Origin of the sequence: Marichromatium sp. PS1 (assembly GCF_041155115.1) — a bacterium.
Classification (GTDB): domain Bacteria; phylum Pseudomonadota; class Gammaproteobacteria; order Chromatiales; family Chromatiaceae; genus Marichromatium; species Marichromatium gracile.
The window spans coordinates 640,461-698,131 of record NZ_BAAFHB010000002.1 but is presented as its reverse complement, the minus strand read 5'-3'; the positions used below and the strand labels follow the sequence as shown (position 1 = coordinate 698,131).

At 66.6% G+C, this 57,671-nt stretch carries 50 protein-coding genes (1 of these 50 only partly in view); 31 read left to right on the top strand and 19 right to left on the bottom strand.

Going from position 1 to position 57,671, the window contains the following annotated elements:
• From ACAM26_RS04370 to ACAM26_RS04305, 14 genes are all read left to right on the top strand, one after another.
• A protein-coding gene (locus ACAM26_RS04370; RefSeq protein WP_369613186.1) for a protein-glutamate O-methyltransferase CheR crosses the window boundary here: on the top strand, positions 1–462 show its 3' portion. The gene continues 369 nt to the left of window position 1, outside the view; the window shows 462 of its 831 coding nt (coding positions 370–831); its start codon lies beyond the left edge, outside the window; the stop codon is at positions 460–462.
• On the top strand, positions 459–848 hold the full coding sequence (locus ACAM26_RS04365) for a response regulator (protein ID WP_369613185.1): 390 nt from the start codon (positions 459–461) through the stop codon (positions 846–848). Before ACAM26_RS04370 ends, ACAM26_RS04365 begins: the two co-directional genes overlap by 4 nt.
• Positions 845–3,220: a chemotaxis protein CheA gene (locus ACAM26_RS04360; protein WP_369613184.1), complete on the top strand. Its 2,376-nt coding sequence runs from the start codon at positions 845–847 to the stop codon at positions 3,218–3,220. The genes ACAM26_RS04365 and ACAM26_RS04360 overlap by 4 nt, the downstream gene beginning before the upstream one ends.
• Entirely contained in the window at positions 3,220–3,456 is a 237-nt protein-coding gene (locus ACAM26_RS04355) for a hypothetical protein (protein ID WP_062275762.1), read from the top strand. The genes ACAM26_RS04360 and ACAM26_RS04355 overlap by 1 nt, the downstream gene beginning before the upstream one ends.
• Before the next feature lie 13 nt (positions 3,457–3,469).
• Positions 3,470–3,844: a response regulator gene (locus tag ACAM26_RS04350; RefSeq protein WP_062275764.1), complete on the top strand. Its 375-nt coding sequence runs from the start codon at positions 3,470–3,472 to the stop codon at positions 3,842–3,844.
• 12 nt (positions 3,845–3,856) lie between these two features.
• Positions 3,857–5,116: a methyl-accepting chemotaxis protein gene (locus tag ACAM26_RS04345; protein WP_369613183.1), complete on the top strand. Its 1,260-nt coding sequence runs from the start codon at positions 3,857–3,859 to the stop codon at positions 5,114–5,116.
• A gap of 84 nt (positions 5,117–5,200) precedes the next feature.
• A complete protein-coding gene (locus ACAM26_RS04340; RefSeq protein WP_123139292.1) occupies positions 5,201–6,058 on the top strand; it encodes an STAS domain-containing protein in 858 nt (285 codons plus the stop codon).
• On the top strand, positions 6,055–6,447 hold the full coding sequence (locus ACAM26_RS04335; protein ID WP_062275770.1) for an STAS domain-containing protein: 393 nt from the start codon (positions 6,055–6,057) through the stop codon (positions 6,445–6,447). The genes ACAM26_RS04340 and ACAM26_RS04335 overlap by 4 nt, the downstream gene beginning before the upstream one ends.
• Positions 6,440–6,850 (top strand): anti-sigma regulatory factor, encoded by a 411-nt coding sequence (locus ACAM26_RS04330; protein ID WP_062275772.1) that lies wholly within the window; start codon positions 6,440–6,442, stop codon positions 6,848–6,850. The genes ACAM26_RS04335 and ACAM26_RS04330 overlap by 8 nt, the downstream gene beginning before the upstream one ends.
• 28 nt (positions 6,851–6,878) lie before the next feature.
• Entirely contained in the window at positions 6,879–7,322 is a 444-nt protein-coding gene (locus ACAM26_RS04325; protein ID WP_200189437.1) for an anti-sigma regulatory factor, read from the top strand.
• On the top strand, positions 7,313–7,912 hold the full coding sequence (locus tag ACAM26_RS04320) for a SpoIIE family protein phosphatase (protein ID WP_369613182.1): 600 nt from the start codon (positions 7,313–7,315) through the stop codon (positions 7,910–7,912). The genes ACAM26_RS04325 and ACAM26_RS04320 overlap by 10 nt, the downstream gene beginning before the upstream one ends.
• Positions 7,905–8,981 (top strand): sensor histidine kinase, encoded by a 1,077-nt coding sequence (locus tag ACAM26_RS04315; RefSeq protein ID WP_123139288.1) that lies wholly within the window; start codon positions 7,905–7,907, stop codon positions 8,979–8,981. Before ACAM26_RS04320 ends, ACAM26_RS04315 begins: the two co-directional genes overlap by 8 nt.
• Positions 8,978–9,346, top strand: a complete 369-nt coding sequence (locus ACAM26_RS04310; RefSeq protein ID WP_062275779.1) for a response regulator — start codon at positions 8,978–8,980, stop codon at positions 9,344–9,346. The genes ACAM26_RS04315 and ACAM26_RS04310 overlap by 4 nt, the downstream gene beginning before the upstream one ends.
• Before the next feature lie 575 nt (positions 9,347–9,921).
• Positions 9,922–10,890 carry an MBL fold metallo-hydrolase gene (locus tag ACAM26_RS04305; protein WP_369613181.1) on the top strand — a complete coding sequence of 323 codons (969 nt, stop codon included), beginning with the start codon at positions 9,922–9,924 and terminating at the stop codon, positions 10,888–10,890.
• A 42-nt stretch (positions 10,891–10,932) separates the two neighbouring features.
• On the opposite strand, the gene ACAM26_RS04300 is transcribed toward ACAM26_RS04305, so the two are convergent.
• From ACAM26_RS04300 to ACAM26_RS04270, 7 genes are all read right to left on the bottom strand, one after another.
• Complete coding sequence (locus ACAM26_RS04300; protein WP_062277069.1) at positions 10,933–11,130, bottom strand: zinc-finger domain-containing protein; 198 nt, start codon at positions 11,128–11,130, stop codon at positions 10,933–10,935.
• Between the two features lie 59 nt (positions 11,131–11,189).
• Positions 11,190–12,113 (bottom strand): branched-chain amino acid transaminase, encoded by a 924-nt coding sequence (locus ACAM26_RS04295; protein WP_369613180.1) that lies wholly within the window; start codon positions 12,111–12,113, stop codon positions 11,190–11,192.
• 366 nt (positions 12,114–12,479) lie between these two features.
• Positions 12,480–15,350, bottom strand: coding sequence for a bifunctional [glutamate--ammonia ligase]-adenylyl-L-tyrosine phosphorylase/[glutamate--ammonia-ligase] adenylyltransferase (glnE, locus tag ACAM26_RS04290; RefSeq protein WP_369613179.1), 2,871 nt, complete (start codon positions 15,348–15,350; stop codon positions 12,480–12,482).
• 5 nt (positions 15,351–15,355) lie between these two features.
• The gene (locus ACAM26_RS04285; protein ID WP_190287861.1) at positions 15,356–16,249 is read right to left on the bottom strand and encodes a D-hexose-6-phosphate mutarotase; all 894 of its coding nucleotides are present in this window, start codon (positions 16,247–16,249) and stop codon (positions 15,356–15,358) included.
• Between the two features lie 530 nt (positions 16,250–16,779).
• Complete coding sequence (gene groL / locus ACAM26_RS04280; RefSeq protein ID WP_369613178.1) at positions 16,780–18,423, bottom strand: chaperonin GroEL; 1,644 nt, start codon at positions 18,421–18,423, stop codon at positions 16,780–16,782.
• 62 nt (positions 18,424–18,485) lie between these two features.
• Positions 18,486–18,776, bottom strand: a complete 291-nt coding sequence (gene groES, locus ACAM26_RS04275; RefSeq protein ID WP_005221801.1) for a co-chaperone GroES — start codon at positions 18,774–18,776, stop codon at positions 18,486–18,488.
• Between the two features lie 279 nt (positions 18,777–19,055).
• Positions 19,056–19,487, bottom strand: a complete 432-nt coding sequence (locus ACAM26_RS04270) for an FxsA family protein (protein WP_369613177.1) — start codon at positions 19,485–19,487, stop codon at positions 19,056–19,058.
• Positions 19,488–20,066: 579 nt separating this feature from the next.
• Here ACAM26_RS04270 and cutA point away from each other — a divergent pair.
• From cutA to purD, 12 genes are all read left to right on the top strand, one after another.
• Positions 20,067–20,402 (top strand): divalent-cation tolerance protein CutA, encoded by a 336-nt coding sequence (gene cutA, locus ACAM26_RS04265; RefSeq protein ID WP_123139281.1) that lies wholly within the window; start codon positions 20,067–20,069, stop codon positions 20,400–20,402.
• Complete coding sequence (locus ACAM26_RS04260; protein WP_369613176.1) at positions 20,402–22,687, top strand: protein-disulfide reductase DsbD; 2,286 nt, start codon at positions 20,402–20,404, stop codon at positions 22,685–22,687. The genes cutA and ACAM26_RS04260 overlap by 1 nt, the downstream gene beginning before the upstream one ends.
• Complete coding sequence (locus tag ACAM26_RS04255; RefSeq protein WP_123139279.1) at positions 22,684–23,253, top strand: TlpA disulfide reductase family protein; 570 nt, start codon at positions 22,684–22,686, stop codon at positions 23,251–23,253. The genes ACAM26_RS04260 and ACAM26_RS04255 overlap by 4 nt, the downstream gene beginning before the upstream one ends.
• 132 nt (positions 23,254–23,385) lie before the next feature.
• Positions 23,386–23,847 (top strand): type II 3-dehydroquinate dehydratase, encoded by a 462-nt coding sequence (aroQ, locus tag ACAM26_RS04250; protein WP_005221810.1) that lies wholly within the window; start codon positions 23,386–23,388, stop codon positions 23,845–23,847.
• A gap of 2 nt (positions 23,848–23,849) precedes the next feature.
• A complete protein-coding gene (gene accB / locus ACAM26_RS04245) occupies positions 23,850–24,314 on the top strand; it encodes an acetyl-CoA carboxylase biotin carboxyl carrier protein (protein WP_123139278.1) in 465 nt (154 codons plus the stop codon).
• A 99-nt stretch (positions 24,315–24,413) separates the two neighbouring features.
• Positions 24,414–25,754 (top strand): acetyl-CoA carboxylase biotin carboxylase subunit, encoded by a 1,341-nt coding sequence (gene accC, locus ACAM26_RS04240; RefSeq protein WP_062274983.1) that lies wholly within the window; start codon positions 24,414–24,416, stop codon positions 25,752–25,754.
• 790 nt (positions 25,755–26,544) lie between these two features.
• A complete protein-coding gene (gene prmA, locus ACAM26_RS04235; RefSeq protein ID WP_123139276.1) occupies positions 26,545–27,426 on the top strand; it encodes a 50S ribosomal protein L11 methyltransferase in 882 nt (293 codons plus the stop codon).
• On the top strand, positions 27,423–28,430 hold the full coding sequence (gene dusB / locus ACAM26_RS04230) for a tRNA dihydrouridine synthase DusB (protein ID WP_369613175.1): 1,008 nt from the start codon (positions 27,423–27,425) through the stop codon (positions 28,428–28,430). The genes prmA and dusB overlap by 4 nt, the downstream gene beginning before the upstream one ends.
• Positions 28,427–28,735: a helix-turn-helix domain-containing protein gene (locus tag ACAM26_RS04225; RefSeq protein ID WP_005221820.1), complete on the top strand. Its 309-nt coding sequence runs from the start codon at positions 28,427–28,429 to the stop codon at positions 28,733–28,735. The genes dusB and ACAM26_RS04225 overlap by 4 nt, the downstream gene beginning before the upstream one ends.
• 104 nt (positions 28,736–28,839) lie before the next feature.
• Complete coding sequence (purH, locus tag ACAM26_RS04220; protein ID WP_123139274.1) at positions 28,840–30,414, top strand: bifunctional phosphoribosylaminoimidazolecarboxamide formyltransferase/IMP cyclohydrolase; 1,575 nt, start codon at positions 28,840–28,842, stop codon at positions 30,412–30,414.
• Between the two features lie 170 nt (positions 30,415–30,584).
• The gene (gene lpxA, locus ACAM26_RS04215) at positions 30,585–31,361 is read left to right on the top strand and encodes an acyl-ACP--UDP-N-acetylglucosamine O-acyltransferase (protein ID WP_123139273.1); all 777 of its coding nucleotides are present in this window, start codon (positions 30,585–30,587) and stop codon (positions 31,359–31,361) included.
• Between the two features lie 65 nt (positions 31,362–31,426).
• Positions 31,427–32,719 carry a phosphoribosylamine--glycine ligase gene (gene purD, locus ACAM26_RS04210; RefSeq protein ID WP_123139272.1) on the top strand — a complete coding sequence of 431 codons (1,293 nt, stop codon included), beginning with the start codon at positions 31,427–31,429 and terminating at the stop codon, positions 32,717–32,719.
• Positions 32,720–32,757: 38 nt separating this feature from the next.
• On the opposite strand, the gene ACAM26_RS04205 is transcribed toward purD, so the two are convergent.
• Positions 32,758–33,738, bottom strand: a complete 981-nt coding sequence (locus tag ACAM26_RS04205) for an aminoglycoside phosphotransferase family protein (RefSeq protein WP_369613174.1) — start codon at positions 33,736–33,738, stop codon at positions 32,758–32,760.
• 222 nt (positions 33,739–33,960) lie between these two features.
• On the opposite strand from ACAM26_RS04205, the gene ACAM26_RS04200 reads away from it, so the two are divergent.
• Both ACAM26_RS04200 and ACAM26_RS04195 read left to right on the top strand, forming a co-directional pair.
• Positions 33,961–36,396, top strand: coding sequence for an LPS-assembly protein LptD (locus ACAM26_RS04200; RefSeq protein WP_326491008.1), 2,436 nt, complete (start codon positions 33,961–33,963; stop codon positions 36,394–36,396).
• Positions 36,377–37,711 carry a peptidylprolyl isomerase gene (locus tag ACAM26_RS04195; RefSeq protein WP_123139269.1) on the top strand — a complete coding sequence of 445 codons (1,335 nt, stop codon included), beginning with the start codon at positions 36,377–36,379 and terminating at the stop codon, positions 37,709–37,711. Before ACAM26_RS04200 ends, ACAM26_RS04195 begins: the two co-directional genes overlap by 20 nt.
• A 99-nt stretch (positions 37,712–37,810) precedes the next feature.
• On the opposite strand, the gene purE is transcribed toward ACAM26_RS04195, so the two are convergent.
• The 11 genes from purE to ACAM26_RS04140 form a co-directional block, all read right to left on the bottom strand.
• Positions 37,811–38,323, bottom strand: coding sequence for a 5-(carboxyamino)imidazole ribonucleotide mutase (purE, locus tag ACAM26_RS04190; protein WP_123139268.1), 513 nt, complete (start codon positions 38,321–38,323; stop codon positions 37,811–37,813).
• Positions 38,320–39,474 carry a 5-(carboxyamino)imidazole ribonucleotide synthase gene (gene purK, locus ACAM26_RS04185; protein WP_132228111.1) on the bottom strand — a complete coding sequence of 385 codons (1,155 nt, stop codon included), beginning with the start codon at positions 39,472–39,474 and terminating at the stop codon, positions 38,320–38,322. The genes purE and purK overlap by 4 nt, the downstream gene beginning before the upstream one ends.
• A gap of 682 nt (positions 39,475–40,156) precedes the next feature.
• The gene (locus ACAM26_RS04180; protein ID WP_369613173.1) at positions 40,157–42,079 is read right to left on the bottom strand and encodes an acyltransferase family protein; all 1,923 of its coding nucleotides are present in this window, start codon (positions 42,077–42,079) and stop codon (positions 40,157–40,159) included.
• A gap of 97 nt (positions 42,080–42,176) precedes the next feature.
• Positions 42,177–44,420, bottom strand: a complete 2,244-nt coding sequence (locus ACAM26_RS04175) for a glycosyltransferase (protein ID WP_369613172.1) — start codon at positions 44,418–44,420, stop codon at positions 42,177–42,179.
• A 7-nt stretch (positions 44,421–44,427) separates the two neighbouring features.
• Complete coding sequence (locus ACAM26_RS04170; protein WP_123142882.1) at positions 44,428–45,612, bottom strand: glycosyl transferase; 1,185 nt, start codon at positions 45,610–45,612, stop codon at positions 44,428–44,430.
• Complete coding sequence (locus ACAM26_RS04165; protein ID WP_123139263.1) at positions 45,609–46,643, bottom strand: glycosyltransferase; 1,035 nt, start codon at positions 46,641–46,643, stop codon at positions 45,609–45,611. Before ACAM26_RS04165 ends, ACAM26_RS04170 begins: the two co-directional genes overlap by 4 nt.
• A 31-nt stretch (positions 46,644–46,674) precedes the next feature.
• Positions 46,675–47,889, bottom strand: coding sequence for a glycosyltransferase family 2 protein (locus tag ACAM26_RS04160; RefSeq protein ID WP_369613171.1), 1,215 nt, complete (start codon positions 47,887–47,889; stop codon positions 46,675–46,677).
• A gap of 69 nt (positions 47,890–47,958) precedes the next feature.
• On the bottom strand, positions 47,959–48,531 hold the full coding sequence (locus tag ACAM26_RS04155; RefSeq protein WP_234526893.1) for an acyltransferase: 573 nt from the start codon (positions 48,529–48,531) through the stop codon (positions 47,959–47,961).
• Complete coding sequence (locus ACAM26_RS04150; RefSeq protein WP_062274952.1) at positions 48,518–49,645, bottom strand: DegT/DnrJ/EryC1/StrS aminotransferase family protein; 1,128 nt, start codon at positions 49,643–49,645, stop codon at positions 48,518–48,520. The genes ACAM26_RS04155 and ACAM26_RS04150 overlap by 14 nt, the downstream gene beginning before the upstream one ends.
• Before the next feature lie 133 nt (positions 49,646–49,778).
• Positions 49,779–51,125 (bottom strand): ABC transporter ATP-binding protein, encoded by a 1,347-nt coding sequence (locus ACAM26_RS04145; RefSeq protein WP_369613170.1) that lies wholly within the window; start codon positions 51,123–51,125, stop codon positions 49,779–49,781.
• Positions 51,115–51,951, bottom strand: coding sequence for an ABC transporter permease (locus ACAM26_RS04140; RefSeq protein WP_123139260.1), 837 nt, complete (start codon positions 51,949–51,951; stop codon positions 51,115–51,117). The genes ACAM26_RS04145 and ACAM26_RS04140 overlap by 11 nt, the downstream gene beginning before the upstream one ends.
• A gap of 467 nt (positions 51,952–52,418) precedes the next feature.
• Here ACAM26_RS04140 and ACAM26_RS04135 point away from each other — a divergent pair, with 467 nt between their 5' ends.
• The 3 genes from ACAM26_RS04135 to ACAM26_RS04125 all read left to right on the top strand — a co-directional run bounded on the left by ACAM26_RS04135 (position 52,419) and on the right by ACAM26_RS04125 (position 57,582).
• Positions 52,419–54,746 (top strand): beta strand repeat-containing protein, encoded by a 2,328-nt coding sequence (locus ACAM26_RS04135; protein WP_369613169.1) that lies wholly within the window; start codon positions 52,419–52,421, stop codon positions 54,744–54,746.
• Between the two features lie 488 nt (positions 54,747–55,234).
• A complete protein-coding gene (locus ACAM26_RS04130) occupies positions 55,235–56,383 on the top strand; it encodes a transposase (RefSeq protein ID WP_369613168.1) in 1,149 nt (382 codons plus the stop codon).
• A 437-nt stretch (positions 56,384–56,820) separates the two neighbouring features.
• Positions 56,821–57,582 (top strand): conserved phage C-terminal domain-containing protein, encoded by a 762-nt coding sequence (locus ACAM26_RS04125; RefSeq protein WP_369613167.1) that lies wholly within the window; start codon positions 56,821–56,823, stop codon positions 57,580–57,582.
• Positions 57,583–57,671 lie beyond the last annotated feature (89 nt).

Below are 57,671 nucleotides of genomic sequence, written 5' to 3'. Positions count from 1 at the left end.
CTGCTCGAACACTGGCCACGGCTCGACGACTGGGACATCGAGATCGTCTCCTCCGACATCGACACCGAGATCCTCGCGCAGGCCAGGCGCGGTCGTTATACCCACCGCTCGATACAGAACCTGCCACCGTCGCTGCTGGCCAAGTACTTCAGGCGCGACAGGGATCACTACCTGATCGACCAGGAGCTGCGCGAGGCGGTCGACTTCACCCGGGTGAACGTCAGCGACGCCGCGGACATGCGCAGACACCGTCACTTCGACATCATCTTCTGTCGCAACCTGCTGATCTATTTCGACGATCTGTCGCGCAAGCAGACCGCGGAATCCTTCTACGACGCACTCAATCCGGGCGGCTTCGTCTGTCTCGGTCACTCCGAATCGATGAGTCGGATCTCATCGCTGTTCCGGGTACGCAAGTTCCCCGAGGCCATCGTCTATCAGAAACCCTGGGAGGCCCGATGAAGCGGATCCTGGTCATCGATGACGCCGCGACGGTGCGGCTCTATCACCGCAGCATCCTGGAAGAGCTGGGCTTCGAGGTGACCGAGGCAGTCAACGGCCTCGAGGCATTGGAACGGGTGGCCGAGGGTGACTTCGACCTCTATCTGGTCGATATCAACATGCCCAAGCTCGACGGCTATGGCTTCCTGCGCGAGCTGCGCGGCAAGGACATGCCACAGGCGCCGGCGATCATGGTCTCGACCGAGGCCGGCGCCAACGACCAGAAGCTCGCCTTCCTGTCCGGCGCCAACCTCTATATCGTCAAGCCGGTCAGACCCGAACGGCTCGCCTCGCACGTCCTGACGCTGCTCGGCATGACATCGAACGGCCGGGGAGCGCCGTCATGAACCCACTGCTCGATCAATTCATCACCGAGGGGCGAGACATCCTCCAGACCATCGGTGAACGCCTGCTCCAGCTCGAGGACACCCCCGACGACAGCGCCCTGATGGGCGAACTCTTCCGCCTGGTGCACACCCTCAAGGGCAACAGCGGACTGTTCGACCTGCCGGAGATGACCCGCGTCCTGCATGCCGCCGAGGACCTGATGGACGCGGTACGCGATGGCAGGCGCCCCTTCGACCGTCCGGTGGCCGACAGACTGCTGGAGGCGATGGACTTCGTGCTCGCCCTGATCGACGAGATCGGCGACAGTGCCGAGTCGGCGCCACCGAACACCGCGCGACACGCCAACGACGCACTCGAGCTCGCCAACGCGCTGCGGGGCCTGCTCGCCGCGGCCCAGGCCACGACACCAACCGCCGCCGAGACCGAGCCAGCGGCCACGCCAGCGCCTGACCCCGCGCCCGCGGCGCTGCCGCTCGAGGCGCTCCCGAGCAGGATCCAGCAGGAGCTGACCCAGCGCCTCGAGGCCGGCGAACCACTGTGCTGGCTGACCTACGAGCCCGAGGAGGAGTGCTTCTTCAAGGGCGAGGACCCCTTCCACCAGATCCTGCAGCTCGGCGAACCCTGCTGGCGCCGGGTGAGCAGCCGCGAGGACTGGCCGCCCCTGGCCGAGCTCGACGCCTATCGCTGCATCCTGCGCTTCGAGGCGATCCTGAACACCCCGGCCGAGGCGCTGCACGAACACTTCCGCTACATCCCCGAACAGGTACGGATCATCCCGCTGCAACCGCCAGCGCCGACCTCCGCGTCCTCATCCGAGCCACCGCCCGATGCCGAGACCACCTGGTCCTTCAACGTCGTGCTGGAGGCACAGCGCGAGATCCTCGGACTGACCGACAACCCGCCGTGGCTGAGCGGTCGACTGCGTGCCGTCGCCACCACCCTGGAGGCGGCCTTCGCCAGCATCGGCCAGGTGGTGGAGCGCGACGCACTGGAGCAGGCACTGCACTCGGCCGACGCCTCACACTCCTCACAGCCTCTGCTGAATTGGCTCGACGAGCAGCAGCGTCGCGGCGACACCCAGCTCCCGACCGCGGCCTCCCCGCCCGGTGCCCCCGCCGAAGACATCGCCCCTCCCCCGGAGGCGCAAGAACCGCAGGAGCCGATCAAGTTCGGACGACGTGCCGAGGACCGGCTGGCCGGCCACACCCTCAAGGTCGATCAGGCCAAGGTCGACCGACTGATGAACCTGATCGGCGAGATGGTGGTCACCAAGAACGCCCTGCCCTATCTCGCCAACCGCGCCGAAGAGGTGTTCGGAACACGCGAGCTGGCCCGCGAGATCAAGGCACAGTACGGGATCATCAACCGCATCGCCGAGGAGATGCAGGACGCCATCATGCAGATTCGCATGATGCCCGTCTCCTTCGTGCTGCAACGCTTCCCCCGCCTGGTCCGCGACACCGCCCGCAAGCTCGGCAAGGAGGTTCGGCTGGTGATGGAGGGCGAGTCGACCGAGGCCGACAAGAACATCATCGAGGCCCTGGCCGACCCGCTGGTGCACATCGTCCGCAACAGTCTCGACCACGGACTCGAGTCCCCCGCCGAGCGCAGCGCCGCCGGCAAGCCGACTGAAGGACGGCTGACCATCTCCGCCCGCCAGGAATCCGACCGGGTGGTGATCGAGATCAGCGACGACGGCCGCGGCATCGACCCGGATCGGATTCGGCGCAAGGCATACGAGCGCGGTCTCATCGGCGAGCCCGAGCTGGAACGACTGACCGACCAGGAGGCGATCAATCTGGTGTTCGCGGCGGGCTTCTCCACCGCCGAGCAGGTCTCGGACCTGTCCGGGCGGGGCGTCGGCATGGACGTCGTGCGCAACGCCATCGCCTGCGTCAACGGCGCCGTCGAGCTCCACAGCCAGCTCGGCCAGGGCACCCGGCTGCGACTCTCGCTGCCGCTCTCGATGGCGGTGACCAACGTCATGATCATCGAGTCGGCCGGGCAGCGCTTCGGCGTGCCGATGGACAGGGTCGCAGAGACCGTCAGGGTCGCGCGCAACGACATCCGCACCATCAAGCGCCGTCTCACCACGGTGCTGCGCGGACGCCTGGTACCACTGGTCACGCTCAACGACCTGCTGGCGCTCACCATCGAGCAGGTCCCCAACGACGACGACGAGTTCGCCGTGCTGGTGGTCCGCATCGGCGCGGACCATCTCGGCATCATCGTCGACGACTGTCGGGAAACGGTCGACATCATCCTCAAGCCACTCGGCGGGGTCCTGGCCGGGCTGGGCGGCTACGCCGGCTCCGCGCTGCTCGGTGACGGCTCGGTGCTGCTGGTGCTCAACCCGAGGGAGTTGCTCTGATGGCGCTCGAATTCAAGAAGGTGACCGCGGTCGTCAGTGAACAGATGACGGTCGAGGACGCCGAGATCCTGCTCGACTGGCTGATCAAACACCCACGTGGCCGGATCAACCTATCCGCCTGCACCCATCTGCACGCCGCCAACCTCCAGGTCCTGATGGCCGCGCGGCCGAGGATCTCGGCCTGGCCACGCCATGCGCCGCTGGCCGCGTGGATCAAGGCGGCCCTGACCCCATGAGGAGTTCAAGAGCATGTCCAAGACGATACTGGTTGTAGACGATTCGGCAACCATGGTGATGAGCCTCAAGGCCAGCCTGGAGATCGCCGGCTTCACCGTGGAGACCGCGGGCGACGGCGTCCAGGCGATCTCCAAGCTCAAGTCCGGGATCAAGCCGGACCTCATCCTCACCGACATCAACATGCCCAACATGGGCGGCATCGACTTCATCCGCAACGCGCGAGCCCTGCCCGGCATGCGCTTCACCCCCATCCTTGCGCTCACCACCGAGAGCCAACAGGCCAAGCGCGACGAGGCCAAGAAGCTCGGCGCGACCGGCTGGCTGGTCAAGCCCGTGGGTGGGGCCGATCTGATCAAGGTCATCAAACAGGTACTGCCGGGGGCCTGAGGACCTCAGACGATGCCCATCACCAACCAACACCAAGTGGTGATCGATGCGAATCTGGCGCAGGCCCGCATGTTGCGGCGCACCATGGGCTGGATCAACCTGCTCGGCAGCCTCGCCATCACCATCCTGGTGTACCTGACGCACGACTGGTTGAACCTCGGGCTGCAAACGGCCGGCTCCAACGCCGCGCTCATCCATGCCCTGATCTTCGGTGGCGCCGTGCTCGGCACCAACTTCATCGCCGGACTGGTGTTCTTTCGCTTCAGCTTCCGCGTCAACAGCGCCCTGTGCCAGACCTGGGACCGGGTGATCGAGGAGTTTCGCCAGGGCCAGCAACGGATACAGGGGGACAAGGAGGCGCGCGCGCTCACGGTCGAGCAGGACCAGGCCATCGAGCAGCAGCTCGGCGAGACGGTCGCCGAGACCGAGGCCTCCACGCTCGACGTCATCGAGCGCACCACCAAGCTCAATGCCGACGCGGCCCATCTGCTGGACTATCTGAAGAAGTCCACGGGCAATGCCAAGTCGATGGAAGAGGACATCTCCGGCAGGCTCGAGGACATCACCGAGATCGCCCTCCTGGTACAACAACTACCCACGCGCATCCAGGCGGACATGGAGGCCATCGAGAAGGTCCTCAACGACATCCGCCAGCTCGGCGGACTGACCAGCTCGATCAAGCAGATCAGCAAGAAAACGCGACTCCTCGCGCTCAACGCCGCCATCGAGGCGGCGCGGGCGGGCGAGGCCGGACGCGGCTTCGCCGTCGTCGCCGGCGAGGTACAGTCGCTGGCCGACCACGCCACCGAAACGGCCGACACCATCGAGGACGGGCTCAACCGCGCGCTCCAGAACGTCGAGAAAAACCTCCAGTTCACCCTGCTCGAGGGCTCCGAGGAACAGCTGGCGCAGGCGAGCCGGGCAGTGGAATCGATCCATCGTCTCCGCGACAACTACGAGGACATGCGCCAGTTCTACAAGGTGCTGTTCTCGGTCATCACCCATCACAACACCAGCCTGGCCGACCAGATCTCGGACATCCTCGGGCTGTTGCAATACCAGGACGTCACCGGTCAACGACTGGAGCGCATCCGCACCACCCTCAACCACCGCGCCAGTGTCCTGGTGGGCGCCGATGACGATCCCAGACAACTGCCGAGCCAGCTCAGGGCGGTGTTCGACGAGTATCTGCGCAACGAGTCGAGCCATGCACGCTCGCAGACCAGTCACGTGACAGAGGACCCGAGCGAGCCACGGATAGAACTCTTCTAGCAACCGGCCCTGGCGCCAGAGAACCAACCCGCGCGCGACACTGCCAGGCCGAGATAGCGCCGCCGACAAAACGCCCCGGATACCATGACGAACGCACTCGGACACCTCTTACAAGACCAACGCAACACGCTATTCACGGCCTGGTTGGAACAAATCAGGGCAATGCTGCCCTCGTCATCCTCGCTCACCAGCACAGCGCCAACGCCCCCAGGACATCACCTGCGCACCATCTTCGACGGCATCCTCGATACCCTTGAGCAATCACCCTCCGAGGACTTCACCCTCGGCGCCACGGACCCACTGACGGATCATCTACGTCAGCTCGTCAGCGACCAGGCACGCCACGGCGGCAGCGCCAACGAGACGATCGCGATGCTACTCGCGCTCAAGCGGCTGATCACGGCCCGCTCGATCACCTCCGGCACGCCCCCGGAGGTCGACGGTTTGCTGTGGCTCGACCGCGTCTTCGATGGACTGACGCTCAGCACCTTCGACGCCTTCGTCGAGGTCCGCGAACAGATCATCACCCAACAGAGCCTGTCGCTACTGGAGCTCTCGACCCCGGTGCTGCGACTGTGGAACCGCATCCTGCTGCTGCCGCTGGTCGGGGTCATCGACACCATCCGCGCCCGCCAGGTCACCGAGCGACTGCTGGAGGCGATCGCCCATCACGAGGCACGGGTCACCATCATCGACCTCACCGGCGTGCCGATCCTCGACACCAGCGTCGCCCAGCACCTGATGAAGACGATCGACGCCGCGCGCCTGCTCGGCACCCGCATCGTCATGACCGGCATCAGCCCGGAGGGTGCGCAGACCCTCACCAAGCTCGGCATCCGCTTCGACGACGTGCTCAGCCGCGCCACGCTGCGCGCGGGCATCGCCGAGGCGCTGCAGCTGATCGGACTGCGCATCGGCCCGATCGAGGATCGACACCCATGAAGATCCCGATCCTGCGACTGGGACGCATCCTGCTGGTCTCCATCCAGGACGACCTGACCGACAACGACGCCATGCAATTCCAGTCGGACCTGGTCGAACGCGTGGCCGAGATCGAGGCGCTCGGCGTGGCGATCGACATCACCGCACTGGACGTGGTCGATTCCTACATGGCGCGCGTCATCAACGACACCGCCTGCATGGTCGGACTCCTCGGCGCCGAGGTGGTGATCTGCGGCGTTCAGCCGTTCGTGGCGATGACGCTGATCGAGATGGGACGCGACCTGCTCGGCGCCAACTGCGCGTTCAACCTCGAACAGGGTCTGGAGATCCTCAACCGTCGTATCGCTACACGTGGCGACATTCACATCGACGAGGACGAGGATGACTGAGGCCTTTGCCAGCGAATTCATCCCGATCCGCACGCCGACGGATATCGTCACCGCACGGCGTGCCGCCCGGACCCTGTGCGAGCGTCTCGGCTTCGGCAAGGCCGATCAGACACGGCTCGCCACCGCCGTCTCCGAGCTGACCCGCAACGTCATCCAGTACGCCCGCGAGGGCAGTTGCCAGATCAGCGACACCTCGGACGCCGGATACCGGCGCATCCGCGTCCTGGTCGAGGACCACGGCCCGGGGATCCCCGACATCACCCTGGCGCTCACCGACGGCTATAGCACCAGTGGCGGACTCGGTGCCGGCCTGCCCGGCACACGACGTCTGGTCGACGACTTCGGCATCGAATCGGCACCGGGGCTCACCCGGATCACCATCGCCCTGCAGAAGCCGTTGTGATCACCTCACCATGACTCCAGGCGGTGACATGCATCAAGACCGACCCACTCCTCCAGCGCCCGCGCACCCCGGCCCCGGCATCGTCGCCACCAGCATGCGCATCGATACCGAATCCGATGTCGCGGCCGTCTGCCGCGTGGTCCGTGCCCTGGCCGAGCACATGGCATTCAGCCGCAGCGCGGCCTACTCGCTCGCCACCGCCGCGTCCGAGCTGGCGACCAACCTCCTGATCCATGCCGGCGGCGGCCAACTACAGGTCGCCCCGCTCCCCGGCATGCGCGCCGGGATCGAGCTGCTGGCCGAGGACCACGGACCGGGCATCGACGACCTCAGGCTTGCGCTGACCGATGGCTACAGCACCGCCGGCGGTCTCGGCTGCGGCCTGCCGGGTGTCGAGCGGCTGATGGATCTTTGCGACATCGACTCCGTGCCGGGCCACGGTACCCGGGTCAGAGCGGTCAAATGGCGCTGAACCCTCCGCCCCCCCAGCCGTCCGTCGGTCAGGCGCTGCGTTCACACCCGGACGAGCTGCACTGTGGCGATCAACTCGGCTGGTGGACACGACCCGATCGGCTGCGCCTGGCGCTTGCCGACGGTCTGGGCCACGGACACGAGGCCGAGATCGCGGCCAGCGCGGCCATCGCCCAGGTCGCGGCCATGCCCGAGCATCACCTCGAGGAGATCTTCCTCGCCTGCGATCAGGCCCTGCGGGACACGCGCGGCGCCGCGCTCGCCATCGTCGACATCCACCCCCAGCTCGACCGACTCCGCCATGCCGCCGTCGGCAACATCCGCAGCGTCATCGCCCGCAGCGGCCTCATCAGACGCCTGAGCAGCTCCCGAGGCATCGTCGGCGCGGGCTACAGGGATCTGCGCGCCGAGTCGTTCACCATCACCGCCGGCGACTGGCTGACCCTGTTCACCGACGGGATCCAGGAGAGCGCCGAGGTCCTCAGCGGCCTCGACGATGCCACGGTCTCGGACCGTCTCGCCGAGCAGCTCATCGAGCGCTGGGCCGACGGGCACGACGATGCCGGCATCCTCATCTATCGCCATGCCTGAACCCAGAGCACCACAACACACCGGGGAACTCGGTCAGCGCTACACCGAGTTGTTACGCCGTGCCGTCTTCGCCGAGGACCCACTGGTCTCGGAGGCGGCGCTGGCCGAGGCGGCCGATCTCGGGCGCACCCTGATCGCTCGCGCCGTACCACTCGAGGAGGTCGGAGAACTCCATCACGAGGCACTCATCCACCTCGCCCGCCACCATCCCGACCTGCCATTGAGCCAGGTCGCCGGGCAGATCACGGCGCCGCTGATGGAGGCCTACATGGCCTACAGCCTCGCTTTGCGCGAGCAGCTCGAACGCCGCGCCGAGGCCATCGTGAACGCCCGTCTCGAGCAATCGCGTCGTCTGGAGGCGATCGGCACCCTGGCCGCCGGTATCGCCCACGATTTCAACAACATCCTCGGGGCCATCCTCGGCTTCAGCGAGTTGCTCGGTGACGAACTCCCCGCCGACTCGGCAGGCCGCCATCACCTTGCACACATCCAGCAGGCAAGTTTCCGCGCGCGCGACCTGATCGCCCGCATGCTCACCTTCGCACGGGCGATGGCCGACACCCCGAGCGCCGTCGAACTGGTCTCACTGACCGAGGAAACGCTCAAGCTACTGCGTGTCTCGCTACCGGCGACCATCCAGCTCGCATTCGCGCCGCCCGACCGGGACGCCTGGGTCCTGGCCGAGCCGAGCCAGCTGCAGCAGATCGTGATGAATCTTTGCATCAATGCCGCCGACGCCATCGGCGACCGACCGGGCAATATCCAGGTCACCATCCAGCCCATCGCCACCGCGGCCGGCGCAATGATCAGACTCAGGGTCGAGGACGATGGTGAGGGCATGAACGGCGAGACCCTGGAGCGGGTCTTCGACCCCTTCTTCACCACCAAGGCACCCGGCAAGGGCAGCGGACTGGGGCTATCGGTCGTGCACGGACTGGTCACCAAGCTACAGGGAACGATCGAGGTCGAAAGCACCCTCGGCAGCGGCACCCGCTTTCTCATCGATCTACCTCGCCTTTCCCACCCCGATACCACCGCGCCGCCCACCGCCACAGGAGAAGCGCCATGACCAAGATCCTGATCGTCGACGACGACGACCTCTTTCGCACCATGCTCGTGGAGATGGTGCGTCGCGAGGGCTACGAGGTCAGCGCCGTCAGCAACGGCAAAGAGGCACTCGAGCACATCGAGCACGATCGTCCGCAGCTCATCATCACCGACATCCTGATGCCGGAAATGGATGGCATCGAACTCATCATGGAGCAGAACAGGCGAGGCAACACCATACCGGTCATCGCCATCTCCGGGGGACGGCGCGCCATCAGCCTGGAGTTCAACCTGGAGTCGGCCGAACTCATGGGCGTGCGGGCGACGCTACCCAAGCCCTTCACCCGCGAACAACTCAGGAGCGCCATCACCGAGGCCCTGCAATGAGCCCCGGCGCAAGGCGGCCAGCGGCCAGCGGCCAGCGGCCAAAAGATTGAACAGCCAAGACGCAAAGGGCGCGAAGGGAGAAAAGCCTCCAGCGACCAGCCTTCAGCCGCCAGCGGCGCTGCACTCAACGATCGATGCCTGGATCGTGCGCCACGGCTGACAGCGGGCGGTGCCGTGGTCGAAAGCGCACACCCGCTGGCGACTGAAGGCCGATCGCCCGAAACTTGAATCTTCGCGCTCTTCGCGGCTTTGCGGTTCAATTCGCTGGCGGCTGGCGGCTGGCGGCTGGCGGCTGGCGGCCAGGACGTTGAACCGCAAAGTCACAAAGCGCGCCAAGGATCTCGAAAGCGGCCTGTCGTCAGTGCTCAATCGATAACGGACACGCACAGGTCGTGAGGTCAAACGGCAAGAGGACACCACAGCACAACTCACCATCGCGTTCTTTGCGGCTTTGCGGTTCAAACGACTGACGACTGGTGGCTGGCGGCTGGCGGCTGGTCGCTGGTGGCTGCCAACCGACGAAGCCGTTAGACTCGGGCCGCTGAACCCTTGTCAGGATAAGGAACGGAGAGCCCATGTCGCACGCCCCCTTCCAACAGGTCGCCGAGGATGTCTACTGCATCGAGACCGGCCTCTATCGCCACGGACTGGCCGCCTGCTATCTGGTCCGCTCGAACGATCGTCTCGCCTTCATCGACACCGGCACCGATCACACCGTGCCGGCGCTGCTCGAGGTCATCGCCGAGCTGGGGCAGACCCCGGCAGACGTCGACTATGTCATCCCCACCCACGTCCATCTCGATCATGCCGGCGGCAGCGGCTCGCTGATGGCCGCCTGTCCCGAGGCGCGGCTGGTGGTGCACCCACGCGGCGCCCCTCACCTGATCGACCCCGAGCGGCTGATCGCCGGCGCCACCGCAGTCTACGGCGAGGAGGGCTTCGCCAGCGACTACGGCACCCTGCGCCCGGTGCCCGAGTCACGCGTGATCGCCGCCGAGCACGGCCAGACCTTCCAGCTCGGCACGCGCACCCTGACCTTCCTCGACACCCCGGGACACGCCAACCACCACGGCTGCATCCTCGACTCGCTCACCCAGGGGATCTTCACCGGCGATACCTTCGGCATCTCCTACCGCGAACTCGACACCGAGGCCGGCCCCTGGCTGTTTGCGCCGACCACCCCGGTCGCCTTCGACCCCGAGTCCTGGTTCGAGACCCTCGACCAGCTGATGGCGCTCGAACCCAAGGCGATGTACCTGACCCACTATGGTCGTGTCGATCGCCCCGCCGAGCTGGTCGGGATGCTGCGCGAGAGCATCCGCGCGCTGGCCGATCTGGCGCTGGCCGAGGAGGGACGCGACGACCCGCAGCGCGGCGAGCGCCTGAACCGGGCGGTCGCCGATTGGCTCATCGCCGGCGCGCGCGCGCACGGCGTCGCCCTCGACGAGCCCCGGCTGCGCGAGCTGCTCGCGGTCGATATCGGGCTCAATGCCCAGGGACTGGAGGTGTGGCTGAAGCGGCGCGAGAAGCGGGCCGCGCGCTGACCCCAAAACACCCCGCCCGCAGATTGCGGGCGGGGCGCGGGATCAATCGACGAGCTGATAGCTGGCGCCGCAGTAGGGGCAGGTGACGCGACCGTCCGGGGCATCGGCAATCGGCAGATAGACCCGCGGATGGAGGTCCCATACCGGGGTCTCCGGTCGCGGACAGGCGAGCGGCAGTTCCGCGCGCGTGACCGCGATCGGCGCCTCTTGCTGGGGTTGACGGGTAGCGGGATTGGCCATGGATCGAACCTCCGTGATCGTGGGCGCCGTGCCCTCGACGGACACGGCGCGAGTCGCACTCAGACCAGGGTCAGCCACTCGGCGCGGGCCGCGTCGCGACCGTGGACCAGGTCGAAATAGGCCGACTGCAGCCGCTCGGTGATCGGTCCGCGGGTGCCGGCACCGATCGCCCGGCCGTCGACCTCGCGGATCGGGGTGACCTCGGCGGCGGTGCCGGTGAAGAAGGCCTCGTCGGCAATATAGACCTCATCGCGGGTGATGCGCTTCTCCACCACCTCGATGCCGAATTCCTTGGCCAGGGCGATCACGGTGCGACGGGTGATGCCGTCGAGCGCCGAGGTCAGGTCCGGGGTGTAGAGCACGCCGTCGCGGACGATGAAGACGTTCTCGCCGCTGCCTTCCATCACATAGCCCGAGGCGTCGAGCAGCAGCGCCTCGTCATAGCCGTCGCGCTGCGCCTCCTGCAGCGCCAGCATCGAGTTCATGTAGTTGCCGTTGGCCTTGGCGCGGCACATGGTGATGTTGACGTGATGGCGGGTGAAGGAGGAGAACTTCACGCGGATGCCGTTGCGCATGTTCTCCTCGCCCAGGTAGGAACCCCAGGACCAGGCGGCGACCACGCAATGCAGCTTGAGGTTGTCGGCGCGCAGGCCCATGCCCTCCGGGCCGTAGAAGCACATCGGGCGCAGATAGGCCGAGTCGAGACCGTTCTCGCGCACCACCGCGCACTGCGCCGCGTTGAGGGTGTCACGATCCCAGGGCATGTCCATGCCGAGGATGTGCGCCGAGTTGAACAGCCGGTCGGTATGTTCCTGGAGCCGGAAGATGGCCGCGCCCCGATCGGTCTGATAGGCGCGAACGCCCTCGAAGACCCCCATGCCGTAGTGCAGGGTATGGGTCAGTACGTGGGTCTGGGCCTCGCGCCAGGGCACCATCTCACCATCCAGCCAGATCAGACCGTCGCGGTCCGCCATCGTCGTCATATTCTGCTCCGTATCTCCCGGGCCCAGGCTCGGGTCCGGTCACCATAATGAGGGCCCGGGGGCCCCGATCGGTCCGCGCAAGGCGGACCCCAGATAACATGTGCGCGGCGATACCCGGCCAGGCCGGGTCGTCTCGACACCCCATTGACTGGCGCGTCTGTCGGTCCTGCGCCCGGCGACGGAACCGAGGCGCGCCCGAAACGATCGGTTCCGCCGCCCGCTCGGGGCGCGACGGACCGCTCGACAGGCCGGCGCCGGAGACGCCGACCGATCCCCGGCCCACATCGGGACCGGACACAGACACCCGCCCGCCATCCGGTCGCGCCGGGGTCACGGTGGGAGGGGTCTGGAATGCGTGGGCAGCCGCTAGCCGCACTCCTCCATCAGCTCGCACCACAGCGCCCGGACCCGCGCGCGCTCGGCCAGCAACTGGTCGTCGGCGATGGTCTTGGGCTGTTCCTGCAGGGCGCTGCGATGATAGGCGGCACGTAAGACCTTGTAGGCCTCGGCGAGGTTCTCAGCGGTGTCTCCCGGCAGCAGGTCGATGCGTGCCAGGGTATCGAGCAGGCGGACGTTGTCGGTCCAGTCGGCGAGCTCCGGGTGATCGGCAGCCCAGCGCAGTACAGCGTATTGAACCATAAACTCGATATCGGCAATACCACCAGGACCTTGCTTGAGATCAAAGCGCCCGTCGCCGCTGCGATCGAGGTTGGCGCGCATCTTGGCGCGCATCTCGCGCACGTCGCGACGCAGCTGCTCGGGATCGCGGCGACGACAGAGGATCCCGCGGCGCACCTCGGCGAAGCGACGTGCCAGCTCGGGGTCGCCGGCGACCGGACGGGCGCGCACCAGCGCCTGATGCTCCCAGGTCCAGGCGTCCTTGTCCTGATAGGCGGCGAAGGCGCCGATCGAGCGCACCAGCATCCCCTTGCCGCCGTCCGGGCGCAGCCGCATGTCGACCTCGTAGAGCGTTCCCGAGGGGGTGCGGGTGGTCAGCATGTGGATCATCCGCTGACCGAGACGGGCGTAGAACTGCTCGTTGCTGATCTCGCGCTCGCCGTCGGTCATCGCCGTCATCGAGTCGCTGGCATGGACGAAGACCAGATCGAGGTCGGAGCCGTAGCCGAGCTCGATGCCGCCGAGCTTGCCGTAGCCGAGCACCAGGAACCCCGAACCCTCGCCGGGGATCGCGGTGGGACGACCATGACGCGCCTGCAGGTGCGTCAGGGTCAGCTCGAGCACCCGCGTCACCGTGGCCTCGGCGATCTCGGTGAGATAATCGCTGACCACCATCAGCGGGATCACCCCGGTGAGATCGGCCGCCGCCACCCGCAGCATGTTGCCCTGGGCGAACTGACGCAGCCGCTCCATCTGCTGCTCGAGGTCCTCGGGGTCGACCGGACCGAGCAACACGTCGAGTTCCTCGTCGAGTCCCTCGCGGCGCAGCGGGTCATAGAGCCGGCGCGGGTCGATCATCTCGTCGAGCAGCAGCGGCTGACGCGACAGCCGGTCGGTGAACCAGGGACTCATCCCCGCCAGTCGCGCCAGCTGCGAGAGGATGCAGGGGTGCTCGACCAGCATCGCCAGATAGGAGGTGCGCCGCGCCACCGCCTCGAGCAGGCGCAGCACCCGCTCGAGGGCGAGATCGGCGTGTTCGCTGGCGGCGACGATCGGCAGCGCCAGCGGCATCAGCTGCGCCAGACGCTCGCTGCCGCGGCGGCTCACCTTGCGCTCGATGGTGTCGCGGAAGGCATCGATGTGCACCAGCGCCGACTCGGGGCTGGCGAAGCCGGACTCGGCGAGCAGCGCAAGCGCCTGCTCGCGCTCGTACTCACCACGCCACAGCGCCGCCAGCTCATCCTCGTGCTCGTGGTCGGCCGGCTCGTCCTCGCCGCTCGGCGGCGCGAACACCTCGTCGAAGTGGTGCTGCACCCGTTCGCGGTGCGCGGCGAGCACCGGGGCGAAGCTCGCCCAGTCGGCGAAGCCCATCGCGCGCGCCATCCGCTCGCGCGCCGCCTCGTCCTCGGGCAGGGTGTGGGTCTGGCGATCGCGCCAGGCCTGCAGCCGGTTCTCGACCCGGCGCAGGAAACAATAGGCGTCATCGAGTTCGCGCACCGCCTCGGGCGGCAGCAGCTCGCGCTCACCCAACAGCGCCAGCACCTCGCGGATCGGACGGATCTGCAACTCCGCATCGCGCCCGCCGCGCACCAGCTGGAAGGCCTGACCGATGAACTCGATCTCGCGGATGCCGCCGGGACCGAGCTTGATGTTGGCGTCCATGCCGCGCCGATACAGCTCCTTGGCGATCAGCCGCTTGAGTTCGCGCAGCGACTCGATCGCGCCGAAATCGAGATAGCGCCGGTAGACGAAGGGCCGCAGCATCGCCTCGAGCTGGGCGATGTCCTCGGCGTCACCGCACACCGCGCGCGCCTTGATCATCGCGTAGCGCTCCCACTCGCGCGCCTGCGACTGGTAGTAGTCCTCCATGGCATCGAAGCACATCGCCAGCGGCCCCGACTCACCGAAGGGACGCAGCCGGGTGTCGACGCGGAACACGAAGCCGTCGACCGTCTGCTGGCCGAGCGCCTGCACCAGACGCTGACCGAGCCGGGTGAAGAACTGCTCGTTGCTGAGCGCGCGCGGCCCGTCGCGCACCTCGCCGCGCTCGGGGAAGGCGAAGATGAGATCGATGTCGGAGCTGAGATTGAGCTCGCGCGCACCGAGCTTGCCCATCGCCAGCACCACCATCTCCAGGGCGCGCCCCTCGGCATCGCAGGGCACGCCGAGTTCGGCGCGGGTCCAGTCCTGGAGCTTGCCGAGCGCCTGACGGATACAGCAGTCGGCCAGTTCCGAGAGGTCCTCGAGCACCTCCTCGAGCGCGCCCTCGCCGCTGAGATCACGCCACACGATGCGCACCTGCTCGCGGCGCCGGAACAGCCGCAGCGCGCGCGCCAGCGCCTGCTCGTCGTCGACCTCGGCGAGCGCCCGGGTCAGCGCGCGATCGAGATCCCCCGGGCCATAGGCGCGGAAGAGATCGCCGCTGGCCAGCAGCTCGGCGAACATCTCGGGGTGACGCTGTACCTCCAGCGCGACGAACTCGCTGCCGTCCCACACCGCGGCGCGGGCGCGCGCGAAGACGGGGGTATCGGGCACCTCGACACCCGTCTCGGCGGCCCAGGCCAGCCAGTCCTGCCAGTGACTCTCGGTGACGGGTTCGGTGCTCATCGGTTGGTTCATCGGCGCTACAGGGTCTCGATCTGGTAGTCGGCACCGATGCGGCTTGCCGCGCCCGGCGCCAGGTTGAGGGTCTCGGAGGCGGTGTTGACCGTCTCCACGCAGAGGAAGCGGCGCGCGTCCTCGGGCGCGAGGTCGTCGGCAAAACGGTGGATCTCGGTCGCGCCCGGGTTCCACACCACCCAGGTACGGCTGCCGCGCGCGCGCACCCGGATGCGTCGCCCCAGCACCGGGTCGTCGAGCCACAGCGGACCGGGGGCGTCGAGATAGATACGATTGACCTCCTCGCCGCCGGCGCTCACCGGACCTTGCTGCCGACATGGCGCAACCGGCGCGCCCCGTGCCTTGTCCAGATAACACCGACCGTCGAGCCCGTGCAAGCGAACCCGGTCGGACGCGCCGACGCGCAGATAGGTGTGCAGCCCCTGGGTGAGCGTCCAGGGGTGATCGGCCTCGTTACGGGTCTCCAGCGTCAGCCCCAGGGTCGCCCCGACGCGAATCTCCAGCAACAGCGCGCAGGGGTGCGGCCAGGCGGCGAGGGCCCCGGACTCCGGCACCAGACGCAGCCGCACCGCCCCATCGGACTGGGGCGCGCAGTCGAGTAGCCGCCAGTCGGCGGTGCGGGCGAAGCCGTGGATCGGACCGCCGTCCGGGTCGACCCCGAACCAGGGCCAGCACAGCGGGACCCCGCCCATGCGCTCGCGCCCGGGACGGAAGGCGGCGCGACTGCCGACGAACAGCAGGTCCTCGGCGCAACCGCGCGGTCGGTAGGCGAGCACCTGGGCCCGACGGACCGACACCAGCGCCTCGGCCAGCGGCGTCTCGATCCGGGCGAGCAGATCGCCCGCCGCGGTCGCGACCAGCCGCACCCCGGCGCAGACCGCCTCCCCCACCTCACCCATCAGCCCCGCCCCCACACGACGCGGACGAGCACCATCGACAGGCGAGGGAAAGCGGGCACGGACATCGCGGAAACCTTCACGAATGCGGATTCGATCGATTATACGCCGCATGACGGGAGCGAGCGGCCAGCGGCCAGCGGCCAGCGGCCAGCGGCCAGCGGCCAGCGGCCAGCGGCCAGGATGTTGAACCGCAAAGCCGCAAAGTACGCAAAGGATCTCGAAAGCAGCCAGTCGTCAGTGGATTACATGCGCTCTGGCTACTTGATCACTGCCATTCAGCAATCTTGGCTTGCCGAGCCGCAGGAGAAGTAAGGAGAAAAAACCCAACTCACCTTCGCGTTCTTCGCGGCTTTGCGGTTCAACCTTCCGGTGGCTGACGGCTGACGGCTGACGGCTGACGGCTGACGGCTGACGGCTGGTAGCTGGTAGCTGGTAGCTGGTAGCTGGTAGCTGAACGCTTCCCTTAGCCCCAAACGAAAAAGGCCCCGCCGAAGCGGGGCCTTTCTTATGGTGCGACGAGCGCGCCGGGCTTACATCATGCCCATGCCGCCCATGCCGCCCATGCCGCCCATGTCAGGTGCGCCCGGAGCGTCGTCCTTCGGCTCATCGGCGACCATCGCCTCGGTGGTGATCATCAGACCGGCCACGGAGGCGGCGTTCTGCAGCGCCGAGCGGGTGACCTTGGTCGGGTCGAGGATACCCATCTCGACCATGTCGCCGTACTCGCCGTTGGCGGCGTTGTAGCCGAAGTTGCCCTCGCCCTCGGCGACCTTGTTGAGGATCACCGACGGCTCCTCACCGGCGTTGGCGACGATCTGACGCAGCGGCTCTTCCATCGAGCGACGGGCGATCTGGATGCCGACGTTGCGATCGTGGTTGTCGTCGGAGAGATCCTTGATCGCGGTCAGAGCGCGCACCAGCGCGGTACCACCACCGGGGACGATGCCCTCCTCGACGGCGGCGCGGGTGGCGTGCAGCGCGTCCTCGACGCGTGCCTTCTTCTCCTTCATCTCCATCTCGGTGGCGGCACCGACCTTGATCACGGCCACACCACCGGCGAGCTTCGCCAGACGCTCCTGGAGCTTCTCGCGGTCGTAGTCCGAGGAGGTCTCCTCGACCTGCGCGCGGATCTGCTCGCAACGGTTCTTGATGTCGATCTCGGCGCCGGCGCCGTCGATGATGGTGGTCTCGTCCTTGCCGACCTGGACCTTCTTGGCGGTGCCCAGCTCGTTGAGGGTGGCCTTTTCCAGCGACAGACCGACCTCTTCGGCGATCACGGTGGCGCCGGTGAGGATGGCGATATCCTGCAGCATGGCCTTGCGACGATCACCGAAGCCCGGGGCCTTGACGGCGCAGACCTTGACGATGCCGCGGATGGTGTTGACCACCAGGGTGGCCAGCGCCTCGCCCTCGACGTCCTCGGCGATGATCAGCAGCGGCTTGCCGGCCTTGGCGACGGCCTCGAGCACGGGGAGCAGATCACGGATGTTCGAGATCTTCTTGTCGAACAGCAGGATGTAGGGGTCGTCCAGCTCGGCGCTCTGGCTCTGCTGGTTGTTGATGAAGTAGGGCGAGAGGTAGCCGCGGTCGAACTGCATGCCCTCGACGACGTCGAGCTCGTTGCTCAGCGAGGTGCCGTCCTCGACGGTGATGACGCCTTCCTTGCCGACCTTCTCCATCGCCTCGGCGATGATCTTGCCGATCGACTCGTCGGAGTTGGCCGAGATGGTGCCGACCTGGGCGATCGACTTGTTCTCGGTGCAGGGCTTGGAGAGGTTACGCAGCTCGGCGGTGGCGGCCTCGACGGCCTTGTCCATGCCGCGCTTGAGGTCCATCGGGTTCATGCCGGCGGCAACCGCCTTCAGACCCTCGCGGACCATCGCCTGAGCGAGCACGGTCGCGGTGGTGGTGCCGTCACCGGCGATGTCGGAGGTCTGCGAGGCAACCTCCTTCACCATCTGCGCGCCCATGTTCTGGAACTTGTCGGTGAGCTCGATCTCCTTGGCCACGGAGACGCCGTCCTTGGTGACGGTCGGTGCGCCGAAGGACTTCTCCAGCACCACGTTGCGGCCCTTCGGACCCAGGGTCACCTTGACCGCGTCGGCGAGGACGTTGACGCCCTCCATCATGCGGGCGCGGGCGTCACCACCGAACTTCACGTCTTTTGCAGTCATTGTCTAGCTTCCTCGAGTATGAATTCTGGTCGTATCGGAATGGATGCGGGGGAGCGCTCGGCTCAACCCTCGACGACACCCATGATGTCGTCCTCGCGCATCACCAGGAACTCCTGGCCGTCGAGCTTGACCTCGGTGCCGGAGTACTTGCCGAACAGCACACGGTCGCCGACCTTGACGTCGAGGCCACGGGCCTCACCGTTGTCGAGGATCTTGCCGTTGCCGACAGCGACCACCTCGCCCTGGATCGGCTTCTCGGTGGCCGAGTCCGGGATCACGATACCGGCGGCGGTGGTGCGCTCTTCCTCCATGCGACGGACAACGACGCGATCATGCAAGGGACGGATGTTCATTCAAGGGCTCCTCGTAACGGTTGAGAAGTGGATCTATCTGTATCTAGAGCGCCACAGCGGTGGTGACCGGAGGTCTGTTAGCACTCACCTGAAACGAGTGCTAATAGTAGAGACAAAATCCATGCTGTCAAGGGTCCGATGACGGGGCGATCTCGACTGCGGAAGGCAGAGACCACAACGCCGGAGCAAGGGCTGGGGGTGGCGGCGGAGAGGCGGGCGGCGAGCGGCGGGCGGCATCGTCACGACCGGAGCCGTGACGATGCGCGAGAGGGGCGCGGATCAGTCCTCGCGACGGTAGTCACCCTCGATGACGCGGGGTTCGTCGGGCGAACAGAAGGGGTCCTGCCCCTGCACCGTGGTCACCGAGATCCCGCGCACGTAGCGCAACACCAGCGCCCGGCGCAGCGGCGGCACCAGCAGCAGGAAGCCGACCACGTCGGTGAGGAATCCGGGCAGCAGCAGGAAGAGTCCGGCGACCAGCAACAGGGCGCCGTCCATCATCTCGAGCGCGGGCACCTCGCCGCGGTCGCTCAGCTCGCGGACCCGCAGCAGCACGCCGAAGCCCTGGTGACGGACCAGCCAGGTCCCGATCACCGCGGTGAGGATCGACAGCATGATGGTCGACAGGGCGCCGATCTCGGAACCGACCTCGATCAGCAGATAGATCTCGATCAGCGGCAGCCCGATGAAGAGCACAAGAAAAAGCAGCACGGCGTTAGTCTCGATCAGGGTGGAAGACCAGGATCCCGGGGACCGGGACCGGCGAGCGCCCGCGCCAACCGGGCAGCGGGCATATCGGCCCTCCCGCGACCAGGTATCGGGGAGGCGACTGGAGGAAGGACGGCAGCATAGCCATGCCCTGCAGCATAGTGCATCGCACGCCCCGAATGGAACCGGCGACCAGCCGCCAGAAGATCGAACCGCCAAGACGCCAAGAGCGCGAAGGTGAAGGAAGGCTTCCAGCTGCCAGCCTCCTGTGAGGGGCTGGGTTATCTCGTCGCGTCGCGGTCGACCGCACACCGACACTGGAGGCTGTTTGCTGAAGGCTGGCTCCCTTTCTCTCTTCTCCCTTCGTTCCCTTCGCGTCTTAGCGGTTCAATCCCGCTGGCGACTGGCGGCTGACGACTGACCGCTGGCGGCTGGCGGCTGGCGGCTGGCGGCTGGCGGCTGGAAGCCATATTGACAGCACGCGCCGGCGCCACTCAGGATGCCGCAACACCCCGGCGTGAACCATCGGCGGACGCGGCGCACCAAGAAGGATCAGGCCATACCCGCAAGGAGACCCAGAGCATGCACCCGGACCCCCGCCATCACCTGTTGCTGTGCACCTGTCCCGATGTCGCCCAGGCGACCCGGCTCGCCGAGCAGCTGGTCGAGGAGGAGCTGGCCGCCTGCGTCAATCTGGTCCCCGGCCTGACCTCGATCTATCGCTGGGCGGGCGAGATCGCGCGCGAGCGCGAGGTCCTGCTGCTGATCAAGACCAGCGCCGAGCGCAGCCGGGCGCTCATCGACCGACTCGCCGAACTCCACCCCTACGAGACCCCGGAGGCGATCGCCGTCCCCATCACCGAGGGGCTCGCCGACTATCTGAACTGGATCGACACCGCCACAGGAGCGCACCGCTGATGTCCCGCCTCGCTCACCTGTCACGTCACCTGCCGCTGCTCGTGCTGCTCGCGCTGCTGCTCCCGGGACTCGCGGCCCAGGCCCGCGACGACTTCCTGCTCCCGGATCAAGCCTTCCAGCCCAGCGCCGAGGCCATCGACGCCGACACCCTGAAGGTGCGCTGGCGCATCGCCGAGGGCTACTATCTCTACGCCGCCAAGTTCGCCTTCACCACCGACACCGCCGGCATCACCCTCGGTGAGCCGGTACTGCCCGAGCCCGAGATCAAGCAGGACGAGTTCTTCGGCGAGGTCGGCATCTATCGCGACACGGTCGAGATCACCCTGCCCGTGACGCGCTCCGCCGCGGCCCCCGAGGTGCTCACCCTGGAGACCACCTCACAGGGCTGCGCCGACGCCGGACTCTGCTACCCGCCGCACCGCCAGCGCGTCCAGATACGCCTGCCCGCGCCGCCGCTCGCCCCACCGGCCCCGGCGATCCCGCTGCCCGGACTCGATGCCGGCGCCGGCATCAGCCGCGCCCTCGGCCTCGACGACGAGGAGATCCTCACCGTCGACCAGGCCTTCGACCTCCAGGTCGAGGTGCTCGGCCCCGAACGGGTGCGACTGCACTGGGAGATCGCCCCCGGCACCTATCTCTATCGCGATCTGGTCGAGGTCGCGCTCGACGACGACCGGCTCGCGCTCGAGCAGCCGGCGCTGCCGCCGGGCGAGATCAAGCACGACTCGGTGCTGCCCGACGGCAGCATCGGCGACGTCGCCGTCTATCACGACCGTCTCACCCTCGACCTGAGCCTGCGCCGCGCCACCACCGAGGCACTCGACACCACCCTGGTGGTCGGCTACCAGGGCTGCGCCGAGCGTGGCATCTGCTACCCGCCGCAGACCCGCACTGTGGCGCTCGCCCTCCCCGCCGGCGGCAGCGCCGCACCCCTCGCCGTCGCGCCGGCGCCGGCTGCGCCCGCGCCGAGCGCGGCGCCGGTCTCCGAGCAGGACCGGCTGGCCTCGACCCTGGCCAACGCCAGCCTGTGGACCAGCGTGGCGCTGTTCTTCGGCCTCGGTCTGCTGCTCGCCTTCACCCCCTGCGTGTTCCCGATGATCCCCATCCTCTCCGGGATCATCGCCGGCCAGGGTGCCGGCATCACCACCCGCCGCGCCTTCGTGCTGTCGCTGGTCTACGTGCTGGCAATGGCGTTGACCTACACCGTCGCCGGGGTGCTCGCCGGGCTGTTCGGCGCCAACCTCCAGGCCGCCTTCCAGGACCCCTGGATCCTCGGCGCCTTCGCCCTGGTGTTCGTCGCCCTGGCGCTGTCGATGTTCGGCTTCTACGACCTCCAGCTGCCGGCCAGCCTGCAATCACGCCTGGCCGCACTCAGCAACCGCCAGCAGGGCGGCACCCTCGCCGGGGTGGCGATCATGGGCCTGCTCTCGGCGCTGATCGTCGGTCCCTGCGTCGCCCCGCCGCTGTTCGGCGCGCTCATCTACATCAGCCAGACCGGCGATGCGCTGCTCGGCGGCGTTGCGCTGTTCGCGCTGAGCCTCGGCATGGGCGCGCCGCTGATCGTCATCGGCACCTCGGCGGGCAAGCTGCTGCCCCGCGCCGGGGCCTGGATGGAGGCGGTCAAGGCGGTGTTCGGCGTCGCCCTGCTCGCCGTCGCCATCAGCCTGATCGAGCGGGTGATCCCGGCGGCGGTGGCGATGCTGCTGTGGGGCCTGCTGCTGATCTGCTCGGCGGTCTATCTCGGCGCGCTCAGCCCGCTCGGCCACGAGAGCGGCGGCTGGCGCAAGCTGTGGAAGGGGCTCGGGGTGGCGCTGCTGGTCTATGGCGGCCTGATGCTGATCGGCGCCGCCGCCGGCGGCAAGGACACCCTGCAGCCGCTGCGCGGGCTCGGCATCGGCGGCGGCGGCGAGGCGGCCCATGCCGAGTTCACCCGGGTCAAGACGGTCGCCGATCTCGACCGCGAACTGGCCGCCGCCAGCGCCCAGGGCCGCCCGGTGATGCTCGACTTCTATGCCGACTGGTGCGTCGCCTGCAAGGAGATGGAGCGCTACACCTTCAGCGACCCCGCGGTGATCGCAGAGCTCGACCGCTTCGTGCTGCTGCAGGCCGACGTCACCGCCAACGACGCCGCCGATCAGGCGCTGATGCAGGGACGCTTCGGCATCCCCGGACCGCCGGCGATGCTGTTCTTCGGCGCCGACGGCGCCGAGCGCACCGGCTTCCGCCTGGTCGGCTTCACCCCCGCCGAGGCCTTCGCCGATCACCTGCGCCGGGCCGCACCATGAGCCCGGCCAAGGTGGTGCTGGTCACCGCGTTGGCCGGCGGCATCAGCATCGGCGCGGCGGTCCTCGGTCAGCGCTGGCTCGACCAGGGCGCCGACCGCGACCGTCACGCCGGGCTGCGCGGCGGCACGCTCGACCAGCTACCGGACTTCCGCCTCCCCGACCTCGGCGGACGCGAACACACGAGCAACGCCTGGGCCGGCCGCCCGCTGATCCTCAATTTCTGGGCGGTGTGGTGCCCGCCCTGCGCCACCGAGCTGCCGTTGCTCGAGCAGTTCGCCCGCACCCACGCCGAGACCGGGATACGGGTGGTGGCGATCGCCGTCGACCGCCCGGAGACGACCCGCGCCTTCCTCGCCGAACACCCGCTCGATCTCACCGTGCTGCTCGCCGATCTCGAGGCCATCGACCTCGCCCGGCGCCTCGGCAACCGCGTCGAGGGGCTACCCTTCACCGTCGCCTTCGACGCCCGTGGCCGACGCATCTTCAGCCACACCGGGGCACTCGATCAGGCACAATTCGAGCAACTCGCCGCCCGACTCGCCGACGACCCCGCGAGCGCCCGCTGAGGGGGCGTGAATTCGCCGAACCAGCTGGACATCATCCCGTAAAATACGGACAATTCGCAGCGGTTCACTACTATTCAAAGCCGAAATAGTGGATCCGAAACCGTTGCAACCTTCGGCGAGGCAGCTGGCGACATGGCCGCGATCCTGGTCCTGAACGGACCCAATCTCAACCTCCTCGGAACCCGCGAGCCCGCGCACTACGGCAGCACCACGCTGGCCGACATCGAGCGCGAGCTCCAGCAGATGGCTGCACGGGCGGGACACGACCTCGCCTTCCTGCAGAGCAACGCCGAGCACGTCCTGGTCGACGCAGTCCACCGCGCGGCACACGAGAACGTGCGCTTCATCATCATCAATCCGGCCGCCTTCACCCACACCAGCGTCGCCCTGCGCGATGCGCTGCTGGGGGTCGCGATCCCCTTCATCGAGGTGCACCTGTCGAACGTGCACGCCCGCGAGCCGTTTCGCGCCCACTCCTACTTCTCCGACATCGCGGAGGGAGTGATCTGCGGGCTCGGGGCCGAGGGATACGCACTGGCGCTGCGCGCTGCGCTCACCCGCGTGGCGCAAGACCACACGAACGAGAAACACTGACCATGGACATCCGCAAGGTTAAGAAGCTGATCGAGCTGTTGGAGCAATCCGACGTCGCCGAGATCGAGATCCACGAGGGCGAGGAATCCGTGCGCATCAGCCGCCACGGCAGCACCGCCATGCCGGTCTACACCCCGCAGCAAGCCGCGGCGCCGGCCCCGGCCGCACCTGCGGCGAGCGTTGCCGCGAGCAGCGCCGACGAGGGCGATGACGAGGCCCCGCTCGAACTCCAGGGCGAGGTCGTGCGCTCGCCGATGGTCGGCACCTTCTACCGCGCCCCGGCGCCGGGCGCCAAGTCCTTCGTCGAGGAAGGCCAGTCGGTCAAGACCGGCGAGACCCTGTGCATCATCGAGGCGATGAAGATCCTCAACCAGATCGAGTGCGAGCAGGCGGGCACCATCAAGCGCATCCTGGTGGAGAACGGTCAGCCGGTCGAATACAACCAGCCGCTGTTCGTGATCGAGTGATCGAGTGAAGGGACGCCCCCTCACGCGAGCGTCGACCCTGCGCCACCTCGGTGGCGCAGCCTGGCAACCGCTACAGAAGACACTGCAATCATGGCTGCAATGATCGAGAAGGTTCTGATCGCGAACCGCGGCGAGATCGCGCTCCGGGTGCTGCGCGCCTGCCGCGAGCTCGGCATCAAGACCGTCGCGGTACACTCCGAGGCCGACCGCGACCTCAAACACGTGCTGCTGGCCGACGAGGCCGTGTGCATCGGCCCGGCGTCGTCCCAGCAGAGCTACCTCAACATCCCGGCGCTGATCAGCGCCGCCGAGGTGACCGACACCGTCGCCATCCACCCCGGCTACGGCTTCCTCTCGGAGAACGCCGACTTCGCCGAGCGCGTCGAACACTCCGGGTTCATCTTCATCGGCCCGCGCCCCGAGACCATCCGCCTGATGGGCGACAAGGTCTCGGCGATCGAGGCGATGAAGGCCGCCGGCGTGCCCTGCGTCCCCGGCTCGGGCGGCCCGCTCGACGACAACAAGAAGCGCACCCTGGAGCTGGCGCGCGAGATCGGCTACCCGGTGATCATCAAGGCATCGGGCGGCGGCGGCGGACGCGGCATGCGCGTGGTGCACTCCGAGGCCACCCTGCTCAACGCCATCTCGCTGACCAAGGCCGAGGCCGCCGCGGCCTTCGGCAACGACATGGTCTACATGGAGAAGTACCTGGAGAACCCGCGTCACATCGAGTTCCAGGTGCTCGCCGACCAGATGGGCAACGCCATCCATCTCGGTGAACGCGACTGCTCGATGCAGCGCCGCCACCAGAAGGTGGTCGAGGAGGCCCCGGCCCCCGGCATCACCGAGGAGCAGCGCCGCACCATCGGCGAGCGCTGCGCCGAGGCCTGCCGCACCATCGGCTACCGTGGCGCCGGCACCTTCGAGTTCCTCTACGAGAACGGGCAGTTCTACTTCATCGAGATGAACACCCGCGTCCAGGTCGAGCACCCGGTCACCGAGATGGTCACCGGCATCGACATCATCAAGGAGCAGATCCTGATCGCCGCCGGCGAACCGCTGCGCTACCGTCAGGAGGACATCGAGATCCGCGGACACGCCATCGAGTGCCGGATCAACGCCGAGAACTCCGAGACCTTCATGCCCAGCCCGGGCAAGATCACCGAGTTCCACGCCCCCGGCGGCCCCGGCGTACGGCTGGAGACGCACATCTATTCCGGCTACACGGTGCCCTGTTACTACGACTCGATGATCGGCAAGCTGATCACCCACGGTGAGGATCGCGACGCCGCCATCGCACGCATGTGCAGCGCGCTGCGCGAGACCATCATCGACGGCATCGACACCAACATCAAACTCCAGCGCACCATCATGCGCGACGGCGCCTTCCTCGCCGGTGGACCCAACATCCACTATCTCGAGAAGATGCTCGGCCTCTGAGCCACCGGGGCGGGCAGCCGCCCGCCCCGCTCGCTCCAGCCTCCAGCCTCCAGCCTCCAGCCTCCAGCCTCCAGCCTCCAGCCTCCAGCCTCCAGCCTCCAGCCTCCAGTCAGATTGTGAACCGCCAAGCGCGCGAAGATGAAGAAAGGCTTCCAGCTGCCAGCCTCCAGTGAGGGGCTGGGGTGTCTCGTCGCGTCGCGGTTGATCGCACACCGACACTGGAGACTGTTTGCTGAAGGCTGATCGCTTTCTTCGCGTCCTTTGTGTCTTGGCGGTTCGAACCAGCTTCCAGCGATCGGCTTCCAGCCTCCAGTCGGGAAGGCTGGTGTGCATGATCAGCGATTGACGGGCAAGACGGTATCTTGGCGGTTCAATCTCCCGGCGGCTGGCGGCTGACAGCTGGTGGCTGGTCCAAACCGCCAAGACACCAAGGACACGAAGGGTTTTTGGGCGTGGATGACGGTCGATTCCCGGCCAACAGCGACCCGTCCCGTAGGCCGGGCAAAGCGCAGCGTGCCCGGCGCCTGCGTGCGCCTCGATGGGCACGCTGCGCTTTGCCCATCCTACGACGCTGGCAGCAAGTGGCTGGTGGCTGGTGGCTGGCGGCTGGCGGCTGGCGGCTGGTGGCTGGTGGCTGGTGGCTGGTGGCTGGTGGCTGGTGGCTGGTGGCTGGTGGCTGGTGGCTGGCGGCTGGCGGCTGGCGGCTGGCGGCTGGAAGCTGATCGCCACCCGCCCCAGCCTCGCGCGCGGATGCTATGATTTCAGGTTTGTTTCAGAGGACGCTCGCCCCATGCCCTGGCTTCAGCTCAGATTCGATGCCCCCCGCGAACAGGCCGAACGGCTCGCCATCGAGCTGGAGGAGGCCGGCGCGCTGTCGGTGACCTTCGGCGATGCCGGCGACGAGCCGCAGCTCGAGCCGGGGCCGGGCGAGACCCCGCTGTGGACCGAGGTGACGACCACCGCGCTGTTCGAGGACGATGCCGCCAGCCGCGCGCTGGTCGCCGCGCTCGTTGGCGACCTCGGCACCCGTCTGCCGGTCCCGCCCGTGGTCGAGCGGCTGGAGGATCAGGTCTGGGAGCGCGTCTGGCTCGACACCTTCAAACCCACCCGCTTCGGTCAACGGTTGTGGGTCTGTCCGCACGGCCAGTCGCCCGAGGCCGCTGACGCGGTCATCGTCGCGCTCGACCCGGGGCTGGCCTTCGGCACCGGGCACCACGCCACCACCGCGCTCTGTCTGGAGTGGCTCGACGGCGCCGACCTCGCCGGCAAGACGGTGCTCGACTACGGCTGCGGCTCGGGCATCCTCGCCATCGCCGCACTCAAGCTCGGCGCCGCGCGCGCCGTCGCCGTCGACCACGACCCCCAGGCGCTCCAGGCCACCCGTGACAACGCCGCGGCCAACGACGTGGCCGAGCGCATCGAGTGCCATCTGCCCGACGCCCAGCCCGAGGGCGAGGCCGACATCGTGCTGGCCAACATCCTCGCCGGCCCGCTGGTCGAGCTGGCCCCGCGGCTGATCGCAGCGGTTGGCGACGGCGGCGCGCTGGTGCTCTCCGGCGTGCTCGCCGAGCAGGCCGAGACGGTGCGTGCGGCCTATGCCGAGACGATCGCGCTCGATCCCACCTGTCAGCGCGAGGACTGGGTACGGATCAGCGGACGCCGCTCGACATGAGCGCCCGCCCCTTCCGGATCGGCCCGCACCGACTGGAGAACAATCTGGTGCTGGCGCCGATGGCCGGCATCACCGATCGCCCCTTCCGCACCCTCTGCCGCCGTCTCGGCGCGGGGCTCGCGGTCTCGGAGATGATCTCGGCCAACACCGCGCTGTGGGGCACCCGCAAGTCGGTGCGCCGACTCGACTTCGGCGACGAGCACGGACCGGTCTCGGCGCAGATCCTCGGCGCCGACCCCGCGGCCATGGCCGAGGCGGCGCGGATCAACGTCGCCCACGGCGCCGACATCATCGACATCAACATGGGCTGCCCGGCGAAGAAGGTGTGCAAGGTCGCCGCCGGCTCGGCGCTGTTGCGCGACGAGTCGCTGGTGGCGGCGATCCTCGAGGCGGTGGTGGCGGCGGTGGAAGTACCGGTCACGCTCAAGATCCGCACCGGCTGGGCGCCGGAGGCGCGCAACGCCCCGCACATCGCCCGCATCGCGCACGAGAGCGGCATCGCCGCACTCACCGTGCACGGGCGCACCCGCGCCTGCGGCTACGCCGCGCCGGCCGAGTACGACACCATCCGCGCCATCCGCGAGCAGGTGCCGATCACCCTGATCGCCAACGGCGACATCGGCGACGCGCGCTCGGCGCGCGCGGTTCTGGACTACACCGGCGCCGATGCTATCATGATCGGGCGCGCGGCCCAGGGACGCCCCTGGATCTTCCGCGACATCGCCACCGCACTGGCCACGGGCGACACGTCCGACCCGGCCCCGCCCCCCCGAACCTGGATCAGGGACCTCCTGCGCGAACACCTCGAGCAGCTCTACCAGTTCTACGGCGACCACGGCGGGGTGCGCATCGCGCGCAAGCACATCGCATGGTACAGCCGCCACCTCCCCGGTGCGGCGCGCTTTAGAGACCAAATCAACCGGACCGAGACGCCGGCGCAACAACTCGCGCAGGTGCTCGCGTTCTTCGATCAATGCCCCGACACGGAGACAGACGCAGCATGAAGACAGAGGCTGCAGGCAACGCATCGGAGCCGAACTCGACGGGGCTCCGGGTGACGGACGCCAACCACTCCGACCCGCTGAACAAGTGCGTGCGCCTCGCCCTGCGCGCCTATCTCGACAACATGGGCGACCATGACGTGCATGATCTCTACGCCCTGGTGATGGAGGAGGTCGAGCGTCCGCTGTTCGAGACCGTGCTCCAGCACACCGGCGGCAATCTCAGCCAGGCCTCGCGCATGCTCGGCATGACCCGCACCACCCTGCGCAAGCGGCTGAACGACTACGGGGTCGAGCGCGAGCGTTGAGCGCACCCCCGCCGGCGTCGACCGCGACGCCGACCGATTGATTCCCCGCGGGGAATCGATCAGCATCCATCCAGTACCAACCAACCGATCCGGACCTACACCAGATGCAACCCATCAATCGCGCCTTGATCAGCGTTTCCGACAAGACCGGCCTGGTCGACTTCGCCCGGGAGCTGGCGGCCAGAGGCGTCGAAATCCTCTCCACCGGCGGCACCGCGCGACTGCTCACCGAGCAGAACATCGCCGTCACCGAGGTCTCCGACTACACCGGCTTCCCCGAGATGATGGCCGGGCGCGTCAAGACCCTGCACCCGAACATCCACGGCGGCATCCTCGGTCGTCGCGGCACCGATGACCGGGTGATGCGCGAGAACGGGATCAAGCCGATCGATCTGGTGGTGGTCAACCTCTATCCCTTCGAGCAGACCGTGGCGCGTCCCGACTGCGACCTGCCGACGGCGATCGAGAACATCGACATCGGCGGCCCGACCCTGCTGCGCGCAGCGGCCAAGAACCACGCCAACGTCACCGTGGTGGTCGACGCCGCCGACTACGCCCGCGTCGGCGCCGAGCTGGCCGAGCACGGCGGGGTAAGCGACACCACCCGCTTCGACCTCGCCGCCAAGGCCTTCGAGCACACCGCCCGCTACGACGGCGCCATCGCCAACTATCTCGGCGCCCGCGCCGAGGCCCGGAGCGAAGGCGAGGAGGCCCCGGTGGCCCTGCCGCGCACCCTCTCGCTGCAGCTGGTGCGTCACCAGTCGATGCGCTACGGCGAGAACCCGCACCAGAACGCCGCCTTCTATGTCGAGCACCAGCGCGCCGAGGCCGGCATCAGCACCGCCCACCAGCTCCAGGGCAAGGCGCTGTCGTTCAACAACATCGCCGACACCGACGCCGCGCTCGAGTGCGTCAAGCAGTTCGACGAGGCCCCGGCCTGCGTCATCGTCAAGCACGCCAACCCCTGCGGCGTGGCCATCGGCGCGAACATCCGCGAGGCCTACGAGCGCGCCTTCTCGACCGACCCCGAGTCGGCCTTCGGCGGCATCATCGCCTTCAACCGCGAACTCGACGCCGAGACCGCGAAGCTGATCGTCGAGCGTCAGTTCGTCGAGGTGATCATCGCCCCGAGCGTCGCCCCCGAGGCCGCGGTGGCCGTCGCCGCCAAGAAGAACGTGCGTCTGCTCGTCTGCGGCGAGTGGTCGGCCCAGCCCGGCGCCCGGCTCGACTACAAGCGCGTCAACGGCGGCCTGCTGGTGCAGGACGCCGACCTCGCGCTCCACGACGCGCTGCGCACCGTCACCACCCGCGAGCCCAGCGAGCAGGAACTCACCGACCTGCTGTTCGCCTGGCGGGTGGCCAAGTTCGTCAAGTCCAACGCCATCGTCTACGGTCGCGACGGCATGACCATCGGCGTCGGTGCCGGCCAGATGAGCCGCGTCAACTCCGCGCGCATCGCCGCGATCAAGGCCGAGCACGCCAACCTCCAGGTCGCCGGATCGGTGATGGCCTCCGACGCCTTCTTCCCCTTCCGCGACGGCATCGACCAGGCCGCCGAGGCCGGCATCACCGCCGTCATCCAGCCCGGCGGCTCGATGCGCGACGAGGAGACCATCGCCGCCGCCAACGAGCACGGCATGGCCATGGTGTTCACCGGGATGCGCCACTTCCGCCACTAGGCCGGCGCATCAATCTGAACCGCAAAGACGCGAAGCACGCAAAGCGATCTTGAGGGAGGCCCTGGGCGCATCCCGACACCGGGGGCGGCAACAGGCCGCTCCCGGAGAAGAGCCTTGGCGTCCTTTGCGCCTTTGCGGTTCCATCTGCATCGGAGCAGCGGATTCGAACCATGCGCATCCACCCCACCGCCATCATCGAGGACGGGGCCGAGATCGACCCCAGCGTCACCATCGGCCCCTACTCGATCGTCGAGTCCGGCGCCGTGATCGGTCCCGAGTGCCGTATCGAGAGTTGCGCGCGCATCTACGGCAACACCCGCATGGGCGCGCACAACCGCGTCTGTCACGGCGTCACCCTCGGTGCCGAGCCGCAGGACCTGAGCTTCACCCCGGAGCGCGCCACCCCGCTGGTGATCGGCGACCACAACCACTTCAAGGAAGGGGTCAACATCAGCTGCGGGATCAAGTCCGAGCAGGGCACCCGCATCGGCGACCACAACTTCTGGATGGCCTTCTCCCACGCCGGACACGACGCCCAGGTCGGTGATCACAACATCCTCGCCAACGGCGCCACCCTCGCCGGTCATGTCACCGTCGAGGACCACTGCTTCGTCTCCGGCCAGGTGGCGGTCCACCAGTTCGCCCGTATCGGCGCCTACGCGATGATCGCCGGGGTCACCGGGGTGTCGCAGGACGTGCCGCCCTACGCCCTCGCCGATGGCCACCGCGCCCGCTTCGTCGGGCTCAACGTGGTCGGGCTGCGCCGCGGCGGCTTCGATCAGGCGCAGCGCAGTCGCATCAAGGCGGTCTACCGGCTGGTGTTCCGCTCCGGGCTGCGTCTGGCCGAGGCGCTGGTGCGCGCCGAGCGCGAGCACCCCGGCCCCGAGACCGAGCACATCGTGCGCTTCATCCAGTCGAGTCGACGCGGGCTGATCTCGCTCGGCTGAGCCGCGAACCGAACCCAACCCACACAGCCAATCGCGCGGCCAGCGGCCGCGTCTGGAGCAACCCCATGAAGATCCTCATCATCGGTGGCGGCGGGCGCGAACACGCGCTGGCCTGGAAGGCCGCCCAGTCCCCGCTCGCCGAACGCGTCTACGTCGCCCCCGGCAACGGCGGCACCGCGCTCGAACCCAAGATCGAGAACGTGGCGATCGCCGCCGAGGACATCGCCGCGCTGGTCGACTTCGCCCGCGCCCAGCAGATCGGCCTGACCATCGTCGGCCCCGAGGCGCCGCTGGTCGCCGGCGTGGTCGACGCCTTCGCCGAGGCCGGGCTGGCCTGCTTCGGCCCGCGCCGCGACGCCGCCCAGCTGGAGGGCTCCAAGGCCTTCACCAAGGACTTCCTCGCCCGTCACCAGATCCCCACCGCCGCCTACGGCGTGTTCACCGAGATCGAGCCGGCGCTCGCCTATCTGCGCGAGATCGGCGCGCCGATCGTGGTCAAGGCCGACGGCCTGGCCGCCGGCAAGGGCGTGATCCTCGCCGATGATCTGGCCACCGCCGAGGCCGCGGTGCGCGACATGCTCGACGCCGGGCGCTTCGGCAGCGCCGGGGCGCGGGTGGTGATCGAGGAGTTCCTGCGCGGCGAGGAGGCGAGCTTCATCGCCATGGTCGACGGCGAGCACATCCTCCCCTTCGCCACCTCGCAGGACCACAAGGCGCGCGACGACGGCGACCGCGGTCCCAACACCGGCGGCATGGGCGCCTACTCGCCGGCACCGATCGTCACCCCCGAGATCCACGCCCGCATCATGCGCGAGGTGATGGAGCCGACCGTCGCCGGGCTCGCCGCCGAGGGCACGCCCTACACCGGTTTCCTCTACGCCGGGCTGATGATCGACGAGCACGGCACCCCCAAGGTGCTGGAGTTCAACTGCCGTCTCGGCGACCCCGAGACCCAGCCGCTGCTGATGCGTCTCGACTCCGACCTGATCGCGCTGTGTCAGGCCGCGCTCGAGGGTCGGCTCGACCGGATCGAGGCCGCCTGGAACCCCAACCCCGCGCTCGGCGTGGTGATGGCCGCCGGCGGTTATCCGGACGGCTACGAGAAGGGCAAGGAGATCCTCGGTCTGGAGGCCGCCGCGGCCACCGGCGCCAAGGTGTTCCATGCCGGGACCACGCGCGAGGGCGAGCAGGTGCGCACCAGCGGCGGGCGCGTGCTCTGCGTCACCGCCATCGGCGAGAACGTCTCGGCGGCCCAGGCCGCCGCCTATGCCGGGGTCGACCAGATCTGCTGGGACGACTGCTTCTGCCGTCGCGACATCGGCCACCGCGCCATCGCCCGCGAGCGCGCGGACGACTGAGCGCTCGGCCAGCGCGCCGGGCCCGCGCCCGGCGCGACTCAGAGCCCGTCGAGCAACCGCGCCAGCCCGGCCAGCTCGGGATGGCGCGCGGCGACCGTGCGCAGCGCGTCGAGCACCCGTGGCAGGTCGTCGAGATACTGCCGCTTGCCGTCGCGCAGCGCGAGCCGGGCGAAGATCCCGCACACCTTGAGGTGACGCTGCACCCCCATGAGGTCGAACCAGCGCAGGAACTGCGCCGGGTCGCGACCGCCGGCGCTCGCCACCGGGAGGACGCCGCGCGCCAGCGCGTGCCGGCGGAAGTCGAGCGCCCAACCCTCGACGCGCGCCTCCGGCCAGCTGATATAGGCGTCGCGCAGCAGCGACACCAGGTCATAGGTCAGCGGCCCCAGCACCGCGTCCTGGAAATCGAGGACGCCGGGGTTGTCGGCGGCCAGCCACATCAGGTTGCGCGAGTGATAGTCGCGATGCACGCAGACCTGCGGCTGTTCGAGCGCGCTGTCGATCAGCACCCGGTCGAGCGCATCGAGCAGCGCCGTGGTCGCCGCGTCGGGCGCGCGCCCGAGATGGCGTTCGAGGAACCAGTCGCGGAACAGCCCCAGCTCGCGTCCGAGGAAGGCGGCGTCGTAGCGCGGCAGGTCGTCGGTCGCCACCGCCGTCTGCAGCGTCAGCAGCGCGTCCATCGCCTCACCATAGAGCCGGTCGGCGTTGGTCTCGTCGAGCACCTGCAGATAGGGCCGCTCACCGAGGTCGTCGAGCAGCAGGAAACCCTGCTCGATCGCCGCGGCGTGCACCCCGGGCGCATTGAGCCCGGCCTCGCGCAACCGTCGCGCCAGGCGCGCGAAACGGCCACAGTCCTCGTGCTCGGGCGGGGCGTCCATCGCGATCAGGGTACGATCGTCGAGATGGACCCGCAGATAGCGCCTGAAGCTCGCGTCGGCCGAGGCCGAGGTGAGCAGGAAGGGCGCCCCTTCGAGCACCTGATCGAGCCAGGCGTGGAGCGCTGCGTCGCGGTCGGCCAAGGGGGAACTCCGGTGGGTTGTCGGTGAAAACACAGAGGGAGGCGCAATGATCCAGCCACCAGCGCGTGCGCGCAACGCCGGGATCGGCTCCGGGACGGCCCAGCTCGCCGTTCGACGGGGCATGATCGCGATTGATGGTATGGCCCAGATATGACATCGTTGCAGCCTCCAACCGGATCCGTCCACCCGCTCACCAACCAGCCCGTCAGACGCATGGCGACCATGGTCGACTTCAAACAGGGCGTGCGCGCCTCACTGCTGGCGACCCTGCTCGCCGTCTCCGCGCCGGGCGCGGCGAACTGCACCCAGGACTGCCCGGAGTCCGAATCCAGCGATGGCGGCACCCTGGCGACGCTGCGCGCCATGCTCTCGGCGATCCGTCTGCCCGACCTGGTCGCGCTCAGCCCGCTCGCCCCCGATGACAGCCTCCCGGCCGAGCCCGAGGAGCCCGTCCCGCAGCCCGGCGCGGCGCGCGCCAGCGTCGATTATCTGCACCGGGGGCTGGAGTGGGATCAGTGCGGCCCGCGCAAGGGCGCCAACGTCTCCATCCTCGGCAACGAGGACGACACCACCCCCATCGACATCGTCGCCGACCGGGTCGACTACGACCGTCGGGGCGAGCGCATCGAACTGCGCGGCACCGTCGAGATCACCCGCCCGGGCCAGCGTCTCGAGGCCGACCGCGCCACCTACGCGAGCGCCAGCGGCCAGACCGAGGCCAGCGGCGACGTCTTCCTCGACTATCGCGGGCTGCGTCTCCAGGGCGATCGTGCCGACTACAACCTCGACACCCAGACCGGCGAGATCGAGCACGCCCGCTACCGTCTCTCCGGCAGCGCCAACCTGCGCGGCAGCGCCACCCGCGCCGAGCTGCTCGACCCGGCGCGGAGTCGCTACGAGGACATCGTCTACACCACCTGCGCGCCCGGCAACGACGACTGGTCGATCCGCGCCTCCACCCTGGAGCTCGACCGCGACAGCGGCATGGGCGTGGCGCGCAACGCGCGGCTGCGGGTGGCCGACGTGCCGGTGCTCTATACCCCCTATCTGCGCTTCCCGATCGACGATCGGCGGCGCAGCGGCCTGCTGATCCCCTCGTTCGGCTCGTCGAGCGAGACCGGCACCGATATCACCATCCCCTACTACTGGAACATCGCGCCCAACATGGACGCGACCCTGATGCCGCGCTACATGAGCACCCGCGGGCTGATGCTCGGCGGCCAGTTCCGCTATCTCTCGCCCCACCAGCAGATCGAGATCAACGCCGAGCTGCTGCCCGAGGACCGCAAGAACCCCGAGGAAGGGGTGCGCGGCGCGCTGCGCGTGCTGCAGAACGGCTACTACGCCGGCTGGTACAGCTCGATCGACTACGCCTCGGCCTCCGACGACCAGTACCTGGAGGACTTCGGCAACCGGCTCGATGTCACCAGCCTGCGCAACCTCTCGCAGCGTGCCGACTTCGGCTATACCGGCGAGGGCTGGCGCACCCTGATCCGGTTGCAGCAGTTCCAGACCGTCGACACCAGCATCACCCCCGAGAACCGTCCCTACGGCCAGCTCCCGCACCTCGAACTCGAACTCGACCCGCAGCGCTGGAACGGCCTGCTCGAGTACCGCTTCCAGGGCCAGTACGACTACTTCGACCACAGCAACGCCGTCCACGGCAGCCGCCTGGTGGCGGTGCCCTCGGTGCGCATCCCGATACGCCGCAGCTTCGGCTACCTCATCCCCCAGGCACGGGTCTACTACACCGGCTACGAGCTGCAGGACCAGCAGGACGGCCTGCCCGAGCGCCCCTCGCACCTCATCCCCAGCTTCGATCTCGACGGCAAGCTGGTCTTCGAGCGCGAGACCAACTGGTTCGGCAGCAGTGCGCTGCAGACCCTGGAGCCGCGCATCTACTACCTGCTCACCGCCTACGAGGACCAGTCGGACACCCCGCGCTTCGACACCACCGCGCTCGACTTCAGCTTCGCCAGCCTGTTCCGCGCCAACCGCTTCACCGGCTACGACCGCATCGGCGACGAGAACCGTCTCACCCTCGGCCTGACCTCGCGCACCATCGCCGACGACAGCGGGCGCGAACTGTTCCGCGCCAGCATCGGCCAGATCTACTACTTCGACTCGCGCCGCGTGCGACTCTACGGCGACGAGGCCGAGGAGGACGTCAGCTCCTCGGTCGCCGGCGAGTTCGCCGCCCGGCTCAGCCAGGACTGGAGCGCACGGGCGAGCGTGCAGTGGAACCCCAACGAGACCGAGGACCCGTGGGAGAAGCGGGTGCTGCAGCTGCGCTACGCCCCCGAACCGAACCGTCTGGTCAACCTCAGCTATCGCTACAACCTCGGCAACCAGACCGGATCCGAACGCTACGAGGACGCCGACCTCTCCTTCCAGCTCCCGCTCGGCGACCGCACCCGGCTGGTCGGGCGCTGGCTCTACTCGATGCTCAACGACGAGACCATCGAGGCCTTCGCCGGCATCGAGTACGGACGTTGCTGCTGGCGCCTGCGCCTGCTCGGACAGCACCTCAAGACCAGCTCCGAGCGCGACGGCAGCACCAGCGTCATGTTGCAACTGGAGCTTGCCGGTCTCGGTTCATTCGGCAACCCGATCGACAAGCTCCTGGAAAGAGGAATCTATGGGTACCACACGGACTAACCGGCCCGCCCCCTGGGCCGGCCTGCTCGGCGGCCTCGCGCTCGCCCTGGCGCTCGCGCTCGGCGCGACGCCCGCCACCGCCGCGGTCGAGGCGCTCGACGCCATCGTCGCCGTGGTCAACGACGACGTCATCGTGCAGAGCGAGGTCGAGCGCGAGATCGAACTGGTGCTGCCGCAGATGCAGCGCGCCGGCACCGCCGCGCCGCCGCGTCCGCAGCTCGAGAAACAGGTGCTCGATCGCCTGATCCTCAAGCGGCTGCAGCGCCAGCAGGCCCGCGCGCTCGGCATCGAGGTCGACGAGGCCACCCTCAACGAGGCGCTCGGCGACATCGCCGCGCGCAACGGTCTCACCATCGCCGAGCTGCAGGCCACGCTCGAGACCGGCGGCATCGACTTTGCCGACTTCCGCGAGGACACCCGCGACCAGATCCTCACCAGCCGACTGCAGAACCAGGAGGTGGTGAGCAAGATCCGCATCACCGACCAGGAGATCGACCGCTTCCTCGAGCGCGAGTCGAGCCTGCTGATCGAGCGCGAGCGGGTGCGTCTCCAACACATCCTCATCGCCCTGCCCGAGCAGCCCGACGCCGAGCAGGTCGCACGGGCCGAACGCAAGGCCAAGCAACTGGTGGTCAAGCTACGCGGCGGCGCCGACTTCGCGGCACTCGCGGCACGCGACTCCGACGGGCGCAACGCGCTGCAGGGCGGCGACCTCGGCTGGTTCGAGATCGGCGCCACCCCGACCCTGGTCGCCGACCTGGCGCTGACCCTCAACGAGGGCGAGATCAGCGACCCGATCCGCAGCTCCAGCGGCTATCACATCATCAAGCTCAGCCAGATCGAGGGCGCCAAGCCGGGCAACCTGCAGCAGACCCATGTGCGCCACATCCTCATCCGCACCAACGAGCTGGTCTCCGACGCCGACGCCAAGCGCCGTCTCTCGGTGCTGCGCCAGCGCATCCTCGGCGGCGACGACTTCGCCCTGCTCGCCCGCGCCAACTCCGACGACACCGGCTCGGCGCTGCGCGGCGGCGACCTCGGCTGGGTCAATCCCGGCGACACCGTGCCGGCCTTCGAGGAGGTGATGGACAGGCTCGGGCCGGAGCAGCTCAGCACCCCCTTCCAGAGCCCCTTCGGCTGGCATCTGGTGCAGGTGCTGGAGCGCCGCACCCAGGACTCGGCCGAGGGTGCGATGCGCATCAAGGCACGCGAGGCGCTGCAACAGCGCAAGGCCGAGGAGGCGATCGAGCAGTGGCTGCGCCAGCTGCGCGACGAGGCCTATATCGAGATCAGGCTCGACGACCTCGAGCCCTGAGCGGACGAAGACGGCGCCGCGTGGATGCGGCGCCGGAAGGAGACGGGATCGTGACGGGCGCGCCGCGCGGCGCGCCCGGGGCGAGAGGCAGGTCGCGACTCAGGCGCCGGCCTCGAGCTGGGCGACCTTGTCCATCACCAGCTTCTCCAGGTCGCGCTTGTACTGCGCCACCCGCTCGCGGATCTCGGGGTCGGACGCGCCGAGGATCTGCGCCGCGAGCAGCCCCGCGTTCTTCGCCCCGTTGATCGCCACCGTCGCCACCGGCACCCCGGCGGGCATCTGCACGATCGACAGCAGCGAGTCCTCGCCCGACAGGGTCGAGGTCTTCACCGGCACCCCGATCACCGGCAACGGCGTCAGCGAGGCGGCCATGCCCGGCAGGTGTGCCGCGCCGCCGGCACCGGCGATGATCACCTGCAGCCCGCGCGCGACGGCCTGCTCGGCGTACTCGTAGAGCCGACGCGGGGTGCGGTGGGCCGAGACGATGGTCATCTCGTAGGGGATGCCGAGACCGGCCAGGCTGTTGGCCGCCTCCTGCATCACCGGCAGGTCCGAATCGCTGCCCATGATGATGCCGACTCGCGCGCGCGCGCGTTCCTGAACCTGGCTCATGCCTGCTCCTCCCCGGTGATCTCGATCAGCTCGCGTACCCGCAGCGCCTTCTCGCGCGCCTGTTCGATGTCGGTATCGAGCACGGTGACATGGCCCATCTTGCGAAACGGCGAGGTGGTGGCCTTGCCGTAGAGGTGCACGCACACGCCCGGGATGGCGAGGGCCTCGGCCATCCCCCGGATCACCGGCCGGCCACGATAGCCGGGCGCGCCGAGCAGATTGATCATCGCCGCCGGCACCAGCTGGTCGGTCGAGCCGAGCGGCAGCCCCACCACCGCGCGCAGATGCTGCTCGAACTGGTCGGTGACGCAGGCCTCGATGGTGTGATGGCCGGAGTTGTGGGTGCGCGGCGCCACCTCGTTGACCAGCAGCGAGCCGTCCTCGGCGAGGAACATCTCGACACCGAACACCCCGACGCCGCCGAGCGCCTCGACCGTGCGCACCGCCAGGGCGCGCGCCGCCTCGGCCTCGCTGTCGTCGATCGCCGCCGGGGCGAGCAGCATGTCGAGCACGTTCTCGCCGGCGCGGAAGCACATCTCCACCGGCGGGTAGCAACGGCAGGCGCCGTCGCGACCACGCGCCACCAGCACCGCGACCTCCTTGCGCGCCGGCACGAAGCGCTCGACCAGCGAGGGCACCGGCAGGTGACGGTCGAAGTCCTCCGGACGCTTGATGATCGACACCCCGCGCCCGTCGTAACCACCGCGTCGCGCCTTCTGCACCAGCGGATAGCCGAAAGCGGCGAAGGCCTCGGGCGTGGGCTCGGGCATCGGCACGAAGGGCGCGGTGGGAATCCCCGCCGCCTCCAGCGCCTGCTTCTGGGTGAGCTTGTCCTGGATCAGCGCCAGCACCCCCGGCGCCGGATAGATCGCATGCCCCTCCTGCTCGAGTTCGACCAGGGTCTCGGTGCCGATGTCCTCGATGTCGAAGGTGAGCACGTCGCAGGCATCGGCCAGCTCGCGCAGCTTGGCCGGATCATGATAGTGACCGACGATCTGCTGACCGGCGATCTGCGCCGCGGGCGAACCCGGCTGCGGATCGAGCACCACGCAGGTGCAGCCGATCCGCTTGGCGGCCTTGGCCATCATGCGGCCGAGCTGGCCACCACCGATGATGCCGATACGGGCAATGGGTAAGGAAAATCGATCCATAGTGCAATGATCGGGGATGTGGAAGAAATTGGAAAACCCTAAAGAATACAGGGGAGTAGTCAGGACAGCGCGTGGACGTATCGGCTGGGTCGGGCGACGGTCGCGGGGACGCTGAGACGACATGGTATCGGCTGCGCCCGCGAGTCTCCAGTCTTACCTTCCGTGCAAAACCTCGCGCCCGAGACGTCTGCGGATGCCAACAAGCCTCAATCTCGCCGAAAAACGGGGGGCCGACTTGTCGTAACGGCTGGCAGGTCGTCGACAGGGCTTGAGTCCTGCCAACGGGCGCTCGGTGGCGTTGCGATCGCGGGATTTGCGAAACGTCCGCAGGCAGCCAGCCGCAGCGGCGCTTACGCCCTCTTCTTGTCCGCCGCCAGCGCCGAGGCGCATGGCACGGACCGGCATCGAGTCGATCATCCAGGTCTCCCGCCCGATCCCCCGGTCTCGGGTTACCGGAGGTGCAACCGCTCCAGGCCCTTGGGCAAGGTGTCGCCCCACGCCAGCCACGCCATGCCGCCACCGGGCACAGCCCCGAAAGAGACCCTTGAGCGAAGAGACCCTTGAGCATCGGGCGAGCGCACCGGCGCCGCTGGCTGCAATCAACGCCCTGGGCTTCAAACCTGTGCGATCGAGCCCCCCGTCAGAAACAAGGATCGCCAAACAGACGCAGGACGAAAACCCCTTACTGGACAAGAGACTGGAACTCGCCGCGGGCCTTGAGCTTGGTCATGAACAGCGAAGCGCCAAACTCAGTCCAGTGCAGTTGGTCAAAATACGAAAACTTGTTGTTTTCATAGAATGGACATCCGCCAGCACAGAAAACCTCTTCGGTGTCGATAAAGTCGACACCCAGACGACCTGCCATGCTCCTTGCATAATCCGTTTCTTCCGGTCTCAACCATCTCTTCTCGTTGAGCGATGCGTTCATCAAGGGCAACGATCTTTGCCCCTTGGTGATCGCATTGATGGATAGCCATGTCTCTCCGATCAATGGCTTCGGACCGAAAAAGACAACCTTTATCTCAGGATTCAGAGCCTTTATTTCCGCGACGGCCTGGCGATAGAATGCTTCCGCATCTTCCGGCTCGCCGGCCATTTGCCAGTGAGCGGCATAGACAAAGATTTCAGCGTCCTGTATCTCCGGCGAAGAGATCATCGTCGCAAAGTTCTGACGACACGACTCCGCGTTCTTTTCAGCCCCCCACTTCGGCATCATGAAGGCGGCGCACTCAAAGCTGGTCTGATAGATCTTCAGACCAAAACGATCGTCGTTCGCCAATGCCTTGTAGATATCGAATGCCTGACTATCCCCGAAGATCAGTATATTCGTCGCATCGTCACGGAAACCGCTGCCCGAAATCTCCGACCAATACTGCTCCCGCTCCTGCTTTATCGCCTGCTCATCCATCGCAAGATTGGAATTCAGCCTGAATCCAAACCCGTTACCCAGGTAGGTGGCAAGCCCAACCAGGCCAATGCCCGACATGGCGAACACCAGCACCAGGATCTTCTTTCCACCGACCCTGGAGCGAACCCTTTTCTCGACGAACTGGTAGGTCAACCATGCCAACAGGAAGGCCCCGGCGACACCGAGCAGCCGGGTCGCCACGGCAGGCGAGCCGTCCTCGAGGATATAACCGAAGGAAAGGATCGGCCAATGCCACAGATAAAGCGGATAGCTGATCAGGCCGACCCACACGAAGAGTCGGCTTGAAAGCACTTTCTCGTTGACCCATGCCTGAGGCCCGGCAGCGATTATCAAGACGGCGCCAAGCACAGGGAACAGCGCCCAATAACCCGGAAACTCGGATCGTTCGTTGATTTGTGTTACGGCAACGATCAAAAACAGCACGCCAACCAAGGAAAAAACATTGGCCTTGTTTAGAAATGCCTTGCCCTTGCCCGTCTCGACGGCATTGCTGACCGGCTCGGCATACAATTTCAGCCAGGCCAGCAGGCTCCCGGCAAGCAGCTCCCAAAAGCGGGTCAGCGGAAGGTAAAAAGCGGCTTCCTCGTTGTTTTTTGTCGTGACGATACCGAGAGAGAAAGACACGACAAGCACGCCAACGATCAGCCAGGCAAGGCTTAACCCCTTTCGCCATGCCAGCATGACCAGCAGGGGCCAGAAGATATAGAACTGTTCCTCGACACCCAGGCTCCACAAGTGCAGCAAGGGCTTTAGTTCGGCGGCACTATCGAAATATCCCGACTCCGTAAACAGAACGATGTTGGAGATAAAGGCAGCACCAGAGGCAATATGCTTGCCCAGCTGCTCGTACTCGTTCTCCAGCAAGAAATACCAGCCAAAGAGATAACTCGAGAGCAGCACCAGGAAAAGCGCCGGAAAGATCCGCTTCACCCGCCTGCCATAGAAATCGGACAGACTGAAAGCACCGGCATCAACGCTCTTGAATATGATCGAGGAGATAAGAAAGCCGGAGATCACAAAGAAAACGTCAACGCCAACGAAGCCACCCCTCAAATGGCTGGGAAAGGCGTGAAAAAGAACGACAAAAAGAACGGCGACAGCCCGGAGCCCGTCGATATCTGGACGATATGCGGGATGACAGCCAGAATCTTTACTTGGACGCTTTTCTTTTTCCATCAAAAACAACCTGCCCCCTGCCTGAAAAGCAGGAAGCACAAATCATGAATATTCGAAAAGCGAAAGGATCTTCACTTCCCAACAAGAGGCATGGCCGTCAACGCTCACACGAGCCCTTGAGCCTTTTCAAAAGCCGCAAGGTCTTCCCGAGCCCGCTCTTCAACCACGACGGTAGTCTCGGACTGCTCGCGACCTTGATGAGCGAATACTTGAAAAAGGCATACGCGGCCATTTTATAGGTCGACTGAGGGTTGATGTAGATGGCTTCTTTTGCCAGTTGTCTGGGCCCCGCCTCGAACAGGACCTGTCCTCTTGCCACCGGCGCCACCGGAAGGAGCCTGTGGTAATCCGCCACCATCCCGTCCAGGGTGCGCGGCGGAGTCTGTTCGAGCCGGCCACGCACCCTGGAGAGACCCTCCCTGTCGTCATCGAGAGCGCGCATCAGTTCGACAACCGCCCCGGCATCCAGGTCACACAGAAAACCGGTTTCACCATGATCGATGCGATCGACAAAACTCCCCACTCGGGTGGCAACGACAGGTATGCCATAGTGCTGCAGCTCGCCAAGCGTGTAGGAAAAGGTTTCCGGGACCAGAGAACAGAGCAAGCCGACATGCGGGCGCAAGGCGGAAAGCTCGGCCTGAATCTCTCCCCGGGCATAGTGCTCGACGAGATGAACGCCGGGAATGCTGGAGAACACATGGCCGCTGACACCACAGCCGATCAGATAGATGTCCGCAAACCGAGCCAAGGCAGGCAGGACCTGCTCGAGCAGCTTCAAGCCCTTCGCCTCACTCAGTTTTCCCGGAATCACAACACGCAACCGCCCCGCATCCTCTCCCGCGAGCGATGGGCTGGGCGACAACCCCAAGCCGTGCGGAATGACATGGGCAGGCAGGGACTCGAGCTGAGGCATCTGGGTACGCCATCGCTCGAGCACGGAACGGACCGGCGTGACCAGCGTGACGGGGTTGTCCTGCAAGACCCCGACAAAGGCTGCACGCAACGCCTCCCAGTCCTCCGGGGCGCGACTGGTAAAGAATTGATGGCCAGGATTATCCTTCATGCACGCCCGAAGCCTTTCGCCATCACAGCTGGCGCAGACATCGTTGAACCGGGAATACAGCGCGATACAGAAAGGATAATGGTCATGAGCAACCAGCAAGGTCGGGAGGCCGGTGCGAAAGACATCGAGCGAGTGACCGATCAGCGAAGAGACGATAACGCCCTGGACCTGATACTCCGAGAGGATCTCGCGCAGGACGGCGCGATAATCCAGGTTGGCCAGTGCCGTCTCCGTGATTGGCGTGGTCAGTGACCAGACACGGAGCGGCGGCATCGCACTGTAGCTGCTGTAAAGCTCGAGACGCTGCCCGAACTCACCCCAGGACCCGATCGACTTCAAGACCAGGTTGACTCGACTCGAATCACCCGCGATGAAATCATCCACCCAGTGACCGAGCCCGCCCCCCCAGCTATGAGCGATATGCAGCTGAACCGGCTGCGATGAACGGACGGCTGCGGAATCGATGGCTGGCGCATGCCCCTCGTCAAGCCTGGTACGCAGCCATCCGAGCAGCTTGCTGGATTTCGACGCAGACTCGATGTAGGCCGAGAGCGCGCTTGACTCACCCAGGCCTCGCTGTTTGGCAGTCAGCAAATTCAGCGCGACCAAGCTGACGAGACCGGCGCGCTCGAGACAAACGACCGGGTCCAGGTCCCTGTCTGCCGCCCGTAGAGCGGACAGCCCTTGCGCGGTCAAGTAACAGCACTGGGGGAACAGGATGGGAAGCTGTAGGTGTTGCGTTGCGCCGAGCGCCGCAACCAGCCGGTCGTTGTCCAGCCACGCGGTCATGGCGGCCGCATCGACCGCGCCCGTTGAACTCGATCCACGCGCGGAGAGACCAGCGCCGTCATCGAGGGGCGGCACCCCCATGCAAAGCGGAGAAATGCAGCCGATCAGGGCGTCGTCCTTGGCGATGGAACGCAGCCGCGTATCCCACCCGGGCGGCACCAGGAAGCCGGCGCCGACAACCATCACCTCGCTGACCGAGGCCGGCAGCGTGCTCAGGATGTCGGAGAGACCGTTGCTGACCTGCGGGTGGATCTCGATGCGATCATCGCGCGCGAGATCCAGGCCGACCCGGCTGGAAAGCTCGCTGCAAAACGCCTGCTCTTCCCGCTCGCTCATCCCCCGGCTAAACCCAGGCAGATAGAGTCGAATCCCGGTCGCGTAGGCAGTATTCGACAACAGCAGGCGCAGGCTCTCGACCAGACAGTCATCCCGCACCGTCAAGCCTGTTGTCGCAGGGCCCCCATCAAAGCAAAGCACGCGTTCCACGGTAGCATCAGCGCCGGAGCAACCGGGCACCTCGACTCACCAGACGGGCCAGCTTCCAGCTACGTGAATGCTTGATGCGACGCAGCTCATCGAGCGCCTCGCTCAACTGTGCCCGCAGCGCCTCGGCGGGAAGCTCGTCGAAGTCCGTTGGTGCCGGACCATTGACACGGAACCAGTCGTAATAGGACTGATGGAGGTCTGAGGTGTCGAATGGATCGGGGAAGGCGTCCTGCAGATCCTGACGGTTGCGATAGACGATCCTCTGCAGCTTGGTGATCGTCTCCCCGTTGCTGTAGCAGGCAAACTTGCACGGCAGCTTGCCGAGCGCGTCCTGACCGTTCTTGCGACACTCCTCGATATACCAGTCGCGCAGCTTGAAGAGCACCGGGCTGGATTTCCCGTAACGCTTCAGCATGGCCTCCTGGGCGCCGCTGTCGAACCCGGAGAAGTGATAGAAGCTCAAGGGCTGGCCATTGATCTCGATGCCGTCCTCGATCGACCCCGTTGCCTGTCGGTGGCTGATGTTCCAGGTTGCGACATTGTATTGAGGATCACGCAGGATCAGCACGTCCTCGAAGAAGCCGGGCGCCAGATCGACCCACCGCTGATCGGTGAACAGTCCGTTGGGGATATCGTCATAACAGAAGTCCACCAGCCGCGCCGCCCACCAGTCGAGAAAACGCCGTCCCTCGCTGCTGGCGGTGTTGACGCCGACGAACCCCAGATTGTAGATCCCGTGCTTCAGGGCACTGATCTCGTTGTCGAGAATCCCCTGCAGATCCTCCTCCGGGGCGGTCAGGTGAGGCGTCAGGGCGACGCTGTGCCCGGCAAGCTTGCCGCTGAGTTCATCCAGACCACCGAAAACAACCATGTCGGGGTCGAAATAGAAGACCTGCGCCGCATCATGCCGTCGTGCGATCTCCTGTGCCGCCAGGCCTTTCACTGCGGTGCAAAGCTCCACCACGCTGTGCTTGAACACCCAGGCATTGACATCGGCGACCGGCAGATCCTCGATCTGCAGCACACTATCGAACGGCTCCGCCGCCAGATCGAAACCGCTGGGCGGCGTGTCGCTGAGCATCAAGTGGAAACCAGCATCGGGGCAGACCCGCTTGATCGACGAAGCCAGCACGCGAGCCTTCGGCAGATAGTTGCTCGTAATGCTGGTAAAGCAGTGAGGCGATGATTTCATTTTTTACGCAGAATCCTCGTATAACGCCAACTACGGCTGGCATGAATGGCGGCCAACTCCGCCTTGTGCGCGGCCAGGGCCGTCTCGCGCTCTGCCAGTTTGGCCTTCAGCAAGGCCACTTCTTGCTGGCGAGTGCTCGACTCCAGGTCGAGCGCATCACGCAGCAGGGCCACGTCAGCCTCGCGATCGCGCACGAAGCGCTCGACGCGTTGCTCACCCAGCTCCCGCCAATGGCGACGCAGATGGCGATGATTGCGGTGCATGGCTGCCAGCAGCGCGCGCGGGACACCGAAGCGCTCGCGGAGTATCCCTCGCTGCATGCGCTCGATCTCCGCGCCACCGCGCAGCGCGCCCGACAAAATCGTATTGGCGCCGTGAAGGCGATAATCGAACAGGGGCTCGTCGATCAGATAGGTGAATCGCTCCGGCGCCTCGAGCGCGGCCCGCAGCGCGAACTCCCAGTCGACGACATAGCGATACTCCCTGAGACCGCCGATGCGATCCAGCAGCGCGCGCCTGAAAAAGAAGTTGGAGGTCGAGGCCGTATAGTTGCCGTACAGCAAGCCGGCCACGGGGCCATCGGCCCTCGCGTACTGACGGAACCCTTCGATCATCGTATTGAACCAGTGCCCGGGGTCGCTCACGACGCCCCCGTCCTGGTCGATCAGGCGCAAATCGCTGACCAGGAAGTCGTACCCCTCCCCCGCCACCGCGAGCAGACGCTCGAGACGATCCGGGTGATAGCGGTCGTCGGAATTCAGGATGGCGACCCACTCCCCGCGGGCCATCGACAGCCCGCGGTTGATCGTCGCATGCGAACCGGCGTTGTCCTGGCGCAGCAGCCGGGCGCGCGGATCATTGGCCAGGGCACGCTCGGCAACCGCCGCCGTGTCATCCGGCGAGCCGTCATCGATGACGATCAGCTCGAGGTCATCGAAGCTCTGCCGCAGCACACTGTCGATGGCCTCGGCGATGAACGCCTGATGACGGTAGGCCGGAATCACGACACTGACAGATGGGGTCTTGCTCATGATTCCTCTCTGTTGAAAACGGCAGTCATCATCACTCATCCCCCTTTCGCCGCAAGCCGCTCACCCGCCGCACCAGCCGGCGCAGCGGTGCGGTCATGGTCCAGGATCGGGAGGACTGGATGTCCCGCAGTGCGGCCTCGGCCGAGGCATGTCGCGACTGGCTCAGGTCGAGCGCCTGGTTGACCGACGCCAGCTCGGCGCGCTGACGTGCGACAACATCCTGCAGCGTCTCGACGTCGCGCTGGAGCTGGTGGCAGATGGCAACATGGCGCTGCCAGAAGAGATCCGTCTCGCCGGTGAGACGCAGATACGCGGAGAGTTCCGGGGCGCCCGCGGCCACGGGCTCGCCGGGCGCAAGCGCCCGATGAAGGATCTCCAGGGCCAGCGCGCGATGAGCCGGCGTCCCGATCGCCAGGGCGGTCCAGGCCAGGCGCAGGCGCGGCGACGGCTCGTCTTGCGGCTGCGCCGGATGCGGCAGCGGAGACACATGACCGTCGAGACCGTCGGTCAGATAGTGACGCAAGACCTGCAACCGCTCCCAGGGCTCGCGAGCAAGCACCTCGGGACGCGCGGCGCTGGCATTGCGCTCGCCGTCGAGGATGCGGAAGTCGACCAGCTGCGCGTCGAGGATATGGATCTCGTAATGCGCGCAGAGCCGCACCCACATGTCCAGATCGGGCAACTGGGCCAGACGCGGGTCATAACAGCCGACATGGTCGTAGCATGAGCGCCGGATCAGGACCGAGGGGTGACACAGACAGTTTCCGGCATGAAAGAAGTGATCCAGCCATGCCTGACGAGAACGGTTCGCCTCCTCGAAGATCAGATAGTCCTTGTGTCCCGCGTCGGTGAAGGGCGCGCCGCGTTCGTCGATCAGGCGCGGCTTGGCAAACACCGCGCCGCACTCGGGGTGGCGCTCGAGAAACGCCACCTGAAGCGCCAGCTTGTCCGCTCGCCAGCGATCATCGGAGTTGAGCACGGCGACGAACTCGCCGCGCGCCCGCGCGATGGCATCGTTGACCGCGATGCAGGCCCCCTGATTGACGGCAAAGCCGTGAAAGCGGATGCGTCGATCCGAGGCGGCAAGCTCGCGGAGGATATCGGCGGTACCGTCATGGGAGCCGTCGTCGGTGACGACCAGCTCCCAATCGGTGAAGGTCTGGGCCTGCACGCTCTCGATGCATTCACGCACAAAGGCGGCATGGTTATATGCAGCGACAACAACGCTGACTCGTGGACTACTCATGATCGATCCATCTCTGTACTCGGCGCCAAGGCCTGCCTATCCTGCCCGCGGCGGCCAGGACTCCATGTCCTATCGCGGCGCGTCCTCGCCAAGCAACGCCGCCTCCAGTCGCAGCAGCTCGCGCGAGCGCTCCTTGACGCGCCGCGCCGGGCGACCGGCATAGACGCCGAACGCCGCGCAGCGCTTGGTGACCAGACTGAGCGCGCCGACCGCCACGCCCTCCTCCAGCGTCACCCCGGGCAGGATCACGCTCCCGGCACCGACGATCGCATGCCGTCCGAGCCTCACCTCGCCGTGGGCAACGGCCCGATAGCAATCGGGCACCGTCGGATTGGTCAGCGCGGCGCCGGAGTAATCATCGCTGCTCGAATACACCGACACCCGCGAGGACAGACCGCTGAAGTCCTCCAGACTGATCCGCGCCGCGCCGATCAGGGTACAGCCGACGGCAAGATGCACATGGCTGCCGATCGCGATGCCTCCGGCACCCGCCGACACCACGCAGAAGTCATCGATGCGCACCGCATCGCCCAGGGTGATGCGCGATGCGCCATAGAACACCGCACGCTCGGAGATCTCGACGTCACGACCGACGCCGGCGAACCCCAGCGCCTCGACCTCGGCACGCTCAAGCATCGCCATCGCCGGCCTCCCGCAAGACCGCGATCACGCGCGCCTGATCCTCCGCCTCGAGATCCGGGTAGAGCGGCAGACAGAGCACCTGTTCGGCCGCGCGCACCGCGTTCGGCAACAGGTCGGGCTGCGCCGATGGCAGCCCCCGGTACATCGGGAACGCCGAGATCAGCGGATAGAAATAACGCCGGGCATGGATGTCTCGCGCCTTGAAGCGCTGGTACAGGGCATCGCGATCGATGGGGTACGCCGACTCCACCATGATCGGGAAATAGGCATGATTCGCCCCCTCCGGCACCGGGTCCGGGTGACAGCGCAGTCCGGGGATCTCGTCGATGGCCGCGCGATAGATCCGCGCCAGCTCCGCGCGACGCGCCAGCGCGGCATCGACGTGCTCGAGCTGCAACAGGCCGAGTGCCGCGCAGAACTCGTTCATCTTGCCGTTGATGCCGGGGGCCACCACCGTCACCTCGTCGACGAAGCCGAAATTCTTCAGCCGATCGATACGCTGCTTGGTGCGCGCGTCCGGGCAGATGATCGCCCCGCCCTCGAAGGTGTTGAAGACCTTGGTGGCGTGGAAGCTCAACACCGACAGGTCGCCATGATCCACCAGACTGCGCCCCCCCACCCTGGCCCCGAAGGCATGCGCGGCATCATAGATCACCCTCAGGTTGTAGGTGTCGGCGATGCGCTCGATCGCATCCAGATCGCACGGATGGCCATAGACGTGCACCGCCAGGATCGCCGTGGTCTGCGGCGTGATCGCCGCCTCAATGCGCGCCGGGTCCAGGTTCAGCGTCACCGGATCGACATCGACGAACACCGGCTTGATCCCGTTCCACAACAGCGAGTGCGCCGTCGCCACGAACGAGTAAGGCGTGGTGATCACCTCCCCGGTGATGCGCAGCGCCTGCAGGGCCGTGATCAGCGCCAGCGTGCCGTTGGCGAACAGCGCCAGATGCTCGACCCCCAGGTACTCGCCCAGCGCGGCCTCGAAGCGCGCGTGGAAGGGACCTGCGTTGGTCAGCATCCGCGCATCCCAGATCTGCTCCAGATAGGGCATGAACTCCCGCAGCGGCGGAAGGGCGGGTTGCGTCACATAGAGGGGTCTGGAGGAGGACATGAGTGCCGATCAGCAGAGGTTAACGGAGAGATCCCGATGTCTCGCAGACGCTGCGGGCGCGCACCAGAGGCCGTCGGCAAGCGGGGCCGCGGCGACCGACGCGCGGTCGCGGCGACAGCCCCGGACAGCGCCCCTAAGCCTCGCCCTCGAGCGTGCGGTGTGCCACCTCGTTCTGCCAGTGACAGGCGGCATGCAGCGGCAGGGTCTCCCCCCGCACCACCTTGAACGCCAGCGCGATGGGCACGAAGTCACACACATCGACCTGAGCGATCTCGAGATTCTCCGGGATCGACAGCATCGCGGCGATCGAGTAATCCCCCTCGCGCAAGCGCACGGTAAAGCGCCAATCCGTCTGCACCACCTGGCCGGCGCGCAGATCGGTGATGGGGCGCGACTCGATCTCGGTGTCGGAGTAGATGATGTCATACCCCGTGCGATCGCGCACATGGTAGGCCATGCCGGCCAGCGCGATCGCCTGATTGGCGCGAAACAGCATGCGCAGCACCACCGTCTGGCCGAACTCGACGCACTCCAGCGGCTGACCGTCGAGGTCCGTCAGCCGCACATCGAGAAACTCCGCCTGACCGTTGCGGATGCGCTGAAAGGCCGCGCGCCGCGCGAACTCGGCCTGCGCCTCGAGATCCGCGGGATCGAACAGATCCTGCGCGGGCAGCTCGGGCGAGGCGGCCTCCGGCGCCGGTCTGGCGGCGCGCTCCGCCTGTACGCGTGCGCTGTAATAGGCCTCCACCACCCCGGCGGTCTCGCCCAGCGCCACCGGCTGCCCCCGGTCGAGATAGAGCGCGCGCTGGCACACCGACTTGACCGCGCCCACATCGTGGCTGACGAACAGCAGGCTGACCCCGTCGTCGATCAACCGCTGGATGTGCGCCATGCACTTGGCCTGGAAATACATGTCGCCGACGGCCAGGGCCTCGTCGACCACCAGCACGTCGGCATCGACGTTCACCGCCACCGCAAAGGCCAGACGAACGTACATCCCGCTCGAATAGGTCTTCACCGGCTGGTCGATGAAGGCGCCGATATCGGCGAAAGCGGCGATGCGCTCGAAACGCGCGTCGACCTCCGCCTGCGTCAGCCCCAGCACGCTGCCGTTGAGATACACGTTCTCGCGCCCGGTGAACTCCGGGTTGAACCCCGCGCCCAGCTCCAGCAGCGCGGCGATCCGCCCCCCGGTCTCCACCCGCCCGGTGGTCGGCGCCAGGGTACCGCAGAGCATCTGCAGCAGCGTCGACTTGCCCGAGCCGTTGCGCCCGATGACCCCGAGCGTCTCCCCCCGGCGCAGCTCCAGCGACACCTCGCGCAGCGCCCAGAACTCGCGATAATACTGCGGCGGCGGCTGCCCCCGCAGCCCGCGCCAGCGCGCCACAACCGACTGCTTGAGCCGGTCCTCCGGGCGCTCGTACACCCGATAGCACTTACCCAGCCCCTCGGCACGGATCATCATCGACTCAGACGACATCGGCAAACCCTCGGCGCGCCCGCTGGAACCACCAGAAACCGCCCCAGGCCACCATCACGCTGATGACCGAATAGACCAGCAGACCGCCCCAGTGCGGCAACTGACCGAACAGCAACACCCGCCGGCTCTCCTCGATCACCAGCGTGAGCGGGTTGAGATACAGCAGCGTCTGCCCCAGCTCGGGCAGCGCCGAGAGCGGATAGAAGGTCGGCGACAGAAACAGCATCACCGTAGTCAGCAGACCGATGCTCTGCCCGATGTCGCGCAGATAGACCCCGGTCGCGGCCAGGAACCAGCCGCACCCGAGCGTCACCAGCAACAGCGGAGCGACCACCACCGGCAACAGCAGCGCGGTCCAGGGCAGCGACTGCGTCAGCAGCCACTGCCCCGCCAGCAGCACCACCAGACTGATGCCCATGTGGAAGAGCGCCGAGCCCAGCGCCACCCAGGGCAGCACCTCCAGCGGAAACACCACACGCTTCACATAACTGACATTGTCCAGGATCAGCCGCGGCGCGCGATTGGCCACCTCGGAGAACAGCGCATGCACGATCAGCCCGGCGAACAGCACCAGACCGAAGGCCGCATGCCCGTCCTCCACCGGACCGCCCCAACGCGCCTTGAACACCACCGAGAACACGAAGCTGTAGACCAGCAGCATCAGCACCGGGTTGAGCACCGACCAGGCCAGCCCCAGCCACGAGCCGCGATAGCGACTGCTGATGTCGCGCCGGACCAACTGGAGGACCAGCCCCCGGTTGCGCCACAAACTCGCCGGCAGGGCCGACGGCGCGGTGGTGGATAGATCGGAATACGGAGAGTCCATCGGCAGCTTTGGGAGGTCGGGTGAGCGGGTGACGGCGGGCCGCGCGGGACACGCCAGGGCAAGTCAAGGGATTCAGTGTAGCGATCCGGGGCGGGCGGGACAATCTTGCACACCACCAGCGGTCGTCCCGAGGTGATGCTAAAAAGAGACACGTTTCAATATAGTGTCAGTCGCGCACTTTCAGGCTTGTTTTATGGGAAAACTTGAGTAGAATTTAGCAGTGCTCGTATCCAATGTTGCTTTTTGGGGACACCAAGATGAGTTCCTGGTACAGGTCGGCACAGCGGAGTCGGGCGCCCCAAAGCCTGTCGGCGCCACCGCCCGCGCTGAACCGCTCTGGTACAGCAACTCGACGGCCGAGTGCTTGCGCCATGGCGTGAGTTGCTGATAGCGTCAGGCTGCGTTAGCCTAGCCGAGTTTCGGGCTCACCCACCACCCTAACATCCCACCGTAAAGGACTAAAACTCATGGCTCTCCAGACCTTCGTTCAAGAATACTATCTGCAGCAGAACCCCGACGTCCTTCAGGCCGTCCTCCAGGGTGTCTTCACCAGTGCCGAGCAGCACTACACCCTTTACGGCGAGGCCGAGGGTCGCCAGCCCAACCCCTACTTCGAGCCGACCGGCTACTACACCCAGAACCCGGACGTGCTCGCCGCCGTGCAGGCCGGCGTCTTCTCCAGCGCGCTGGAGCACTTCGAGATGTACGGTGCCACCGAGGGCCGTCAGCCCGGCGCCGACACCTTCAACGAGGCCACCTACCTCGCGGACAACCCTGATGTCCAGGCCGCCGTCGACGCCGGCACCTTCACCAGTGGTTACCAGCACTTCGTGCTCTATGGTGCGGCTGAGGGGCGTGCCTCGGGTGGGTCTGAGACGCCGACGAGTGGGGAGACGTTCACGCTGACTACGGCAATCGATAACATTCAAGGCACCAATGGCGACGACACCGTCATCGGTGGCGCAGGTTCGGCTGCCGGCGCTAACACTCTCGGTGCTGCAGACGTCATCAACGGTGGAGGCGGCACCGACCGTCTGAACTTCTTCTCCGATGGTACAGCAGCCGTTAGCGTCACGCCGAACATGACGAGCGTCGAGCAGGTCTTTATTCAAGGCGCGACAACTGCTGGTGGTACGACTGTCAATATGGTAAACGCGACCGGCGTTACGGAAATCTGGAACGACCGCTCGACTGATACTACTGGCGTGACTGTCACCAACGTACAGGAAGCTGCCGCGGTTGGCGTCAAAGGCGAGATCACTGGGGCTAGCACCTACAACGTGGGCTTCAAAGACAGCCTTGCAGCCGGAAACGCCGATGCTCTGTCGATTGCTCTGGATGGTGCAACGATCACCAACTTGGACGTTGGCGGCATGACTGCGGCGAATGAGTTCGAGACGCTCAACTTCTCTGCAACTGGCGCCTCGGTGATCACGAACCTGCGTGATACTGGTGGTGCCGCTCTCAACGCAACCACGACCGTTAACGCAAGCGGTGAAGGCTCCCTTACTGTCACTGCAGCTCTGGCGGCGACCGTGGCTACAGTTGATGCGTCTAGCAACACGGGTGGTGTCAGCTTCGATCTGTCCGCCACAGGTAATGTCACAGCCACAGGCGGTACTGGCGACGACACCTTCTATCTCGGCAATTCCTTGACCACCAACGACACTCTGGAAGGTGGTGAAGGTACTGACATCATTGGCGTCAACGCTGGTGCCACGCTGGTTAACAACCTGTCTGTGTCCGGCTTCGAGACTTTGGATATCCGTGGAGCTGGTGGTACAGCGGCAGCTTTTGATGTCTCCAAGCTGGACGGCATTACTACACTCAAGGTGGGTGCTGCAACTGTAGCAGGCAATGCTGTTACCGTTAATAACTTGGCGAAGGGTGCCGGCGTTGAAATTAACGCGGCTCTCGGTAACACCCTGAACATCAACGTCAAAGATGCTGGCGCAGGCAGCCCTAACGACACTATTGATGTTCTGGTTAAAGGCGCTACCGCCATCACCACTGGCAGCACTCTGGATATCAATGATATCGAGACTGTAACGCTGACAGCTGACAAGGCCACTGCGACTGGCGCTGTGACACATACCATCAGCGACCTGACCGCCGATGAAGCACTGACCATCAACGTTGCCAACGGCAACGCTGGCCTGACCATTACGGACCTGAACGCTCAATCGTTGGTCTTGTTTGATGCTTCTGAAGCAACCCAGAGCGTTTCTGCAACCACCGCTGGCGGCACTGCTTTCACTGCAACTAACGGTGTAGCCTTTAAGCTGGGTTCGGGAAATGACACGCTGGACTTGACTGGCTCTACCACTGCAGGCGGTGACTTCATCATCACCGGTGCCGCAGGTGGTGATGCTATTACATTGACTGCTGGTGGTGCCGAAACAGAGCACCTGGTCTATTCTGGCGCGGGTGAATCCAATACTGGCGTGATCAGCGGTGCCAACCAGTTTGACACCATCGCCAACTTCGTCACTACTGAAGACAAGATTGATCTTTCGGCCTTTGGCTTCAGCGGCGTGCTTACTTCGTCGCTCAAGACTGGTGCCGCAGCTGACATTAACGCGGCTACCGGCGAAATAGCAGCAGGCAAGGCCGAGAACTTCTTCGGTGCGGGTGGTGACCAGCGAGCGGTCGTAATTGTTGACGACACCGCCGACACCTGGGTCTATGTCGACGCCGACCAGAACGGCAGCTTCAATGACGGCGACTTGGCCATTGAGTTGACCGGCCTAACTGGTGGCACTATTCCCGTCTTGGCCGACTTCACCTTCGCTTAACCCCTCTCCTAAGCGGCTTAGGTTGGGTTGCCAACGGCAACCCAACGTCTGCACTAACGCTTGATGCTTGATTAAAAACCGCCCTCGGAAAACCGGGGGCGTTTTTTTTGCAAACGCAAAAAGAAAAGCAAAAAGAAAAGGACACCCAGGAAGAAAAGGACACCCACTTACCTTTGACTTCCTTCCCCACCTCTCCTACCTTCCCTTCATCACCCCTCGCGGAGAGACCTCATGACTCGTCCCCGCGCCTCGCTCGTCTCACTCTCTGATACGCCTTGGTACCACCTCGTCACGCGCTGCGTACGGCGGGCCTATCTCTGTGGCTTGAGAGGAAGAAAAGGACACCCACTTACCTTTGACTTCCTTCCCCACCTCTCCTACCTTCCCTTCATCACCCCTCGCGGCGGAAGAAAAGGACACCCACTTACCTTTGACTTCCCTCCCCGCCTCTCCTACCTTCCTTTCATCACCCCTCGCGGAGAGACCTCATGACTCGTCCCCGCGCCTCGCTCGTCTCACTCTCTGATACGCCTTGGTACCACCTCGTCACGCGCTGCGTGCGGCGGGCCTATCTCTGTGGCTTCGATCGGTTGACCGGACGGAGCTTCGAGCATCGGCGCGGCTGGGTGGAGTTGCGGTTGCGTCAGCTCGCCGGGGTGTTCGCGATCGATGTCGCGGCCTATGCGGTGATGAGTAATCACGTGCATCTGGTGGTGCGGCTCGATGCGGAGCGTGCTTCTCAGTGGTCGGATGAGGAGGTGTTACGGCGCTGGCGATGTCTGTTCCGGGGGCCGGTGGTGGTCGAGCGGTTCCTGTCGCCTGCGACGCGGGCGGGGATGACCGAGGCGGAGCTGGATGGTGTCGCGGAGCTGGTCGCGACCTATCGGGCGCGGCTGGTGGATCTCTCGTGGTTCATGCGGGTGTTGAACGAATCGATCGCGCGGGCGGCGAATCGGGAGGACGGGGTGCGCGGGCGGTTCTGGGAGGGACGCTTTCGTTCGCAGGCGATCCTCGACGAGACGGCGCTGCTGGCGGTGATGGCCTATGTCGATCTCAACCCGATCCGCGCCGGGATCGCGGAGACGCCGGAGGCGAGCGCGCACACCGGGATTGCGGCGCGGATCGCCGACTTGCAAGGGGATGGGGATGAAGCAGAAGCGGCACCACAGCCCCGGCAAGGCTCATCGCATCCACCGCCCACCCCAGCGACAGCATCGACGCCGCCAGAGACCGAAGACACGGAGCCCACGGCAGACGCACGTCGCGCTGAACTCTGGGAAGTCGCCCTCAACCGTCTGCCACTTGCCCCACTGATGCCATTCGGCAACCCCGCCGAATGCCCCGCCACCATCCCCTTCACCTTCGACAATTACCTGATCCTGGTCGACTCGCTCGGGCGCGCCCTGCATCCACGCAAGCGTGGCGCGATCCCGGCGGAGTTGCCCGACATCCTCGCCCGACTCGGCATCGCGCCGGAGCGCTTCGTCGAGCACGCGGGTTTCCTGCTCAAGGGTTTCGGCGCGGCGATCGGTGCGCCTGAACGAATGACGGCGCTCGCCGCACAGCGGGAGTGTCGCTATCTGCGAGGCGTGCGACGCGCCAAGCAGTTCTTCACGGCTGCCGCCGCCACGGCCTGACATATCGATCGCCCATCAGCCGGGGTCGTTTCGTGGGCCCAGCCTGAACCCACCCTGGGTCCAACGCGCCCCAACCCCTGGGGTCAGGCTGGCCCCTGAACGGACGAATCCGAAGGCACGAATGATCGCTCCCCCGTGGCCCCCTCGGGGTGGGACGATGAACGGGCGGAGATACGGCGAATGCGGGAGACGCCAAGGGTTGGCGCGGAGATGGGGAGGCTCGACAAGCCGGACTGGGCGAGGGTAGGATGGCCACCGTCGCGGGGGTGTTGGCGCACCTGACCGCGTAAAGCCCCGACTGCACAAGAGTCGAGCGCACCAGTGGCCGGCGGTATTCTAGCAAAGTCCCCCAGGGGCTGGCGTGTGCCGTACTGCCCGTTCGCGATCCCTCTCAATCCAGTCGGTGGTCTCCGTTTCCGTATGCTGGAGATTGCCGAATGTCCATTCAGTTCGCCACCTCGCCGGTGGAGATCCTGGCCTGGCAGCGCCGCGTGCTGTCCGAGCCGAGGCTGAGCCATACCGCCAGCCGCATCGCCACCAGTCTGTCGCTGCACATCAATTCGCACTCCGGCGTCGCCTGGCCGTCGCTGCGTACGCTCGCGCGGGTGTCGAACACCTCCTACAGCTCGGTCAAGCGCGCCATCCGCCGCATGGTCGAGCTACAGCTGCTGCAGGTCGAGCGCGGCGATGCCAGACGGGCGAATCGTTATCGGGCGATCCTGCGGCGCGACCCACCCCGGCTCGCGCCGCTGCGCGCGCCCAACCCTGCGCCCAGACAGCAGGCCGAGCCGCGTCCCGTCGATGACGCCGCCATCGCGCGGGTCGTCGCCCACCTCAACCGCGCGGCCAACGCCTGCTTCCCCGACGCGCCGGGCACCGCGACCTACCGCATCCTGCGCCGCGCGCTGCGACGACACGCCCCGGAGACGCTGTGCGCCGTGGTCGACCTGAAGACCGCCCAGTGGGGCCGCACCGAGCAGGCGCGTTATCTGCGCCCATCGACGCTGTTCACCCCGTCCCGGCTCGAGGGCTATCTCTCCGAGCTGCACCAGCGCGGACGACCGGCCTCGCCCCCTCCCCCACCGTCACCCGAGCCCCCGCGCGACCCCGACCGCACCACGCGCCCGCCGACCGCGCCGGGCAAGGTACGGCGCCATCTCGATGCGATGCGCCATATCCTCGGGCCGAATCGCTCCTGAAAAGGACACCCACTTACCGGGCTAGGAGGGGCTACGTTTTGTACGAAAACCCTGCTGGAAAGAAGAAAGGGACACCCAGTTAACGGAAG

Coding starts and splice junctions, on each gene's coding strand:
- lpxA (WP_123139273.1), top strand. CDS start 30,585: ATGCGCATCCACCCCACCGCCATCATCGAGGACGGGGCCGAGATCGAC.
- ACAM26_RS04315 (WP_123139288.1), top strand. CDS start 7,905: ATGCCTGAACCCAGAGCACCACAACACACCGGGGAACTCGGTCAGCGC.
- dusB (WP_369613175.1), top strand. CDS start 27,423: ATGAGCGCCCGCCCCTTCCGGATCGGCCCGCACCGACTGGAGAACAAT.
- ACAM26_RS04350 (WP_062275764.1), top strand. CDS start 3,470: ATGTCCAAGACGATACTGGTTGTAGACGATTCGGCAACCATGGTGATG.
- ACAM26_RS04340 (WP_123139292.1), top strand. CDS start 5,201: ATGACGAACGCACTCGGACACCTCTTACAAGACCAACGCAACACGCTA.
- ACAM26_RS04305 (WP_369613181.1), top strand. CDS start 9,922: ATGTCGCACGCCCCCTTCCAACAGGTCGCCGAGGATGTCTACTGCATC.
- ACAM26_RS04325 (WP_200189437.1), top strand. CDS start 6,879: ATGCATCAAGACCGACCCACTCCTCCAGCGCCCGCGCACCCCGGCCCC.
- ACAM26_RS04195 (WP_123139269.1), top strand. CDS start 36,377: ATGGGTACCACACGGACTAACCGGCCCGCCCCCTGGGCCGGCCTGCTC.
- ACAM26_RS04180 (WP_369613173.1), bottom strand. CDS start 42,079: ATGGAAAAAGAAAAGCGTCCAAGTAAAGATTCTGGCTGTCATCCCGCA.
- purK (WP_132228111.1), bottom strand. CDS start 39,474: ATGGATCGATTTTCCTTACCCATTGCCCGTATCGGCATCATCGGTGGT.
- ACAM26_RS04255 (WP_123139279.1), top strand. CDS start 22,684: ATGAGCCCGGCCAAGGTGGTGCTGGTCACCGCGTTGGCCGGCGGCATC.
- ACAM26_RS04335 (WP_062275770.1), top strand. CDS start 6,055: ATGAAGATCCCGATCCTGCGACTGGGACGCATCCTGCTGGTCTCCATC.
- ACAM26_RS04320 (WP_369613182.1), top strand. CDS start 7,313: ATGGCGCTGAACCCTCCGCCCCCCCAGCCGTCCGTCGGTCAGGCGCTG.
- ACAM26_RS04155 (WP_234526893.1), bottom strand. CDS start 48,531: ATGGCGATGCTTGAGCGTGCCGAGGTCGAGGCGCTGGGGTTCGCCGGC.
- ACAM26_RS04130 (WP_369613168.1), top strand. CDS start 55,235: ATGACTCGTCCCCGCGCCTCGCTCGTCTCACTCTCTGATACGCCTTGG.
- ACAM26_RS04300 (WP_062277069.1), bottom strand. CDS start 11,130: ATGGCCAATCCCGCTACCCGTCAACCCCAGCAAGAGGCGCCGATCGCG.
- ACAM26_RS04345 (WP_369613183.1), top strand. CDS start 3,857: ATGCCCATCACCAACCAACACCAAGTGGTGATCGATGCGAATCTGGCG.
- ACAM26_RS04160 (WP_369613171.1), bottom strand. CDS start 47,889: ATGAGTAGTCCACGAGTCAGCGTTGTTGTCGCTGCATATAACCATGCC.
- groES (WP_005221801.1), bottom strand. CDS start 18,776: ATGAACATCCGTCCCTTGCATGATCGCGTCGTTGTCCGTCGCATGGAG.
- cutA (WP_123139281.1), top strand. CDS start 20,067: ATGCACCCGGACCCCCGCCATCACCTGTTGCTGTGCACCTGTCCCGAT.
- ACAM26_RS04145 (WP_369613170.1), bottom strand. CDS start 51,125: ATGTCGTCTGAGTCGATGATGATCCGTGCCGAGGGGCTGGGTAAGTGC.
- ACAM26_RS04125 (WP_369613167.1), top strand. CDS start 56,821: ATGTCCATTCAGTTCGCCACCTCGCCGGTGGAGATCCTGGCCTGGCAG.
- groL (WP_369613178.1), bottom strand. CDS start 18,423: ATGACTGCAAAAGACGTGAAGTTCGGTGGTGACGCCCGCGCCCGCATG.
- accC (WP_062274983.1), top strand. CDS start 24,414: ATGATCGAGAAGGTTCTGATCGCGAACCGCGGCGAGATCGCGCTCCGG.
- ACAM26_RS04310 (WP_062275779.1), top strand. CDS start 8,978: ATGACCAAGATCCTGATCGTCGACGACGACGACCTCTTTCGCACCATG.
- ACAM26_RS04285 (WP_190287861.1), bottom strand. CDS start 16,249: ATGGGTGAGGTGGGGGAGGCGGTCTGCGCCGGGGTGCGGCTGGTCGCG.
- aroQ (WP_005221810.1), top strand. CDS start 23,386: ATGGCCGCGATCCTGGTCCTGAACGGACCCAATCTCAACCTCCTCGGA.
- purH (WP_123139274.1), top strand. CDS start 28,840: ATGCAACCCATCAATCGCGCCTTGATCAGCGTTTCCGACAAGACCGGC.
- ACAM26_RS04330 (WP_062275772.1), top strand. CDS start 6,440: ATGACTGAGGCCTTTGCCAGCGAATTCATCCCGATCCGCACGCCGACG.
- purD (WP_123139272.1), top strand. CDS start 31,427: ATGAAGATCCTCATCATCGGTGGCGGCGGGCGCGAACACGCGCTGGCC.
- ACAM26_RS04200 (WP_326491008.1), top strand. CDS start 33,961: ATGGTCGACTTCAAACAGGGCGTGCGCGCCTCACTGCTGGCGACCCTG.
- ACAM26_RS04295 (WP_369613180.1), bottom strand. CDS start 12,113: ATGACGACGATGGCGGACCGCGACGGTCTGATCTGGCTGGATGGTGAG.
- ACAM26_RS04140 (WP_123139260.1), bottom strand. CDS start 51,951: ATGGACTCTCCGTATTCCGATCTATCCACCACCGCGCCGTCGGCCCTG.
- ACAM26_RS04170 (WP_123142882.1), bottom strand. CDS start 45,612: ATGAAATCATCGCCTCACTGCTTTACCAGCATTACGAGCAACTATCTG.
- ACAM26_RS04150 (WP_062274952.1), bottom strand. CDS start 49,645: ATGTCCTCCTCCAGACCCCTCTATGTGACGCAACCCGCCCTTCCGCCG.
- ACAM26_RS04355 (WP_062275762.1), top strand. CDS start 3,220: ATGGCGCTCGAATTCAAGAAGGTGACCGCGGTCGTCAGTGAACAGATG.
- ACAM26_RS04260 (WP_369613176.1), top strand. CDS start 20,402: ATGTCCCGCCTCGCTCACCTGTCACGTCACCTGCCGCTGCTCGTGCTG.
- purE (WP_123139268.1), bottom strand. CDS start 38,323: ATGAGCCAGGTTCAGGAACGCGCGCGCGCGCGAGTCGGCATCATCATG.
- prmA (WP_123139276.1), top strand. CDS start 26,545: ATGCCCTGGCTTCAGCTCAGATTCGATGCCCCCCGCGAACAGGCCGAA.
- ACAM26_RS04135 (WP_369613169.1), top strand. CDS start 52,419: ATGGCTCTCCAGACCTTCGTTCAAGAATACTATCTGCAGCAGAACCCC.
- accB (WP_123139278.1), top strand. CDS start 23,850: ATGGACATCCGCAAGGTTAAGAAGCTGATCGAGCTGTTGGAGCAATCC.
- glnE (WP_369613179.1), bottom strand. CDS start 15,350: ATGAACCAACCGATGAGCACCGAACCCGTCACCGAGAGTCACTGGCAG.
- ACAM26_RS04360 (WP_369613184.1), top strand. CDS start 845: ATGAACCCACTGCTCGATCAATTCATCACCGAGGGGCGAGACATCCTC.
- ACAM26_RS04165 (WP_123139263.1), bottom strand. CDS start 46,643: ATGAGCAAGACCCCATCTGTCAGTGTCGTGATTCCGGCCTACCGTCAT.
- ACAM26_RS04365 (WP_369613185.1), top strand. CDS start 459: ATGAAGCGGATCCTGGTCATCGATGACGCCGCGACGGTGCGGCTCTAT.
- ACAM26_RS04225 (WP_005221820.1), top strand. CDS start 28,427: ATGAAGACAGAGGCTGCAGGCAACGCATCGGAGCCGAACTCGACGGGG.